This window comes from Aquibium sp. A9E412 (assembly GCF_030398335.1).
Classification (GTDB): Bacteria; Pseudomonadota; Alphaproteobacteria; order Rhizobiales; family Rhizobiaceae; genus A9E412.
Genome location: NZ_JAOAOP010000015.1, coordinates 1 through 56412, shown reverse-complemented (window position 1 = coordinate 56412; position 56412 = coordinate 1). Strand labels below are relative to the sequence as shown.

Annotated in this window: 53 protein-coding genes and 1 tRNA gene (1 of these 54 only partly in view); 36 read left to right on the top strand and 18 right to left on the bottom strand. The window is 71.9% G+C overall.

Annotated features, from left to right (window positions below; translation table 11 throughout):
- The 6 genes from ahcY to N1F89_RS08250 all read right to left on the bottom strand — a co-directional run.
- Positions 1-686, bottom strand: the 5' portion of a protein-coding gene (gene ahcY / locus N1F89_RS08275; protein ID WP_290083260.1) for an adenosylhomocysteinase. The gene continues 715 nt to the left of window position 1, outside the view; 686 of the gene's 1401 nt are visible here — the first part of the coding sequence; it begins with the start codon at positions 684-686; its stop codon lies beyond the left edge, outside the window.
- A 150-nt stretch (positions 687-836) separates the two neighbouring features.
- Positions 837-1139 (bottom strand): HPr family phosphocarrier protein, encoded by a 303-nt coding sequence (locus N1F89_RS08270; RefSeq protein ID WP_290083258.1) that lies wholly within the window; start codon positions 1137-1139, stop codon positions 837-839.
- Positions 1136-1537: a PTS sugar transporter subunit IIA gene (locus tag N1F89_RS08265; RefSeq protein ID WP_290083257.1), complete on the bottom strand. Its 402-nt coding sequence runs from the start codon at positions 1535-1537 to the stop codon at positions 1136-1138. Before N1F89_RS08265 ends, N1F89_RS08270 begins: the two co-directional genes overlap by 4 nt.
- Before the next feature lie 264 nt (positions 1538-1801).
- On the bottom strand, positions 1802-2263 hold the full coding sequence (locus tag N1F89_RS08260; RefSeq protein WP_290083255.1) for an HPr kinase/phosphorylase: 462 nt from the start codon (positions 2261-2263) through the stop codon (positions 1802-1804).
- 3 nt (positions 2264-2266) lie between these two features.
- Entirely contained in the window at positions 2267-4048 is a 1782-nt protein-coding gene (locus N1F89_RS08255; protein WP_290083254.1) for a sensor histidine kinase, read from the bottom strand.
- Positions 4049-4072: 24 nt separating this feature from the next.
- Positions 4073-4774, bottom strand: coding sequence for a response regulator transcription factor (locus N1F89_RS08250; RefSeq protein ID WP_290083252.1), 702 nt, complete (start codon positions 4772-4774; stop codon positions 4073-4075).
- A gap of 302 nt (positions 4775-5076) precedes the next feature.
- Here N1F89_RS08250 and N1F89_RS08245 point away from each other — a divergent pair, with 302 nt between their 5' ends.
- The 3 genes from N1F89_RS08245 to N1F89_RS08235 all read left to right on the top strand — a co-directional run bounded on the left by N1F89_RS08245 (position 5077) and on the right by N1F89_RS08235 (position 7933).
- Complete coding sequence (locus N1F89_RS08245) at positions 5077-6687, top strand: phosphoenolpyruvate carboxykinase (protein ID WP_290083250.1); 1611 nt, start codon at positions 5077-5079, stop codon at positions 6685-6687.
- Between the two features lie 189 nt (positions 6688-6876).
- Positions 6877-7311 (top strand): alternative ribosome rescue aminoacyl-tRNA hydrolase ArfB, encoded by a 435-nt coding sequence (gene arfB, locus N1F89_RS08240; protein WP_290083249.1) that lies wholly within the window; start codon positions 6877-6879, stop codon positions 7309-7311.
- Positions 7312-7321: 10 nt separating this feature from the next.
- Positions 7322-7933 (top strand): alpha-ketoglutarate-dependent dioxygenase AlkB, encoded by a 612-nt coding sequence (locus N1F89_RS08235; protein ID WP_290083247.1) that lies wholly within the window; start codon positions 7322-7324, stop codon positions 7931-7933.
- 34 nt (positions 7934-7967) lie between these two features.
- Here N1F89_RS08235 and ubiB read toward each other — a convergent pair whose 3' ends face one another.
- Together ubiB and ubiE are read right to left on the bottom strand one after the other, a co-directional pair.
- On the bottom strand, positions 7968-9542 hold the full coding sequence (gene ubiB / locus N1F89_RS08230) for a 2-polyprenylphenol 6-hydroxylase (RefSeq protein ID WP_290083245.1): 1575 nt from the start codon (positions 9540-9542) through the stop codon (positions 7968-7970).
- A 10-nt stretch (positions 9543-9552) separates the two neighbouring features.
- Positions 9553-10329, bottom strand: coding sequence for a bifunctional demethylmenaquinone methyltransferase/2-methoxy-6-polyprenyl-1,4-benzoquinol methylase UbiE (gene ubiE / locus N1F89_RS08225; protein WP_290083243.1), 777 nt, complete (start codon positions 10327-10329; stop codon positions 9553-9555).
- 114 nt (positions 10330-10443) lie between these two features.
- On the opposite strand from ubiE, the gene N1F89_RS08220 reads away from it, so the two are divergent.
- The 3 genes from N1F89_RS08220 (at position 10444) to N1F89_RS08210 (ending at position 12965) form a co-directional block, all read left to right on the top strand.
- Positions 10444-11430: an adenosine deaminase gene (locus N1F89_RS08220; RefSeq protein ID WP_290083270.1), complete on the top strand. Its 987-nt coding sequence runs from the start codon at positions 10444-10446 to the stop codon at positions 11428-11430.
- Positions 11431-11570: 140 nt separating this feature from the next.
- Positions 11571-12200, top strand: a complete 630-nt coding sequence (upp, locus tag N1F89_RS08215) for a uracil phosphoribosyltransferase (RefSeq protein ID WP_290083241.1) — start codon at positions 11571-11573, stop codon at positions 12198-12200.
- A 207-nt stretch (positions 12201-12407) separates the two neighbouring features.
- Complete coding sequence (locus tag N1F89_RS08210) at positions 12408-12965, top strand: TIGR02281 family clan AA aspartic protease (RefSeq protein ID WP_290083239.1); 558 nt, start codon at positions 12408-12410, stop codon at positions 12963-12965.
- A gap of 25 nt (positions 12966-12990) precedes the next feature.
- Here the strand turns inward: N1F89_RS08210 and deoA are convergent, their stop codons facing one another.
- From deoA to N1F89_RS08180, 6 genes are read right to left on the bottom strand one after another with little or no spacing between them, the layout of a single operon-like run.
- Positions 12991-14313 carry a thymidine phosphorylase gene (deoA, locus tag N1F89_RS08205; RefSeq protein ID WP_290083238.1) on the bottom strand — a complete coding sequence of 441 codons (1323 nt, stop codon included), beginning with the start codon at positions 14311-14313 and terminating at the stop codon, positions 12991-12993.
- A 19-nt stretch (positions 14314-14332) separates the two neighbouring features.
- A complete protein-coding gene (locus N1F89_RS08200) occupies positions 14333-15139 on the bottom strand; it encodes a purine-nucleoside phosphorylase (protein ID WP_290083236.1) in 807 nt (268 codons plus the stop codon).
- On the bottom strand, positions 15136-15528 hold the full coding sequence (locus tag N1F89_RS08195; RefSeq protein WP_290083234.1) for a cytidine deaminase: 393 nt from the start codon (positions 15526-15528) through the stop codon (positions 15136-15138). The genes N1F89_RS08200 and N1F89_RS08195 overlap by 4 nt, the downstream gene beginning before the upstream one ends.
- Positions 15528-16499 carry an ABC transporter permease gene (locus tag N1F89_RS08190; protein WP_290083232.1) on the bottom strand — a complete coding sequence of 324 codons (972 nt, stop codon included), beginning with the start codon at positions 16497-16499 and terminating at the stop codon, positions 15528-15530. The genes N1F89_RS08195 and N1F89_RS08190 overlap by 1 nt, the downstream gene beginning before the upstream one ends.
- Position 16500: 1 nt before the next feature.
- Positions 16501-17640 carry an ABC transporter permease gene (locus N1F89_RS08185; RefSeq protein WP_290083230.1) on the bottom strand — a complete coding sequence of 380 codons (1140 nt, stop codon included), beginning with the start codon at positions 17638-17640 and terminating at the stop codon, positions 16501-16503.
- Positions 17637-19169 carry an ABC transporter ATP-binding protein gene (locus tag N1F89_RS08180; protein ID WP_290083229.1) on the bottom strand — a complete coding sequence of 511 codons (1533 nt, stop codon included), beginning with the start codon at positions 19167-19169 and terminating at the stop codon, positions 17637-17639. Before N1F89_RS08180 ends, N1F89_RS08185 begins: the two co-directional genes overlap by 4 nt.
- Before the next feature lie 175 nt (positions 19170-19344).
- Between N1F89_RS08180 and N1F89_RS08175 the strand changes: the two genes are divergently transcribed.
- From N1F89_RS08175 to N1F89_RS08165, 3 genes are all read left to right on the top strand, one after another.
- Complete coding sequence (locus N1F89_RS08175) at positions 19345-20520, top strand: iron-containing alcohol dehydrogenase (RefSeq protein ID WP_290083227.1); 1176 nt, start codon at positions 19345-19347, stop codon at positions 20518-20520.
- A gap of 94 nt (positions 20521-20614) precedes the next feature.
- A complete protein-coding gene (locus N1F89_RS08170; RefSeq protein WP_290083225.1) occupies positions 20615-21052 on the top strand; it encodes a thioesterase family protein in 438 nt (145 codons plus the stop codon).
- Complete coding sequence (locus N1F89_RS08165; protein ID WP_290083223.1) at positions 21049-21252, top strand: SlyX family protein; 204 nt, start codon at positions 21049-21051, stop codon at positions 21250-21252. The genes N1F89_RS08170 and N1F89_RS08165 overlap by 4 nt, the downstream gene beginning before the upstream one ends.
- 3 nt (positions 21253-21255) lie before the next feature.
- Here N1F89_RS08165 and N1F89_RS08160 read toward each other — a convergent pair whose 3' ends face one another.
- The 4 genes from N1F89_RS08160 to aroA all read right to left on the bottom strand — a co-directional run bounded on the left by N1F89_RS08160 (position 21256) and on the right by aroA (position 26581).
- Complete coding sequence (locus tag N1F89_RS08160) at positions 21256-22428, bottom strand: MFS transporter (protein WP_290083221.1); 1173 nt, start codon at positions 22426-22428, stop codon at positions 21256-21258.
- 193 nt (positions 22429-22621) lie between these two features.
- Positions 22622-24322 (bottom strand): 30S ribosomal protein S1, encoded by a 1701-nt coding sequence (gene rpsA / locus N1F89_RS08155; RefSeq protein WP_290083220.1) that lies wholly within the window; start codon positions 24320-24322, stop codon positions 22622-22624.
- A 217-nt stretch (positions 24323-24539) separates the two neighbouring features.
- The gene (cmk, locus tag N1F89_RS08150) at positions 24540-25220 is read right to left on the bottom strand and encodes a (d)CMP kinase (RefSeq protein WP_290083218.1); all 681 of its coding nucleotides are present in this window, start codon (positions 25218-25220) and stop codon (positions 24540-24542) included.
- A complete protein-coding gene (gene aroA / locus N1F89_RS08145; protein WP_290083216.1) occupies positions 25217-26581 on the bottom strand; it encodes a 3-phosphoshikimate 1-carboxyvinyltransferase in 1365 nt (454 codons plus the stop codon). Before aroA ends, cmk begins: the two co-directional genes overlap by 4 nt.
- A gap of 269 nt (positions 26582-26850) precedes the next feature.
- Here aroA and N1F89_RS08140 point away from each other — a divergent pair, with 269 nt between their 5' ends.
- From N1F89_RS08140 to infB, 27 genes are all read left to right on the top strand, one after another.
- Positions 26851-27237 carry a TIGR02300 family protein gene (locus tag N1F89_RS08140; RefSeq protein ID WP_290083214.1) on the top strand — a complete coding sequence of 129 codons (387 nt, stop codon included), beginning with the start codon at positions 26851-26853 and terminating at the stop codon, positions 27235-27237.
- Positions 27238-27420: 183 nt separating this feature from the next.
- Positions 27421-27496, top strand: a tRNA-Ala gene (locus N1F89_RS08135).
- Positions 27497-27642: 146 nt separating this feature from the next.
- The gene (locus tag N1F89_RS08130) at positions 27643-29004 is read left to right on the top strand and encodes a cytochrome ubiquinol oxidase subunit I (protein ID WP_290083212.1); all 1362 of its coding nucleotides are present in this window, start codon (positions 27643-27645) and stop codon (positions 29002-29004) included.
- Between the two features lie 34 nt (positions 29005-29038).
- The gene (locus N1F89_RS08125) at positions 29039-30040 is read left to right on the top strand and encodes a cytochrome d ubiquinol oxidase subunit II (RefSeq protein WP_290083210.1); all 1002 of its coding nucleotides are present in this window, start codon (positions 29039-29041) and stop codon (positions 30038-30040) included.
- Positions 30041-30118: 78 nt separating this feature from the next.
- Positions 30119-31927, top strand: a complete 1809-nt coding sequence (lepA, locus tag N1F89_RS08120) for a translation elongation factor 4 (protein WP_290083208.1) — start codon at positions 30119-30121, stop codon at positions 31925-31927.
- Positions 31928-32008: 81 nt separating this feature from the next.
- The gene (gene dtd, locus N1F89_RS08115; protein WP_290083206.1) at positions 32009-32452 is read left to right on the top strand and encodes a D-aminoacyl-tRNA deacylase; all 444 of its coding nucleotides are present in this window, start codon (positions 32009-32011) and stop codon (positions 32450-32452) included.
- Between the two features lie 91 nt (positions 32453-32543).
- The gene (locus N1F89_RS08110) at positions 32544-33224 is read left to right on the top strand and encodes a hypothetical protein (protein WP_290083205.1); all 681 of its coding nucleotides are present in this window, start codon (positions 32544-32546) and stop codon (positions 33222-33224) included.
- A 133-nt stretch (positions 33225-33357) separates the two neighbouring features.
- Entirely contained in the window at positions 33358-34023 is a 666-nt protein-coding gene (locus N1F89_RS08105) for a DUF1236 domain-containing protein (protein WP_290083204.1), read from the top strand.
- A gap of 195 nt (positions 34024-34218) precedes the next feature.
- On the top strand, positions 34219-34599 hold the full coding sequence (locus N1F89_RS08100; protein ID WP_290083202.1) for a hypothetical protein: 381 nt from the start codon (positions 34219-34221) through the stop codon (positions 34597-34599).
- Positions 34600-34838: 239 nt separating this feature from the next.
- Positions 34839-36884 carry a hydantoinase/oxoprolinase family protein gene (locus tag N1F89_RS08095; protein WP_290083201.1) on the top strand — a complete coding sequence of 682 codons (2046 nt, stop codon included), beginning with the start codon at positions 34839-34841 and terminating at the stop codon, positions 36882-36884.
- Positions 36885-36951: 67 nt separating this feature from the next.
- Positions 36952-39117 (top strand): malate synthase G, encoded by a 2166-nt coding sequence (locus N1F89_RS08090; RefSeq protein WP_290083200.1) that lies wholly within the window; start codon positions 36952-36954, stop codon positions 39115-39117.
- A gap of 71 nt (positions 39118-39188) precedes the next feature.
- Positions 39189-39869, top strand: coding sequence for a tRNA (adenosine(37)-N6)-threonylcarbamoyltransferase complex dimerization subunit type 1 TsaB (tsaB, locus tag N1F89_RS08085; protein ID WP_290083198.1), 681 nt, complete (start codon positions 39189-39191; stop codon positions 39867-39869).
- Positions 39870-39872: 3 nt separating this feature from the next.
- A complete protein-coding gene (locus N1F89_RS08080) occupies positions 39873-40364 on the top strand; it encodes a GNAT family N-acetyltransferase (protein ID WP_290083197.1) in 492 nt (163 codons plus the stop codon).
- Between the two features lie 128 nt (positions 40365-40492).
- Positions 40493-41290, top strand: a complete 798-nt coding sequence (locus N1F89_RS08075) for a lysophospholipid acyltransferase family protein (RefSeq protein ID WP_290083195.1) — start codon at positions 40493-40495, stop codon at positions 41288-41290.
- 79 nt (positions 41291-41369) lie between these two features.
- Positions 41370-42785, top strand: coding sequence for a tRNA (N6-isopentenyl adenosine(37)-C2)-methylthiotransferase MiaB (gene miaB / locus N1F89_RS08070; protein ID WP_290083193.1), 1416 nt, complete (start codon positions 41370-41372; stop codon positions 42783-42785).
- A gap of 38 nt (positions 42786-42823) precedes the next feature.
- The gene (locus N1F89_RS08065; RefSeq protein WP_290083269.1) at positions 42824-43843 is read left to right on the top strand and encodes a PhoH family protein; all 1020 of its coding nucleotides are present in this window, start codon (positions 42824-42826) and stop codon (positions 43841-43843) included.
- A gap of 11 nt (positions 43844-43854) precedes the next feature.
- Positions 43855-44352 (top strand): rRNA maturation RNase YbeY, encoded by a 498-nt coding sequence (gene ybeY / locus N1F89_RS08060; protein ID WP_290083191.1) that lies wholly within the window; start codon positions 43855-43857, stop codon positions 44350-44352.
- Positions 44353-44379: 27 nt separating this feature from the next.
- Entirely contained in the window at positions 44380-45429 is a 1050-nt protein-coding gene (locus N1F89_RS08055; protein WP_290083189.1) for a hemolysin family protein, read from the top strand.
- Positions 45430-45501: 72 nt separating this feature from the next.
- The gene (gene lnt / locus N1F89_RS08050; RefSeq protein WP_290083188.1) at positions 45502-47079 is read left to right on the top strand and encodes an apolipoprotein N-acyltransferase; all 1578 of its coding nucleotides are present in this window, start codon (positions 45502-45504) and stop codon (positions 47077-47079) included.
- Positions 47080-47218: 139 nt separating this feature from the next.
- Complete coding sequence (locus tag N1F89_RS08045; RefSeq protein ID WP_290083186.1) at positions 47219-47629, top strand: helix-turn-helix domain-containing protein; 411 nt, start codon at positions 47219-47221, stop codon at positions 47627-47629.
- 345 nt (positions 47630-47974) lie between these two features.
- Positions 47975-49249: a methionine adenosyltransferase gene (metK, locus tag N1F89_RS08040; RefSeq protein ID WP_290083185.1), complete on the top strand. Its 1275-nt coding sequence runs from the start codon at positions 47975-47977 to the stop codon at positions 49247-49249.
- 20 nt (positions 49250-49269) lie between these two features.
- Positions 49270-49968: a tRNA (guanine(46)-N(7))-methyltransferase TrmB gene (locus tag N1F89_RS08035; protein WP_290083183.1), complete on the top strand. Its 699-nt coding sequence runs from the start codon at positions 49270-49272 to the stop codon at positions 49966-49968.
- A 57-nt stretch (positions 49969-50025) separates the two neighbouring features.
- Positions 50026-50691: an FAD-binding oxidoreductase gene (locus N1F89_RS08030; protein ID WP_290083182.1), complete on the top strand. Its 666-nt coding sequence runs from the start codon at positions 50026-50028 to the stop codon at positions 50689-50691.
- 144 nt (positions 50692-50835) lie between these two features.
- Positions 50836-51471, top strand: a complete 636-nt coding sequence (gene rimP, locus N1F89_RS08025; RefSeq protein ID WP_290083180.1) for a ribosome maturation factor RimP — start codon at positions 50836-50838, stop codon at positions 51469-51471.
- 43 nt (positions 51472-51514) lie between these two features.
- On the top strand, positions 51515-53143 hold the full coding sequence (nusA, locus tag N1F89_RS08020; RefSeq protein ID WP_290083178.1) for a transcription termination factor NusA: 1629 nt from the start codon (positions 51515-51517) through the stop codon (positions 53141-53143).
- A gap of 41 nt (positions 53144-53184) precedes the next feature.
- Positions 53185-53820, top strand: coding sequence for an RNA-binding protein (locus tag N1F89_RS08015; protein ID WP_290083176.1), 636 nt, complete (start codon positions 53185-53187; stop codon positions 53818-53820).
- Positions 53817-56372 (top strand): translation initiation factor IF-2, encoded by a 2556-nt coding sequence (gene infB, locus N1F89_RS08010; protein WP_290083174.1) that lies wholly within the window; start codon positions 53817-53819, stop codon positions 56370-56372. The genes N1F89_RS08015 and infB overlap by 4 nt, the downstream gene beginning before the upstream one ends.
- The last annotated feature ends 40 nt before the right edge of the window (positions 56373-56412 follow it).

Below are 56412 nucleotides of genomic sequence, written 5' to 3'. Positions count from 1 at the left end.
TACTTGTTGTCGAACTTCGACTTGGTGACCGAATCGTTGACGTTGATCGCCGGGAACGGCAGCAGCCCCTTCTTCTGGAGCTGGTAGAGCCGGTTGACGCCGGTCGTCGTCTCCTCGGTGACGCCCTTGATGGCGTCGCGCTGGCGGGCGAAGAAGCCGGGCGTGGCGGCCATGCGCTTGCGGATCTGCGCGAACAGGACCTCCTCCTCCTCGCTGCCGGGGTTGGACAGCACGTCCTCGCCGGCCTCGGCGCGGGCGCCGAGCAGGATGTACATGGTGGCGTCGCCGCCGTCGTCGAGGATCATGTTGGACGGCTCGCCGTCCGGCCACTGGAAGATGCTGTCGGTGTAGGTCCAGTACTCCTCCAGCGTCTCGCCCTTGACGGCGAACACCGGCGTGCCGGTCTCGGCGATCGCCGCCGCGGCGTGGTCCTGCGTCGAGAAGATGTTGCACGAGGCCCAGCGCACCTCCGCGCCGAGCGCCTTCAGCGTCTCGATCAGCACGGCGGTCTGGATCGTCATGTGCAGCGAGCCGGTGATGCGCGCGCCGGCGAGCGGCTTGGCCTTGCCGAACTCGTCGCGGCAGGCCATCAGGCCCGGCATCTCCGTTTCGGCGATCTCGATTTCCTTGCGGCCCCAGGCCGCCAGTCCGATGTCGGCGACCACATAGTCCTTGCTGCCGGCCATTGCGCCTCTCCTGTCGAAAGAATCCTGCGCGCGCGGCCGAAGGCCGGCGCCAAACCGCCGTCTGCCTAGCAGATCGCCGGCCGGTCGACAACGGGATATAAAGAAATCTTTATCCCTGCATATGGTGCCGGGCAGCCGCCCGCGTCCGCCTCAGCTCTCCTCGCCGAAGCGGCCCGCCACCAGGCCCTCGAGCGCCGCCATCACCGCCTCGGCCTGCGGGCCGCGCGCCGTCACGGTGATGCAGCAGCCGGGGCTGGCGGCCAGCATCATCAGCCCCATGATCGAGGTGCCGCCGACCGTGATGCCGTCCTTCTCGACCTCGACGCGGGCGTCGTGGCTGCCGACGATCTGCACGAACTTGGCCGAGGCGCGGGCATGCAGGCCGCGCTGGTTGACGATCGAGAAGCGGCGGCGGATGGCGTCGGTGCCGTGCGGAGGGCTGAGCGCGGTCATTTGCCGTTGAGGATCTGGCTGGCGACGTTGATGTATTTGCGGCCGGCGTTCTGCGCCTCGTCGAGCGCGGCGGCCATGTCGTCGCGGCTGCGCACGCTCGACAGCTTGATGAGCATCGGCAGGTTCATGCCGGCGACCACCTCGATGCGGCCGGGCTCCATCACCGAGATCGCCAGGTTGGAGGGCGTGCCGCCGAACATGTCGGTCAGGATGACGACGCCGCTGCCAGTGTCGGCGCGCGCCACCGCGTCGATGATGTCGCGGCGGCGCTGCTCCATGTCGTCCTCGGCGCCGATCGACACCGTCTCGAAATTGTCCTGCGCGCCGACGACATGCTCCACCGCATGGCGGAACTCGTCGGCCAGCCGGCCGTGGGTCACCAGTACGACGCCGATCATGCGCCCGCGTTTCCCCGGCACCCGCGCGCGGGACTGCCGCTTGCGTCGGACCCGGATGCCCCGGCCGGTCCGGCGGTTGAACTCGTCACGTGCCTATCCCGTCACTTTGCCATACGGCATTGGGTCTTGTGGTTGCCGGCCGCCCCGCCGGGTGCGGACCGGAGGATGCGTGGCCGCGTCGCGACCGCGCACATGACCCGCTATCTTGTCAGCCCGCCGGGCATTGACAAGCCCAAAATCGACACGCCGCGCGGATTCGCCCGCTCAGACGATGCTTGCGCGGCAAAATGGCGCGAGGCCGAGCGCCGCGAACACCGCCGTCGCCGCGCCGGTATCGCGCTCGGCGAGCGCCAGGTGCGGCACGTCGACGCCGGCAAGCGCCATGCGGCCTGGCTCCGGAACGCGCGGCGCCTCGGCCGCCGGCACCAGGCTCACGGCGAGGTCGATCACCGCGCGCGGCTGATGCATGAGCGGCACGGGACCGGCGCCGCGCACCTCGACGAGCCCGGCGATCGGCGCCGGCGCGGCGGCGAGCAGCCGGCCGCCGGCGGCAGCGAGATACACCTGGTCGTCGGCGACGAGACGGGCGAACAGGCCGTGGCCGCGCGCATGGCCGAGCAGCGCGAGCGCCAGGCGGCTCTTGCCGCTGCCCGACGGGCCGAGGATCAGGATGCCGCGCTCGCCGACGACGACGGCCGTGGCGTGGCGGTTGACCGCCGCCGGCACGGCTCAGCCGTCCGACGGCAGGGTGACGACGAAGCGCGCGCCGCGGATGTCGCCGGGTTTCGCGCCGGGCATGTTCTCCGCCGACAGCGAGCCGCCATGCGCCTCGACGATCTGCCGCGAGATCGACAGGCCGAGGCCCGAGTTCTGGCCGAACGCCTCGCCGGCCGGCCGGTCGGTGTAGAAGCGCTCGAAGATGCGCTCGATGTTCTCCACCCGGATGCCCGGCCCGTTGTCCTCGACCGCGATCACGTTGCGCCGTCCCGCGCGCGACAGCACGACGCGGATGCGGCCGTTCTCCTCTGGCACGAAGGAGCGCGCGTTCTCGATCAGGTTGGTGAGCACCTGGCCGAGCCGCAGGTCGTGGCCGACCACGTAGTAGCCCTTGACGCCGGCCGGCGGCTTGTCGGCGTGGAAGCTGATGTCGACCGGCTTCTTGGCGCCGGCGGTGGTGGCGCGCAGCGTCTCGACCAGGTCGCCGACGAAACGCTTCAGGTCGATGCGCCCGGCGTCCTCGCGGGCCAGCTCGGCGTCGAGCCGCGACGCGTCGGAGATGTCGGTGATCAGCCGGTCGAGCCGGCGCACGTCGTGCTGGATGACCTCCAGCAGGCGCTCGCGCGAGCGCTCGTCGCGCGCCAGCGGCAGCGTCTCCACCGCGCTGCGCAGCGAGGTGAGCGGGTTCTTCAGCTCGTGCGCGACGTCGGCCGCGAAGCTCTCGATCGCCTCGATGCGGGCGTAGAGCGCGTTGGTCATGTCGCGCAGCGCCACCGACAGATTGCCGATCTCGTCCTGGCGCTCGGAGAAGTCGGGGATCTCCTCGCGGTCCTTGACGCCGCGCCGGACCCGCACGGCCGCCGCCGACAGCCGGCGCAGCGGATTGGCGATGGTCGAGGCGAGCAGCATCGACAGGATGGCGGTGACCAGCGCGGCCACGGCGAAGACGCGCAGGATGGCGCGCCGCTCGGCGGCGACGATCTTGTCGATGTCGCCGCCCTGGGTCGACAGCATCAGCACGCCGAGCACGGCGCGGAAGCGTTGCACCGGCACCGCGACGGAGACGATCTGCTCGCCCTGCTCGCTGATGCGCACGATGGTCGCCGGCACGCCGGTCAGCGCCGTCATCACTTCCGGATAGGCCGCGCCCGTGCCGCCCGGCTGCTCCTGATAGACCGGCAGGTCGGAGCGCCAGAACAGCTCGCTCAGGAAGTCGCCGACGCGCTCGAGGAGATCGGTCTCCTCCTCCTCGACCGGCGGCAGGTCGTAGCGCAGGATCTGGCCGCGCGAATAAAGATGCCGCGAATCGAGCAGCAGGTTGGCGTCGCGGTCGTAGATGCGCGCGCGGGTGCGGGTCGGCGAGATCAGCCGCCGCAGCACCGGGGCGACGAGCTCGGGATTGATCGGGAAATCGAAGCTGTCGAGCTGGTCGGAGCCGGGCGGCAGGCTCTCGCCGGCCTGCAATTCGAGCAGCTTGTCCGGGTCGATCATGATCGAATCGGTCTCCACCGTCGCCGAGGCGGCGATGGCGCCGGCGATGATCTCGCCCTGGGTCATCAGGCTTTCCACGCGGGCGTCGATCAGCCCGTCGCGGAACTGGTTCATGTAAAGGATGCCGACGACCAGCACGCCGAGCGCGGCCAGGTTGAGGAACAGGATGCGCCGGGTGAGGCTGGAGAAGACGTGGTGGCCGAGAAAGCGGCGCAGCGGCACCGACAGCCGGCCGACTCCGGACGGCGCGGCGCGCGGCGCGCGCCGCTGTCCCGGCATCGTTCTCCTGACGTCCTGATCCATGACCCCGTCTGCCGTCGCGCGGCGTCAGACCTCGCGGAAGCGGTAGCCGACGCCGTAGAGCGTCTCGATCATGTCGAACTCGCGGTCGACCGACTTGAACTTCTTGCGCAGCCGCTTGATGTGGCTGTCGATCGTGCGGTCGTCGACATAGACCTGCTCATCATAGGCCGAATCCATCAGCGCGTCTCGGCTCTTCACCACGCCGGGGCGCTGCGCCAGCGCGTGCAGGATGAGGAACTCGGTCACCGTCAGCGTCACCGGCTGGCCCTTCCAGGTGCAGGTGTGGCGCTCCTGGTCCATGGCGAGCTGGCCGCGCTCGAGCGAGCGCGACTGCGTGCTCGGCGCCTTGGCGCCGGCCTCGCGGGCGCTCGCCCGGCGCAGCACCGCGCGCACGCGCTCGACCAGCAGGCGCTGCGAGAACGGTTTGCGCACGAAGTCGTCGGCGCCCATCTTGAGGCCGAACAGCTCGTCGATCTCGTCGTCCTTGGAGGTCAGGAAGATGACCGGCAGGTCGGTCTTCTGGCGCAGCCGGCGCAACAGCTCCATGCCGTCCATGCGCGGCATCTTGATGTCGAGGATGGCGAGGTTCGGCGGCCGCGCCGACAGCCCCTCCAGCGCCGACGCGCCGTCCGTGTAGGTCTCGACCCGGTAGCCTTCCGATTCCAGCGCGATCGAGACCGAGGTGAGGATGTTGCGGTCGTCGTCGACAAGCGCGATCGTTGCCATGTCCTGTGGCTCCCTCATGAGCGGGCGTCCCTTCCTGCTGCGCGTCGGCCCGCAGATGCAGGACAAATTGGGTACAAAATGTGGCATATGCCGCCGGCGAAGTCACGGCGCATGCCCGCCGCCGGCCGGCGCCGGCGGACCGTTTTCACCGGATATAAAGGATTTATCGCCGTGGCCAAAGTTTAAATCGATTAATGATTTGAAATCGTTTCGCTTTTCTGATTGTGAGGCGGCTTGCCCCTGTGTAAGGGCAGGCTCCGGTCGGCCGACCGGCTGTTGGCACAAAGCTTGGTGGTGGACCGATGACAGAGACCGGCAAACGCAATCCGCAGTGCGGCATCGAGACGATCGGACTGCGGACCAGCGGCACGGTCCACTACAATTTCGGCGAAAGCGCGCTCTACGAGGAGGCGATCCGGCGCGGCGAGGCGCAGCTTTCCGCGCACGGCGCGCTGGTGGCGCGCACCGGCGAGCACACCGGCCGCTCGGCCCGCGACAAGTTCGTCGTGCGCGACGTCGACACCGAGGACCAGGTGTGGTGGGACAACAACCGCGCCATGCCGCGCGCGGCGTTCGACCGGCTGTTCGAGGATTTTCTGGCGCACGCCGCCGACCGCGACCTGTTCGTGCAGGACCTGGTCGGCGGCGCCGACGCCGGGCACGCCCTGCCGACCCGCGTCGTCACGGAATATGCCTGGCACTCGCTGTTCATCCGCAACCTGCTGATCCGCCCCGACGGCGCCGGCCTGCGCTCCTTCGTGCCGCGCATGACGGTGATCGACCTGCCGTCCTTCCGCGCCGATCCCGAGCGGCACGGCTGCCGCAGCGGCACGGTGATCGCGGTCGACCTGTCGCGCCTCATCGTGCTGATCGGCGGCACCTCCTATGCCGGCGAGATGAAGAAGTCGGTGTTCACCGCGCTCAACCACATCCTGCCGCCGAAGGGCGTGATGCCGATGCACTGCTCGGCCAATGCCGGCCCCGACGGCGGCGCGGCGGTGTTCTTCGGCCTGTCGGGCACCGGCAAGACCACGCTGTCGGCCGACCCGGCGCGCACGCTGATCGGCGACGACGAGCACGGCTGGGGCCCCGACGGCCTGTTCAACTTCGAGGGCGGCTGCTACGCCAAGACGATCCGCCTGTCGCAGGAGGCCGAGCCGCAGATCTTCGCCACCACGCGGCGCTTCGGCACGGTGCTCGAGAACGTGGTGCTCGACGAGCACCGCGTGCCCGATTTCGACGACGGCTCGCTGACCGAGAACACGCGCTGCGCCTACCCGCTCGCCTTCATCCCCAACGCCAGCGAGACGGGCCGCGCCGGCCACCCGACCAACATCATCATGCTGACCGCCGACGCCTTCGGCGTCATGCCGCCGATCGCCCGGCTCACCCCGGCGCAGGCGATGTATCACTTCCTGTCCGGCTACACGGCCAAGGTGGCCGGCACCGAGAAGGGCGTCACCGAGCCCGAGGCGACCTTCTCGACCTGCTTCGGCGCGCCCTTCATGCCGCGCCATCCGTCGGAATACGGCAATCTCCTGCGCACGCTGATCGCCGAGCACGGCGTCGCCTGCTGGCTGGTCAACACCGGCTGGACCGGCGGCGCCTACGGCACCGGCCGGCGCATGCCGATCGGCGCCACCCGCACGCTGCTCACCGCCGCGCTCAACGGCTCGCTGCTCGACGCCGAGTTTCGCACCGACGCCAATTTCGGCTTCGCCGTGCCGGTCGCCGTGCCGGGCATCGACGCCGCCCTGCTCGATCCGCGCTCGACCTGGGACGACACCGCCGCCTACGACCGCCAGGCGCGCCGGCTGGTCGGCATGTTCATCGACAACTTCGCCAAGTTCGAGACCAACGTGGACGCCGCCGTGCGCGCCGCCGCGCCGCGCGTCGGCGAGGCGGCCGAGTAGCGCGCCCGCCGCTCTCGCGCGCCTCTCCGCGCGGCCGGCGATCCGGCCCGCGCCGTCGCCACCGCGCCCGCACGGCGCGCCGGCGGGGATGACAAAGCCCGCGTCATGCTCCAGATTCGCGTTTGCGCCGGCGGCGCGGCGGGCCGTCGCCGCGTTGCCGCGGCGCCATGTCGAACGACGAGGAGCCCGATGAGCCGCGGCGAGGGCCTGCGCATCACCGCCACGCTGACGATCCCCGAGGACGCCCTCGAGGAGCAGTTCATCCGTGCCTCCGGGCCGGGCGGCCAGAACGTCAACAAGGTGGCGACCGCGGTGCAGCTTCGCTTCGACACGCATGCCGCGCCGCTCACCGAGCGGGTGCGCGAGCGGGCGCTGCGGCTGGCCGGGCAGAAGGCGACCAAGGAGGGCGCGATCGTCATCGAGGCGGCGCGTCACCGCAGCCAGGAGCTGAACCGGGCCGACGCGCGCCGCCGCCTGGCCGGGCTCCTGGCCGAGGCGGCCGCCCCGCCGCCCAAGCCGCGCAAGAAGACGCGCCCTTCCAAGGGCGCGGTCGAGCGCCGCCTCAAGGCCAAGGCCGGCCGCGCCCGGGTCAAGAAGATGCGCGGCAAGGTCGCGGCGGACTAGGGGCCGGGCGATGCTGGTTCTGCCGCGCGGCGTGCGCCACATGCCCGGCTATCTCGACCGGGCCGCGCAGGAGGCGCTGGTCGACGAGATCCGCGCCGTCGTCGCCACAGCACCGCTCTTCGTGCCGCGCATGCCGCGCACCGGCAAGCCGATGAGCGTGCGGATGACCAATTGCGGCCCGCTCGGCTGGGTCACCGACCAGGCGCGCGGCTACCGCTACCAAGCCGAGCACCCGCAGACCGGCCGGCCCTGGCCGCCGATCCCCGCGCCGCTGGTCGCGCTGTGGGAGGCGGTGGCGGGCGATGCGCGGCCGCCGCAGGCCTGTCTCGTCAACTTCTATGCCGACAGCGCCCGCATGGGCCTGCACCAGGACCGCGACGAGCAGGACCTGTCGGCGCCGGTCGTCTCGCTGTCGCTCGGCGACACCTGCCTGTTCCGCGTCGGCGAGCCGCGCCGCGGCGGCCGCACCGTCTCCTTGCGCCTGAACAGCGGCGACGTGGTCGTGCTCGGCGGCGAGGGGCGGCTTTGCTATCACGGCGTCGACCGCATCTATCCGGCCACCTCGACGCTGCTGAAGAACGGCGGCCGCATCAACCTGACGCTGCGCCGCGTCACCGCCTGAGCGTGTCGCGGCGAGGCGCGCCGCGCCCGCCGGCTCAGCTCACCTGCCAGGCGATCCACAACAGCGCGGCGGCGATCACCCACAGCGCCAGCCGGCCGAGCCGGCCGTGCCGCGCCGCCGCCCAGCCGACGGCGTCGGCCGTCTCGCCATCGAGCCTGAGCCCGTGCTCGGCCATGTGGTCGATCTCGCGGGCCAGCTTCTCGCTGCGGGCGGCGAGCTCGGGCGCCTGGCGGGCGAGCGAGACCAGCGCCGCGCCGCCCTCGCGCAGGTCGGCCAGCGCGCCGCGCGGCCCCAGATTGGCGGCGATCCAGTCCGACACCACCGGCTCGGCCGCCTTCCACATGTTGAAATGCGGGTCGAGCGCGCGCGACACGCCCTCCACCACGACCATCGTCTTTTGCAGCAGAAGCAGCTCCGGCCGCGTCTGCATGTCGAACAGCTCGGTGACCTCGAACAGCAGCGTCAAGAGCCGCGCCATCGAGATCGTCTCGGCCGACTGGCCGTGGATCGGCTCGCCGATGGCGCGCAGCGCCTGGGCGAAGGCGGCGACGTCGTGGTGCGCCGGCACGTAGCCGGCCTCGAAATGCACCTCCGCCACGCGCCGGAAGTCGCGGTTGATGAAGCCGTACAGGATCTCGGCGAGGAAGCGGCGCTCCTTCTTGCCGATGCGTCCCATGATGCCCAGATCGACCGCCACAATGGTGCCGTCGCCCTCGACGAACAGGTTGCCCGGGTGCATGTCGGCGTGGAAGAAGCCGTCGCGCAGCGTGTGGCGCAGGAAGGACTGGATCAGCGTCGCGGCGAGCCGCTCGAGGTCGTGGCCAGCCGCCTGCAGCGCCTCCAGGTTCGACATCTTGATGCCGTCGATCCATTCGAGCGTCAGCACGTCGCGTCCGGTGCGCTGCCAGTCGACCCACGGCACGCGGAAGCCGGGATCGTCGCGCGTGTTCTCGCCGAGCTCGGAGATCGCCGCCGCCTCGAGCCGCAGGTCCATCTCGATCTTCGTCGTCTGGGCCAGCGTCTCGGTCACCTCGACCGGGCGCAGCCGGCGGGCGCCGGGCATGTAGCGCTCCTGCAGCCGGGCGGCGAGGAAGTAGCTTTCCAGGTCGTTGTGGAAGCGCCGCCGCACGCCCGGCCGGATCACCTTGACGGCGACGCGCGCGGGCGCCCCGTCGCGCGTCACGATCGCCGGATGCACCTGCGCGATGGAGGCGGCGGCGACCGGCTCGTCGAACCCCTCGAACAGCGTCTCGACCGGCGCGCCGAGCGATTCGGCGATCTGCGCGCGCGCCGCCGCGGAGGGAAAGGTCGACATGCGGTCCTGCAGGCTGGCCAGGTCGAGCGCCACGTCGCGGCCCACCACGTCCGGCCGCGTGGCGAGGAACTGGCCGAGCTTGACGTAGGACGGGCCGAGCCGGTCGATCGCCTTGGCCATGCGCTCGGAGCGGTCCTGGCCGGCGACACGCCGGCGCGACAGCGCGCGCGCCACGCGCCAGCCGAACCGCGGCAGGCCGGTGAGCTGCTCGCCCGGCAGCGCGGCGACCACACCCTCGCGCACGAGGATCCAGCCGGCCCGCGCCAGGCGGAGATATGCGCCGGGCGTGCTCATGCCGGGCGGGTCAAAGCTTCCAGCCGGAATGCAGTGCCGCGATGCCGCCGGAAAGGTTGCGCCAGGCGACCCGCTCGAAGCCGGCGCGCCGCAGCATGGCGGCGAAGTTCACCTGGTTGGGGAACTTGCGGATCGATTCGACGAGGTAGCGGTAGGGCTCGCCGCTGCCGGTGACCGCCGCGCCGATGCGCGGGATCGCCTGGAACGACCACGCCTCGTAGGCCTTGTCGAGCAGCCGTGAATCGACCTCGGAGAACTCCAGGCACAGGAAGCGGCCGCCCGGCCGCAGCACCCGGAAGGCCTCGGCCAGCGCGCGGTCGATCTGCGGCACGTTGCGGATGCCGAAGGCGATCGTGTAGGCGTCGAAGGTGCCGTCGGAGAAGGGCAGGTCCTCGGCGTTCGCCTCGATGAAGGAGAGCTGCGCGGCACGGCCGCTGCGCTCGGCCCGCTCGCGGCCGACCGCCAGCATCGAGCCGTTGATGTCGAGCACGGTGATCTCGGCCCGGCCGCCCGACGCGTCGAGGATGCGAAAGGCGATGTCGCCGGTGCCGCCGGCCACGTCGAGGGCGCGCCAGCCGGCCCGCTTCGGCGGCGCGAGCCAGGTCACCATGGCCTCCTTCCACAGCCGGTGCAGGCCGCCCGACATCAGGTCGTTCATCACGTCGTAGCGCTCGGCCACGCGGTGGAAGACGTCGTTGACCAGCCCCTGCTTCTCGCCCGCGCCCACCTCGCGGTAGCCGTAAGCCGTCTCCATCCCGCCGGTGGCGGTGGTGCGCCGTGTCGCCATGTGCCCGTCCGTCCGAAAAATCGGCCGGACCATAGCCCATGGTTCCGGCCGGCGCTATTGTCATGCCCGCGATGTAGCGCCGCGCTCGCGGCGCGCAAGGAGCGGGTGGACGACATGGTGCCGATGGCCGAGCTGCACTGCCACATCGAGGGCGCCGCCCAGCCGGCGCTGGTCGAGCGGCAGGCGGCGAAATACGGCGCCGACACGAGCGCCTTCATCCGCGACGGGCGCTATGTCTGGCATGACTTCACCAGCTTCCTGGCCGCCTACGACGCCGCCTCGGCGCTGTTCCGCAGCGAGGAGGACTATGCGGCGCTGGCCGAGACCTATCTGACCGGGCTCGCCCGCGACGGCGCGCTCTACGCCGAGATCTTCGTCTCGCCCGATCATGCGCGCGAGGCCGGGCTGACGCCGCAGGCCTATCTCGCCGGGCTGGCCGCCGGCATCGCGCGCGCCCGCGCGGTGGCCGGCATCGAGGCGCGCATGATCGTCATCGGCGTGCGCCACCTCGGCGCTGCCGCCGTCGAGGCCGCCGCGCGGCTGGCGGCCGGCTGCGGCCACCCGCTGGTCACCGGCTTCGGCATGGCCGGCGACGAGCGCGCCGGGCGCATGGCCGATTTCGCCCGCGCCTTCGCCATCGCCCGCGAGGCCGGCCTCGGCATCACCGTGCATGCCGGCGAGCTTGCCGGCTGGCAGAGCGTCGCCGACGCGCTCGACCACGTCGCCCCGGCGCGCATCGGCCATGGCGTGCGCGCCATCGAGAACCCCGACCTGGTGCGCCGCATCGCCGCCGAGGGCGCGGTCCTGGAATGCTGCCCGGGCTCCAACGTGGCGCTGTCGATCTATCCCGATTTCGCCGCCCATCCCTTCCCCGCGCTGCGCGAGGCCGGCTGCCGGGTGACGCTCAACGCCGACGATCCGCCCTATTTCTGGACCAGCCTGGCGCGCGAATATGCGCTCGCCGAGCGTCATTTCGGGCTCGGCCCGGCCGATCTGATCGCCCTGACGCGCACGGCGCTGGAGGCCGCCTTCGTCGACGAGGCGACCCGCCGGCGCCTTCTCGCGCGTCTCGCGACGGCACCGGCGGCCGCCGCCGGCTGACGCGCCACGATGCGGCCGCCGGGCCGCCTCCGACGCGAGGGTCTATCCCATTGATTTGCCGCATCTATGCGATGTCAGGCGATTCCCCTGCGGCGCGACATGCTCTAGGATCGCCGGCACGACACGAAGGAGGAGGGACCATGCAGGGCGTCACCGTCGTCGATCACCCGCTGGTGCAGCACAAGCTCACCATCATGCGCGACAAGGGCACGTCGACGGCCAGCTTCCGCCGTCTGCTGCGCGAGATCTCGCTGCTCCTGTGCTACGAGGTGACCCGCGACCTCGAGCTCACCACCCGCACCATCGAGACGCCGATGGCCGAGATGGTGGCGCCGACGCTGGAGGGCAAGAAGCTGGTCTTCGCCTCGGTGCTGCGCGCCGGCAACGGCCTGCTCGACGGCATGCTCGACCTGGTGCCGGCCGCCCGCGTCGCCCATGTCGGGCTCTACCGCGACCACGAGACGCTGCAGGCGGTGGAGTATTTCTTCAAGGCGCCGAGCGACCTCGCCGACCGGCTGGTGATCGTCGTCGACCCGATGCTGGCGACGGCCAACTCGGCGATCGCCGCGGTCGAGAAGCTGAAGGGCCGCGGCGCCACCAACCTGCGCTTTCTGTGCCTGCTCGCCGCGCCCGAAGGCATCGAGCGCTTCACCGCCGCCCATCCCGACGTGCCGGTGTTCACCGCCGCGATCGACGAGCGGCTCAACGAGCTTGGCTACATCGTGCCGGGGCTGGGCGACGCCGGCGACCGCATGTACGGCACCAAGTAGCGTTTCCAGGCGAGGTGGAACCCGGTTCGCCGTTCGGAAAGCGCGTCAAGGCAACGACTCGGAGCCGAGCTGCGAGTCCGTGAACAGCGGATCGGCTCTCGCGGCGTTTACCGCGGCTTAACCACCCGCGCGGCCGGCCGCCCGTCGTTAAACGGCTGGTGACGCGCCGCCGCTAGGCTGCCGCGCGATGGTCAAGCGGGAGCCCCCATGCGCAAGCTCGTCGCCCTGAGCGCCCTCGTCGGCAGCCTCGCCTCGGTGCCGATCCTCTATCAGCAGAATCCGGAGGCCTTCCAGGCGGTGGTCCGGCAGGCCTTCGAACGGCGCGCCGCGCCCGAGCCGGAGCGCCCGACGGTCTATGCCCTGCGCGCCGAATCGCAGACCGAGGTGCTGGCCGGCCGCAAGGTGCGCCTGACGATGGACCGGCTCGGCCATTTCTACGGCGAGTTCCGCATCAACGGCCGGCGCACCCGCGCCCTGGTCGACACCGGCGCGACGCTCGTCGCGCTCAACGCCTCGACCGCGCGCGATCTCGGCATCAGGCTGTCGCCGTCGGACTTCCGCCACGCGGTCAACACCGCCAACGGCACCGCGCGCGCCGCCGCGGCGACGCTCGACAGCATCCAGCTCGGCCGCATCCGCCTGGAAAACGTCGAGGCCGTCGTGCTCGAGGACGCCGCGCTCGAGGAGACGCTCGTCGGCATGAGCTTCCTGGCCCGGCTGCGCCGCTTCCAGATCGCCGACGGCGCGCTCTTGCTGGAACAGTAGCGGTCGGGCGCCTGCGCCCGCCGCATCAGCCGTCGGCCGTGACCCGCCGGATCACCGCCTTGTCGGGCTTCGGCCGCGCCTCGCCGAGGGTGTAGGCGGCGCGCACCGTCGCTGCCGCCGCTTCGGCCGCCGCCGGCGTTTGCGCATGCACGATGGCCAGCGGGTCGCCGCGCGCCACCTTGGTGCCGAGCGGCGCGAGCTCGGCGAGGCCCACCGCATGGTCGATCGTGTCCTCCGGCCGCCGCCGGCCGCCGCCCAGCTCGACGACGGCGATGCCGATGCGCCGCGTCTCGATCGCCTGCACGTAGCCTTCCGCCTCGGCCGTCACGGCCAGCGTCGCGCGCGCCTTCGGCAGGTGGTCGGCATGGCCGGCGAGGAAGTCGGCCGGCCCGCCGAGCGCATGCACCATGCGCTCGAAGACCTCCGCGGCGCGGCCGGTTTCCAGCGCGTCGAGCGCGCGCTCGGTCGCTTCCCGCGTGTTGCCGGCGACGCCCGAGGCGTAGAGCATCTCGCTCGCCAGCGCGACGGTCACGTCGGTGAGCCGGCGCGGCCGCGCCCGGCCGGTCAGGAAATCGGCCGCCACCGCCACCTCGAGCGCGTTGCCGGCGGCCGGCGCCAGCGGCTGGTTCATGCCGGTGACCAGCGCGGTGGTCGACAGCCCCGCCCCCTCGGCGACCGCCACCAGGCTGGTCGCCAGCTTGCGTGCGTCGCGCTTCCTGGCCATGAAGGCGCCGTTGCCGGCCTTGACGTCGAGCACCAGCGAGCCGAGCCCGGCGGCGAGCTTCTTCGACAGGATCGAGGCGGTGATCAGCGGGATCGACTCGACCGTGCCGGTGATGTCGCGGATGGCGTAGAAGCGCTTGTCGGCCGGCGCCAGGTCGGCCGTCTGGCCGATGATCGCGCAGCCCGCCTCGCGCACCGTGCGGCGGAACAGCGCCGTGTCGGGCTGGCTGGTGTAGCCGGGGATCGAGTCCATCTTGTCGAGCGTGCCGCCGGTGTGGCCGAGGCCGCGGCCGGAGATCATCGGCACGAAGGCGCCGCACGCCGCCACGATCGGCGCCAGCATCAGGGAGACGTTGTCGCCGACGCCGCCGGTCGAGTGCTTGTCGGTCACCGGTCCCGGCAGGTCCGACCAGTCGAGCACCGTGCCCGAATCGCGCATCGCCAGCGTCAGCGCGACCGCCTCGTCGCGCGTCATGCCGTTGAGGAAGACCGCCATGGCGAATGCGGCGATCTGGCCTTCCGTCATCGCGCCCGTCGTCAGCCCGTCGACGACGTCGGCGATCTCGTCGGACGACAGCGCGGCGCCGTCGCGTTTCCTGCGGATGATCTCCTGCGGCAGCGTCATCGTTCCGTCCGTCGCATGCTCATGCCTCGGGCAGGCCGGCGGCGAAGGCGGCCGACAGCACGGCGGCCAGCCTGGCGCCGCCGAGCGGTGCCATCTCCTTGGTCTCGGCGTGCGACAGCTCCGCTCCGGTCATGCCGGCGGCGAGGTTTGTGATGACCGAGAAGCCGGCGACGCGCAGGCCGAGGAAGCGCGCCAGGATGACCTCGGGCACCGTCGACATGCCGACCGCGTCGGCGCCCAGCGTGCGCGCCATGCGGATCTCGGCCGGCGTCTCGAAGCTGGGGCCGGAAAACCACATGTAGACGCCCTGGTGCAGCGTCACGTCGGCGGTGCGCGCCGCCGTGCGGAAGGCCGCGGCCAGCGCGGCGTCGTAGGCGCCCGTCATGCCGGTGAAGCGGGCCTCGCTCGGCTCGCCGATCAGCGGGTTGGTGCCGGAGAGGTTGATGTGGTCGGTGATCTGCATCACCGAGCCGGGCGGCATCGCGGGGTCGAGCGAGCCGGCCGCGTTGGTCAGCACCAGGCTCGTCACGCCGATGCCGGCCAGCACCTCGAGGGCCGGGCGCATCGCCGCCGGATCGCCGCTCTCGTAGTAGTGCGCGCGGCCCGACAGCATGATGACCGGCGTGCCGGACAGGCGGCCGGCGACCACTTCGCCGGCATGGCCGCTGACGCCGCTGCCGGGAAAGCCGGGCAGCTCGCCATAGGGCACGCGCACGGCGTCCTCCACCGCCTCGACCAGCGCGCCGAGGCCGGAGCCGAGCACCAGGCCGGTGGCCGGCGCCAGCCCGTCGAGCCGCTCGACCAGCCGGTCGACCGCCGCCTTCACGCCGGGCGCTCCAGCCCGAAGCCGCGCGGGAAGATGTCGGCGAAGGCGACCGTCTCCACCACGCCCGTGGCGTCGCACAGATGCAGCCTGGCATCCGGCGCGGCGAACTCGGCGAGCCGCTGGCGGCAGCCGCCGCACGGCATGATGCGCGCCATCTTCTGGGCCACCACGGCGATCTCGGTGATCTGGCCGCCGCCGGCCATCACGAAGCGGCCGAGCGCGGTCGTCTCCGCGCACCAGCCCTCGGGGTAGGAGGCGTTCTCCACGTTGCAGCCGGCATGGATGCCGCCGGCGCCGTCGCGCAGCGCCGCGCCGACGGGAAAGTGCGAGTAGGGGGCGTGCGCCCGCGCCATGGCGGCGCGCGCCGCCTCGAACAGGTCCTGCGCCATCAGCGCTCCTTCACATAGGGTTCGCCGCCGGCCCGCGGCGGGATGGCGCGGCCGATGAAGCCGGCCAGAAGCACGACGGTGAGGATGTAGGGCAGCGCCTGCATGAGCTGCACCGGAACGCGGCCGACGATCGGCAGCGGCGTGCCGCCGAGGCGGATGGCGAAGGCGTCGAGGAAGCCGAACAACAGGCAGGCGACCATCACCGGCAGCGGCCGCCACTTGGCGAAGATCAGCGCGGCGAGCGCGATGAAGCCGCGCCCGGCGGTCATGTCCTTCACGAAGCCGGCGTTCTGGGCGATCGCCAGATAGGCGCCGGCGAAGCCGGTCAAAACGCCGGTGCAGATCACCGCCCGGTAGCGCAGCCAGGCGACCGAGATGCCGGCGGTGTCGACCGCGGCGGGGTTCTCGCCGACCGCGCGCAGCCTGAGCCCGAAGCGGGTGCGGAACAGGACCCACCAGGTGAACGGCACCATGAAGAAGGCGATGTAGACGAGCAGCGAGTGGCCGGAGATCAGCTCGGCGTAGATCGGCCCGAGCACCGGCAAGCCGCGCAGCGCCTCGGCGAAGGGCAGCTCGATGGCGCCGAAGCGCGCGTCGGCGCCCAGCGACGGCGTGCGCCCGCCCTGCCGGAACCAGGCCTGGCCGAGGATCACCGTGGCGCCGGCGGCGATGAAGTTGATCGCCACGCCCGAGACGATCTGGTTGCCGCGATGGGTGATGGAGGCGAAGCCGTGCACCAGGGCGAAGAAGATCGACACGATCATCGCCACGCCGAGGCCGAGCCAGGCCGAGCCGGTGACCGCGGCGGCCGAGGCGGCGGCGAAGGCGCCGGCCAGCATCTTGCCCTCGAGGCCGATGTCGAAGACGCCCGAGCGCTCCGAATAGAGCCCGGCGAGCGCCGCGAAGAGCAGCGGCACCGACAGCCGGATGGTGGAATCGAGCACCAGGATGACGGTGTTGAAGGCGTCCATCTCAGGCGCCCCCCGCCCGGTCTTCGGCGAGCCCCGCAGAACGCGGCCGCAGGCTGGCGAAGACGGTCTGCAGGTAGGGCCGGAACATGTTCTCCAGCGCCCCGGCGAACAGGATGACCAGCCCCTGGATGATGACGATCATGTCGCGCGAGATGTTGGGCATCTCGAAGGCGAGCTCGGCGCCGCCCTGGTAGAGCATGCCGAACAGCACCGCCGCCGGCACGATGCCGGCCGGATGCGAGCGGCCCATCAGCGCCACCGCGATGCCGACGAAGCCGGCGCCGGTGACGAAGTCGAGCTGCAGCCGGTGCTGGTCGCCCATCACCGGGTTGAGCGCCATCATGCCGGCGAGCGCGCCGGACACGGTCATCGCCACGATGATGATGCGCGCCTGGCCGATGCCGGCGTAGCGCGCCGCGCGCGCGCTGTGGCCCTGGGTGCGGATTTCGTAGCCGAGCCTGGTGCGCCAGATCAGCACCCACACGCCGAAGGCGGCGAGCAGCGCCAGCAGGAAGGAGATGTTGAACGGGGCGGAGCGGACCGACAGGCCGAAGGCCTCGATCAGCCAGTTGAGCTTGGGAAGCTGGCCGCCCTCCAGGAAGGTGCGCGTCTGCGGCGCCATCGAGCCCGGCGGCTTGAGCACGTCGACCAGCAGATAGACCATCAGGCTGGCGGCGATGAAGTTGAACATGATCGTGGTGATGACGACGTGCGAGCCGCGCCTGGCCTGCAGATAGGCCGGGATCAGCGCCCACAGCGCGCCGAAGGCGGCCGCGCCGAGGATGGCCAGCGGAAAGTTGATCCACCAGGGAAAGAGCGCGTCGAACGACAGGCAGACCAGCGCCACGCCGAGCCCGCCGACATAGGCCTGGCCCTCGCCGCCGATGTTGAACAGCCGGCAGTGGAAGGCGACCGCCACGGCCAGCCCGGTGAAGATGAAGCTCGTCGCGTAGTAGAGCGTGTAGGCGATGTTCTGGCCGCCGACGAAGGCGCCCTCGACCAGGATGACGGCGGCGCGCAGCGGGTTCTCGCCGACCAGCAGCACGACGAGCCCGGCCACCGCGAAGGCGACCAGCAGGTTGATGATCGGGATCAGCCCGTAATCGGCCCAGCCGGGCAGCCTGGCATAGGGCCCGCTCATTCGGCCGCTTCCCTGGTCTCGACGCCGGCCATCAGCAGGCCGATCTCGCCCTCGCTGGCCTCGCGCGGCGGCTCGCCGACGACGCGGCCGTCGAACATCACCAGGATGCGGTCGGCCAGCGCGCGGATCTCGTCGAGCTCGACTGAGACCAGCAGCACCGCCTTGCCCTGGTCGCGCATGTCGATCAGCCGCTTGTGGATGAACTCGATGGCGCCGACGTCGACGCCGCGCGTCGGCTGGCCGACGATCAGCACCTTGGGGTCGCGCTCCATCTCGCGCGCCAGCACGATCTTCTGCTGGTTGCCGCCGGAGAAGTTGGCCGTCCGCAGCCGGCAGTCGGCCGGGCGGATGTCGTATTTCTCGATCTTGTCGCGCGCGTCGGAGCGGATGGCGTCGACGTCGAGGAACGGCCCCTTCAGATAGGCCGGGTCGCCGTGATAGCCGAGGATCGAGTTCTCGTTCTCCTCGAAGGGCAGCACCAGGCCCATGGTGTGGCGGTCCTCCGGCACGTGCGCCAGGCCGCGCCGGCGCAGGTCGCCGGGGTCGGCGCCGCCGGTCAGGTCGACCGGCCGGCCGTCGAGCGTGACTTCGCCCGATTCGGCCTTGCGGATGCCGGCGATCGTCTCCAGCAGCTCCGACTGGCCGTTGCCGGCCACGCCGGCGATGCCGACGATCTCGCCGGCGCGCACGTCGAAGGAGACGTCGTCGACCATGGTCACGCCGCGCGAATCCTTCACCGTCAGGTTCCTGACCGACAGCAGGAAGTCGCCCGGCTTCGCCTCGCCCTTCTCCACGCGCAGCAGCACGCGGCGGCCGACCATCAGCTCGGCGAGCTCCTCGACGGTCGTCTCGGCGGTCTTGCGCGTCGCCACCAGGCTGCCCTGGCGCATCACCGAGACGTTGTCGGTGACGGCCATGATCTCGCGCAGCTTGTGGGTGATCAGGACGACCGTCTTCCCCTCGTCCTTGAGCTGCCGCAGGATGCGGAACAGGTGGTCGGCCTCGGCCGGGGTGAGCACGCCGGTCGGCTCGTCGAGGATCAGGATGTCGGCGCCGCGAAACAGCGCCTTGAGGATCTCGACGCGCTGCTGCAGGCCGACCGGCAGCTCCTCGATGATGGCGTCGGGGTCGACCTCCAGGCCGTAGTCGCGCTCCAGCCGTTCCAGCTCGGAGCGTGCCTTGGCGACGCTGGTCTTCAACAGCGGCTCGCCCTCGGCGCCGAGGATGACGTTTTCCAGGACCGTGAAGTTGTGCACCAGCATGAAGTGCTGGTGCACCATGCCGATGCCGCAGGCGATGGCGTCGCTCGGCGCGTTGATGACCGTGCGCCTGCCGCCGACGTGGATCTCGCCGCTGTCGGCCTGGTAGAAGCCGTAGAGGATCGACATCAGCGTCGACTTGCCGGCGCCGTTCTCGCCGATGATGCCGTGGATCGTGCCGGCCGGCACCGTCAGGTCAATGTCCTTGTTGGCATGGACGGCGCCGAAGCTCTTGTTGATGCCGACTAGCTCGATCGCCGCTTCAGCCATGCGCCGGCCCGCCTTCCCCTGCAATTTTTTATCAATTGGTCAAGGCCTAGCACGGGTGCGCGGCCTTGCCAATCGACCGGCTTCGCCGCGCCGCCCGGCGGGCGCTGCGGCGGCCGGCCGCTCCCGGCCGTCACTCTCGACAAATCCGCCGCCGCTTGTCAATTTCCCTGCCGCCATGTCGCACGCGCCGCTCGCCCCCTTCGCCTTCAGCACGACGCCGGCCATCGTCTTCGCGCCGGGCGCGGCCGCGCGGCTTGCCGCGGTGGCGAAGGGGCGGCTGGCCGCGCGCGTGCTTCTCGTCACCGACCCGGGCATCGTGGCGCTCGGCCTCGCCGGCCCGGCGCTCGCAGCGCTCGCCGACGCCGGCATCGCCGTCACCGTGTTCGACCGGGTCGAGGCCGACCCGTCGGAGGCGACGCTGGTCGCGGCGGTCGAGGCCGCGCGGCGGGCCGGGGCGGGCGCGGTGATCGGTTTCGGCGGCGGCTCCTCGCTCGACGTGGCCAAGCTCGCCGCCCTGCTCGCCGGCTCCGGCGAGCCGCTCGAGGGAGCCTGGGGCGTGGGCAATGCCGTCGGCCCGCGCCTGCCGCTGGTGCTCGTGCCGACGACGGCGGGAACCGGCTCGGAGGTCACGCCGGTCGCCATCATCACCGTCGGCGACGGGGAGAAGCGCGGCGTCTCCTCGCCGCTCCTCCTGCCCGACCTCGCCGTGCTCGACGCCGAGCTGACCCTCGGCCTGCCGCCGGCGACCACCGCGGCGACCGGCGTCGACGCCATGGTGCACGCCATCGAGGCCTACGCCTCGAGGTCGCCCAACAACAACCCGCTCTCGCGCATGCTGGCGCGCGAGGCGCTGCGCCTGCTCGGCGCCCATGTCGAGACGGCGGTGACGGACGGCGGCGATCTCGCCGCGCGCGGCGCCATGCTGCTCGGCGCGATGCTCGCCGGCCAGGCCTTCGCCAACGCCCCGGTCGCCGCCGTGCATGCGCTCGCCTATCCCGTCGGCGGCACCTTCCACGTGCCGCACGGCCTGTCCAACGCGCTGGTCCTGCCGCACGTGCTGCGCTTCAACGCGCCCGACGCCGCGCATCTCTACGCCGAGATCGCCTGCGACGCGTTTCCCGCGCTCGACCGCGGCGCCGGCGGCCAGGCGCTGTGCGCGGCCTTCATCGAGGCGCTTGCGGACCTGTCGAAGCGGCTCGGCATGCCGACCCGGCTGCGCGAGGTCGGCATCGGCGAGGCGGACCTGCCGAAGATGGCGGCCGACGCGATGAAGCAGACGCGGCTTCTGGTCAACAACCCGCGCCCGGTCACGCAGGCCGACGCGCTGGCGATCTACCGGGCGGCGTGGTAGGGGCGCCGATGCGGGCAGGGCCGCGCCACCGCGTTGCCCCGTCGTTTCGCCGCGGCGCCGGACGGCCGGCCCCGGCGCCCGCCGATGAGACGCCATGACCGACCGCCCCGCCCCCGCGCCGCGCGCCGCCTATCGCGCCTTCCGCACGATCTCCACGCGCTGGATGGACAACGACGTCTACGGCCACATGAACAACGTGGTGCACTATGCGCTGTTCGACACCGCGGTGAACGGCTGGCTGATCGAGCGGGGCGTGCTCGACATCGCCGGCGGCGACCAGATCGGCCTCGTGGTGGAGACCGGCTGCCGCTATTTCTCCGAGATCGCCTTTCCCGACACGGTGACGGCCGGTCTGCGGGTCGCCCGGCTCGGCACCTCGTCGGTGCGCTACGAGGTCGGCCTGTTCCGCAACGACGCGGCCGAGGCGGCGGCGGAGGGCTTTTTCGTGCACGTCTATGTCGACCGGGCGACGCGGCGGCCGAAGCCGCTCGGCGCCGCCCTGCGCGCGGCGCTGGAGGGAATCGCGGCATGAGCGAGGAGCGTTTGGACCGGCTCGAGATGCTGGCCGCCGAGCAGGAGCGCACCATCGAGACGCTGTCGGGCGAGCTCGCCAAGCAGTGGGAGACGGTGGAGCGGCTGGAGCGCCGGCTCGAGGCGCTCGCCCGCCGCCTCGTCGAGCTCGAGGAGCGCACCGGCGCGGACGTGCCGGTCACCCGCCCGCCGCACTGGTAAGCCTCACCGGCGCCTGGTCAGCGGGGCGGCGGCGATGAGGCCGGCGAGCGCGACGACGACCAGGAAGGCGGCGAAGACGGTCCAGCCGTAGCTCTCGATGACGAAGCCGGAGAGCGGCGGGCCGGCGATGGTCGCCACGCCGCCGGCCTGCGCCACCAGGCCGATGACGACGGCCGCCGAGCCGGCCGCCGGCACGATGAAGGGGATGGCGGCGAACAGCGCCGAGGAGGCGATGCCGCTGGCGAAGGCGAACAGCACCGCGCCGCCGGTCACCTCCAGCGCGGTGCCGCCGGCATAGAGCGGCCAGGCCGCCGCCGCCATGGCGACGAAGCCGGCGACCGTCAGCAGGCCGGCGAGCCTCAGCCCGCGGCCGCGCATCGCCGCGCCGGTCATCAGGTTGCCGACCGGCACGACCAGCGCCACGACGCCCGGCGTCAGCAGCAGCCGGTCCGCGGCGACCGGCGCATAGGCCGGCAGGAAGGCGAGGAAGCCCATCGACAGGACGACGAACAGGCCGAAGGCGAGCGCCACGGCGACGACCGGGCCGCTGGCGCTGGCCGCCACGCCGGCGAGACCGGCGCCGGCCTGGCCGGCCATCGCCCGGCCGGTGCCGTCGAGGCCGCGCAGCAGCAGGCCGGCCGCCAGCGCGGCGAGCGCGAAGCCGGCGCTCAGCACGGCGAGATAGACCGGCGGCCCGGCGACCGGCAGAACGGCGAGCGCCACGAAATCGGCGATGGCGAAGCCGATCGGCACGAAGCCGCCCCACAGTGCCAGCGCGGCCGGCCGCCAGGCCGGCGGCGCCACGGCGTTGAGCATGGCGGGAATGGTGACGACGAGGACGAGATAGCCGCCGCCCTCGGCGAGGCGCGCGGCCATCAGCCAGGCCGGCGCGGCGAACAGCGCCACGCCCAGCCCGCCGACGACCAGCATCGCCGTCGCCGCCCAGAAGCTCGCCAGGGCGCCGAAGCGGTCGACCGCCAGACCGACCGGCAGCGCCACCAGCGCGACGAACAGGCCGATCGCCGCCGTCAGCCAGCCGATCAGCGTCAGCGACAGCCCGCGCGCCTCGCCGAGCCAGTGGGTCAGCGGCGCGATCTTGCCGAGCTGCGCGCCGGCCAGGAAGCCGGCGAGGAGCAGCAGAAGCAGGGCGCCGGCGCGCCGGGTCGAGGGGCTCATGGGCGGGATCGCAAGCAGACGGCGAGAACGGTCTTCGTCTAGCGCGATTCGTGCAGCCGCGCCAAAGCCGCGGCCGCGCGTCGCCGGCCGCCGGCGGGCAGCGCGGCCGGCACGCAAAAAGGCCCGGCGGAGAGGTTCCGCCGGGCCTTCGCGTGTCTGCCGGCCGGGCCGCCGGGCGGCCCGTCGGGCGCGTCTAGTCGTTCTCGCGCTTCTTGAGCGCGGCACCCAGGATGTCGCCGAGCGAGGCGCCGGAATCGGTCGAGCCGAACTGGGCCACCGCCTCCTTCTCCTCGGCGATCTCCAGCGCCTTGATCGACACGGTGAGCCGGCGCGTCTTCTTGTCGAAGGAGATCACGCGGGCGTCGACGCGCTGGCCGGTGGCGAAGCGCTCCGGCCGCTGCTCGTCGCGGTCGCGCGACAGGTCCGAGCGGCGGATGAAGGTGTCGACGTCGTGGTCGACCAGCCGCACCTCGAGGCCGCCGTCGCGGATGCCGGTCACCTCGCAGGTCACCACCGCGCCCTTGCGCAGCTCGCCCGAGGCCGCCGCCTCGCCGACCGCGTCGCGGCCGAGCTGCTTGATGCCGAGCGAGATGCGCTCCTTGTCGATGTCGACGTCGAGCACTTGCGCCTTGACCACGTCGCCGCGGTTGAACTCCTCGATGACCTGCTCGCCGGGCCGCACCCAGTCGAGGTCCGACAGGTGCACCATGCCGTCGACGTCGCCGTCGAGGCCGATGAACAGGCCGAACTCGGTCTTGTTCTTGACCTCGCCCTCGACCACCGTGCCGGACGGATGGTTGCGGGCGAACGCCTCCCACGGGTTCTCCAGCGTCTGCTTGAGGCCGAGCGAGATGCGCCGCTTCTGCGGGTCGACCTCGAGCACCACGACCTCGACCTCCTGGGTGGTCGACAGGATCTTGCCCGGGTGCACGTTCTTCTTGGTCCACGACATCTCGGAGACGTGGATGAGGCCCTCGATGCCCGGCTCCAGCTCGACGAAGGCGCCGTAGTCGGTGATGTTGGTCACCGTGCCCTTGACCTTCTTGCCGAGCGGGTACTTGCCGCCGATGCCTTCCCACGGGTCGGCCTCGAGCTGCTTCATGCCGAGCGAGATGCGGTGCGTCTCCTGGTTGATGCGGATGATCTGCACCTTGACCGTCTGGCCGATCGACAGGATCTCGGTCGGGTGGTTGACGCGGCGCCACGCCATGTCGGTGACGTGCAGCAGGCCGTCGATGCCGCCGAGGTCGACGAAGGCGCCGTAGTCGGTGATGTTCTTGACGACACCCTCGACCACCTGGCCTTCCTCGAGGTTCTGCACGATCTCCGAGCGCTGCTCGGCGCGGCTCTCCTCGAGCACGGTGCGGCGCGACACGACGATGTTGCCGCGGCGCTTGTCCATCTTGAGGATCTCGAAGGGCTGCGGCGTGTGCATCAGCGGGGTGACGTCGCGGATCGGCCGGATGTCGACCTGGCTGCGCGGCAGGAAGGCGACGGCGCCGTCGAGGTCGACCGTGAAGCCGCCCTTGACCTGGTTGAAGATCACGCCCTCGACGCGCTCGCCATTGTTGAACTTCGCCTCGAGCTTGACCCAGCTCTCCTCGCGCCGTGCCTTGTCGCGCGACAGCATCGCCTCGCCGAGCGCGTTCTCGATGCGCTCGACATAGACCTCGACCTCGTCGCCGACCTTCATCTCGCCGTCCTTGGCCTTGGCGCCGAATTCCTTCAGCGGCACGCGGCCCTCGACCTTCAGGCCGACGTCGATGATCGCCATGTCCTTCTCGATGGCGGTGACGATGCCCTTGACGACGGTGCCTTCGACGGCGTCGCGGTCGGCCAGCGATTCCTCGAGAAGGCTCGCGAACTCGTCGCGCGTGGGGTTAGCTTGTGACATTGAATCTCCTGATGGCCCCGTCTTCGGGGCGGCGCCGGGGGTTGGCGTTGCTTCAGGCCTGGCCGCGCATCTGGCCCTTTCGGGCCCCTGCCGCCTTCACGGGCGGCCGTCCGGCGCTTGGCGATGCGGGCAGACCGGTTCGTCGACGGACCCGAAAGCCAAAGGGCGGTTCGCCCCGGCCTTCCCGTGGGAAGGCGTGGGCGCCGCCCGCCGCGTCTCAGGTCCCGCTTCTGGCCGCCAGCGCCGCGTCGATCAGGCGGCATGCGGCCATAAACGCGGCCTCTATATCCATTTCGCTCGTGTCGAGCAAGTGGGCGTCGGCGGCCGGGCGGAGCGGCGAGTCGGCGCGGCCCATGTCGCGCGCGTCGCGCCGGCGGATGTCGGCCAGCACCGCCTCGTAGTCCGCCGCGCCGCCGCCGTCGGTGATCTCGCGGAAGCGGCGCACCGCGCGCACCTCCGCGCTCGCCGTCACGTAGAGCTTCACCGCCGCTTCCGGACACACCACGGTGCCGATGTCGCGGCCGTCGAGCACGGCGCCGGGCGGCGCTGCGGCGAACGCGCGCTGCTTGTCGACCAGCGCCCGGCGCACGCCCGGCATCACCGCCACCTTCGAGGCGGCCTCGCCGATGTGGTGCTGCGCGAGCCGCGCGCGGTCGAGCGCGCCGAGATCGAGCGTCCGCGCCGCCGCCTCGGCCGTCGCCTCGTCGTCGAGCGGCAGGTCCTCCTCGAGAAGCCGCGCGGCCACCGCGCGGTAGGTCAGCCCGGTGTCGAGGTGCCGCAGCCCGTAGTGCCGGGCGAGGCGGCGCGCCAGCGTGCCCTTGCCGGAGGCGGCCGGCCCGTCGATGGCGATGGCGAGCACGGGTTCCGGCGCGTCCTGCGGCGCCGCGACATCGCTCATGCCGGCACGCCGTCGGGCGCGGCGATGGTGGCGCCGAGCCGCGCCATCAGCGGCTCGAAATCGGGAAAGCTGGTGGCGATCATCGTGCGGTCGTCGACCGTCACCGGGCGCTCGCTGGCGAGCCCCATCACCAGGAAGGCCATGGCGATGCGGTGGTCGAGATGCGTCTCGACCGTGCCGCCGCCGAGCCCGGCGCCGCCCGGCCGGCCGCGCACCGTGAGCCAGTCCGCGCCGCTGCGGCAGTCGACCCCGTTGGCCGCAAGGCCGGCGGCCACCGCCGAAAGCCGGTCGGATTCCTTGACGCGCAGCTCGCCGAGCCCGGCCATGCGCGTCTCGCCCTCGGCGAAGGCGGCGGCCACGGCCAGCACCGGATACTCGTCGATCATCGCCGGCGCCCGCTCGGCCGGCACGGCGACGCCGCGCAGCTCCGAGCCGCGCACGGTCAGGTCGGCGACCGTCTCGCCACCCTCCTCGCGCCGGTTGTCGACGGCGATGTCGCCGCCCATCTCGACGAGCGTCTCGATCAGCCCGGCGCGCGTCTCGTTCATCAGCACGTTCTCGATCGTCACCCGCGAGCCGGGCACCAGCAGCGCGGCGACCAGCGGGAAGGCGGCCGACGAGGGGTCGCCCGGCACCGTCAGCGTCCGGCCGGCGAGCCGTCCCTGGCCCTCGAGCGCGATGTGGCGCGCGCCGTCGGCGCCGCGCGTCACCTCGAGCTGGGCGCCGAAGCCGGTCAGCATGCGCTCGGTGTGGTCGCGCGTCATCACCGGCTCGATCACCGTCGTCACGCCCGGCGCGTTGAGCCCGGCGAGCAGCACGGCGGACTTCACCTGGGCCGACGCCATCGGCACGCGGTAGCTGATCGGCGCGGTGTGCTTGGGGCCTTCGAGCGTGATCGGCATGCGGTCGCCGGGCGCGGCCTCGACCACCTGCACGCCCATCGCGCGCAGCGGGTCGAGCACGCGGCCCATCGGCCGGCGCGACAGCGAGGCGTCGCCGACGAAGGTGGTGCGCATGGCGTAGGCGCCGGCCAGCCCCATGACGAGCCGCGAGCCGGTGCCGGCATTGCCGAAGTCGAGCGGCCCCTCCGGCGCGAGCAGGCAGCCGTTGCCGGTGCCCGTCACCTGCCAGGTGCCGTCGGGCCGGCGCGCCAGCGCCGCGCCCATGGCGCGCATGGCGGCGGCCGTGCGCAGCACGTCCTCGCCCTCCAGAAGGCCGGCGATGCGGGTCTCGCCGGAGGCCAGGCCGCCGAAGATCAGCGCCCGGTGCGAGATCGACTTGTCGCCCGGCACGCGCACGGTGCCCGAAAGCGGCGCGGACTTGCTGGCGGTGGCGGGGCGCGGTGCAAAAGGCTCGGTCATGGCGGGATTCCCCGGCCCGGCGCCCGGTGCGCCCGGCCTGTCGCGCGGTCTCCTATCATGCCTGCCCGGGGCGGTCATCCCCCGTGCCGGGCGGGCTGTGCGGCACCGCCGTGCCGGCCGTGCCGCATCGGCCTTTCATAGCCTTTGACACGGCCGGCGCTTGTGGTTATGGGGGCCGTCGAATTTCAGGACAACAAGCCGCTTCCGGTCCCGGCGCCTGGCGCGACCGGAGCGAGCGGCGCGGGCAGCAAGCAGGATGAGGCGGCAAGGTGGCTAAACCGGAGCTCGGTACCAAACGCATCTGCCCGGAGACGGGCCGCAAGTTCTACGATCTCAACAAGGATCCGATCGTCTCGCCCTATACGGGCCAGACCTATCCGCGCAGCTACTTCGAGTCGGGCGCCGACAGCGGCCGCGACGAGGAGGAGGAGATCGAGGATCAGGAGGTCGACGCGGAAGAGGGCGCCGAGGTCGTCTCGCTCGAGGAGGCCGACGAGGAGACCAAGGAAGGCTCCAAGTCGACCGACGTCGACGACGAGGACGACGTCGAGATCGACGACGACAGCGACGACGACACCTTTCTCGCCGACGACGAGGAGGAGGACGACGACGACGTCAAGGGCATCATCGGCGTCGGCGAGGACGACGAGGAATAGCGCCCGCCCGCAGCGGCTGCCGGCCGGCCGTCGCGCGGCCCTTGCGCGACGCCCGCAAAAGCCCCAGATCGGGGCTTGATATTCCCCGGCGGCGGGTTTAGAAGCCGCCAGCACGTTCGGCGCGGACCCAGCCCGCGCCCTTTGCAAGCGCCGTCAGGCGCCGGCTCCGAAAGGGGTCCGTGTGGGGCCATAGCTCAGTTGGGAGAGCGCTTGAATGGCATTCAAGAGGTCAGGGGTTCGACTCCCCTTGGCTCCACCAGTTCCCTTCCCCTCCGACTGGCCGTGAACGGGCCGCCCGGCGGCTCCGGCAAGGGGCCGCGACCACGGGCCGCGCGCGACCGGGCGCCGCTTTGACCCGCCCGGCGGGCAGACCTATCTTGCCGCTCAGAAAGGCAAGGCTGACCCATGGACCCGCTGCTTCTGTCGCGCATTCAGTTCGCCGCCAACATCTCCTTCCACATCCTGTTTCCGACGATCACCATCGCGCTCGGCTGGGTGCTGCTCTATTTCAAGCTGCGCTACGCGCGCAGCGGCGACTACGCCTGGATGCGGCTCTACTTCACCTGGGTGAAGGTGTTCGCGCTGACCTTCGCGCTCGGCGTCGTGTCGGGCATCACCATGAGCTTCCAGTTCGGCACCAACTGGCCGGGCTTCATGGAGAGCGTCGGCAACATCGCCGGCCCGCTGCTCGCCTACGAGGTGCTCACCGCCTTCTTCCTCGAGGCGGTCTTCCTCGGCATCATGCTGTTCGGCTTCCGCAAGGTGTCGAGCCGGGTGCACACGCTCGCCACCCTGCTGGTCGCGGCGGGCACCACGCTGTCGGCGGTGTGGATCCTGTCGCTCAACTCCTGGATGCACACGCCGGCCGGCTTCGAGATGCGCGACGGCGTCGCCTATCCGACCGACTGGCTGGCGATCGTCTTCAACCCGTCCTTCCCCTACCGGCTCACCCACATGCTGCTCGCCTCCGGCCTCACCGTGGCGTTCCTTGTCGCCGGCCTGTCGGCGCTGCGCTACCTGGCCGGCGACCGGTCGGAGGCGATGTGGAAGGCGCTGCGCACCGGCACCGCGCTCGGCGCGCTGCTGATCCCGGTGCAGATCGTCGTCGGCGACCTGCACGGCCTCAACACGCTCGAGCACCAGCCGGCCAAGGTCGCCGCCATGGAGGCCAACTGGCAGACGCGCTCGCACGTGCCGCTGGTGCTGTTCGCCTGGCCCGACGAGGAGGCGCGCGAGAACCGCTTCGAGCTGTCGATCCCGAACGGCGCCTCCATCATCCTGCGCCACAGCCCGTCGGGCGTCGTGCCGGGGCTCGACGACTTCGAGGGCGAGCACCCGCCGGTGGCGCCGGTCTTCTTCGCCTTCCGCGTCATGGTCGGCATCGGCCTCCTGATGCTGCTCGTCTCCTGGGCGGGCGTCTACTACCTGTTCCGCCGGCAGCGCCTGCCGCGGCCGCTGGCGCTCGTCATGGTGCCGATGGCGCTGTCGGGCTGGGTGGCGGTGCTGGCCGGCTGGTACACCACCGAGATCGGCCGCCAGCCCTGGCTGGTGCAGGACGTGCTGGCGACCGCCGATGCGGTCGGCCCCGTCGCCGGCGGTTCGGTCGCCTTCACGCTGGCCGGCTACCTGACGCTTTATGTCGTGCTCACGCTCGTCTATCTCGGCGTGCTCGTGCACCTGTCGCTCAAGGCCGCGCGCGAGGGCGACCGCTCGCCCGATCCGGCGGTTTCCGAGCGGCCGCTCGACCAGCCGGTGGCGAGCGGATGAGCGGGCGGCCGGACGGCAAGGCGGAGGCACACCGATGATCGACTGGAGCTACATGATGCCGCTGGTGTTCGCCGCGCTGATGGGCGTGTCGATCCTGGTCTACGTCATCCTCGACGGCTTCGATCTGGGCATCGGCATCCTGTTCGCCGCCGCCCGGCCGGACGAGAAGGACACCATGATCGCGGCCATCGGCCCGTTCTGGGACGCCAACGAGACCTGGCTGGTGCTCGCCGTCGGCCTCCTGCTCGTCGCCTTCCCGATCGCCCACGGCATCATCCTGACGGCGCTCTACCTGCCGGTCTTCGCGCTGCTCGTCGGCCTCATCCTGCGCGGCGTCGCCTTCGACTTCCGCGCCAAGGTGCCGACCCACCGCAAGCGGCGCTGGGACTTCCTGTTCTGCGTCGGCTCGCTGACGGCGGCGCTGTCGCAGGGCTACATGCTCGGCGTCTACGTGCTCGGCCTCAACCAGGGCTGGGCGGCGGTCGCCTTCGCGCTGCTCGTCGCGGTGTGCCTGGCCGCCGCCTACGCCGCCATGGGCGCGGCCTGGCTGATCTACAAGACGGAGGACGGGCTGCAGGCCAAGGCGGTGGTGTGGCTGCGCCAGGCGCTGGTCTTCACCGCCGCCGGCATGGCCGCCGTCTCGCTGGCCACGCCCTTCGCCTCGCCGCGCATCTTCGACAAGTGGTTCACCTGGCCGGAGGTGGCGCTGCTGGCGCCGCTGCCGATCGCCGCGGCCGCGCTGTTCGGCTGGCTGTTCTTCCTCACCTTCCGGCTGCCCGACCGCGGCGACCGCCACGCGCTCAAGCCGTTCCTCTATCTGGCGCTGGTCTTCACCCTCGGCTTCGCCGGGCTCGCCTATTCCTTCTACCCCTATGTGGTGCCGGAGCAGATCACCATCTGGCAGGCGGCGGCGGCCACCGAGAGCCTCGCCGTCATCCTGGTCGGCACCGCCTTCGTGCTGCCGGTCATCGCCGGCTACACGCTCTACGCCTACCGCGTGTTCGGCGGCAAGGCGACCGACCTGAGATACGACTGAGGCCGCGGCCGGCGGCGGCCGGCCGTGCGCGCCTTTTCCCGCTTTGCCTTTCGCCGCCCGGCTGATAAAGCGCCGCCCATGACCGACACCCCGCTTTCCCAGATCCGCAACTTCTCGATCATCGCCCACATCGACCACGGCAAGTCGACGCTGGCCGACCGGCTGATCCAGATGACCGGCTCGCTCGAAGAGCGCGAGATGAAGGAGCAGGTGCTCGACGCGATGGACATCGAGCGCGAGCGCGGCATCACCATCAAGGCCAACACCGTGCGCCTGGAATACGACGCGCGCGACGGCAAGCACTACGTGCTCAACCTGATCGACACGCCCGGCCATGTCGACTTCGCCTACGAGGTGTCGCGCTCGCTGGCCGCCTGCGAGGGCTCGCTGCTCGTCGTCGATGCCAGCCAGGGCGTCGAGGCGCAGACGCTCGCCAACGTCTACCAGGCGATCGACAAGGACCACGAGATCGTCGTCGTGCTCAACAAGGTCGACCTGCCGGCGGCCGAGCCCGAGCGCGTGCGCGAGCAGGTCGAGGAGGTGATCGGCCTCGACGCCTCCGACGCGCTGATGATCTCGGCCAAGTCGGGCCTCGGCGTCGATGACGTGCTGGAGGCGATCGTCACCCGCCTGCCGCCGCCGCACGAGGGCGACGCGCAGGCGCCGCTCAAGGCGATGCTGGTCGATTCCTGGTACGACGCCTATCTCGGCGTCATCGTTTTGGTGCGCGTCGTCGACGGCGTGCTGCGTAAGGGCCAGACGGTGCGCATGATGGGCACCGGCGCCCGCTACCAGGTCGACCGGGTCGGCGTCATCACGCCGAAGATGGTGATGGTCGAGGGGCTCGGCCCCGGCGAGCTCGGCTTCATCACCGCCTCGATCAAGGAGGTCGCCGACACCCGCGTCGGCGACACCATCACCGAGGAGAAGCGGCCGACGGCGGCGCCGCTGCCCGGCTTCAAGCCGGCCCAGCCGGTGGTCTTCTGCGGCCTGTTCCCGGTCGACGCGGCCGATTTCGACGACCTGCGCGCGGCGATGGGCAAGCTCCGGCTGAACGACGCCTCGTTCTCGTTCGAGATGGAGACCTCGGCCGCGCTCGGCTTCGGCTTCCGCTGCGGCTTCCTCGGCCTGCTGCACCTGGAGATCGTGCAGGAGCGGCTGGCGCGCGAGTTCGACCTCGACCTGATCGCCACGGCGCCCTCGGTCGTCTACCGCATCACGCTGACCGACGGCAGCGAGGTCGAGCTGCACAACCCCGCCGACATGCCCGACCCGGTCAAGGTCGCCGCCATCGCCGAGCCGTGGATCCGCGCCACCATCCTGACGCCGGACGAGCATCTCGGCGCCATCCTCAAGCTGTGCCAGGAGCGCCGCGGCATCCAGGCCGACCTGTCCTATGCCGGCAGCCGGGCGATGCTGGTCTACGACCTGCCGCTCAACGAGGTGGTGTTCGACTTCTACGACCGCCTGAAGTCGATCAGCAGGGGCTACGCCTCCTTCGACTACCAGATCACCGAGTACCGCGAGGGCGACCTCGTCAAGATGCAGATCCTGGTCAACGCCGAGCCGGTCGACGCCCTGTCGATGCTGGTGCACCGCTCGCAGGCCGAGCGCCGCGGCCGCGCCATGTGCGAGAAGCTCAAGGAGCTGATCCCGCAGCACATGTTCCAGATCCCCGTGCAGGCGGCGATCGGCGGTCGCATCATCGCGCGCGAGACGATCCGCGCGCTGCGCAAGGACGTCACCGCCAAGTGCTACGGCGGCGACGTGACGCGCAAGCGCAAGCTGCTCGAGAAGCAGAAGGAAGGCAAGAAGCGCATGCGCCAGTTCGGCAAGGTGGAGATCCCGCAGGAGGCCTTCATCCAGGCGCTCAAGATGGGCGACTGAGCCCGTCTCGCCGCGGGCGCGGGCTCGGCCGCCGCGGCGCGGCCCGAACGATGGCTGGCCGCAGCGAAGCGGGAGATTGTCATGCGCGCCCTCATCCAGCGTGTCAGCGAGGCCGCCGTCACCGTCGACGGCGAGACGGTGGGCGCGGTCGGCCCCGGCCTCCTCGTCCTGGTCTGCGCCATGCAGGGCGACGGCGAGGGCGAGGCCGGCCGTCTTGCGCGCAAGGTCGCCAACCTGCGCATCTTCGCCGACGCGGCCGGCCGCATGAACCGGTCGCTGCGCGATGCCGGCGGCGAGGCCCTGGTCGTCAGCCAGTTCACGCTCGCCGCCGAGACCAGGGGCAACCGGCCGGGCTTTTCCGCCGCCGCCGCCCCGCAGGACGGGCAGCGCCTCTACGCGCACTTCGCCGAGGCGCTGCGCGCGCACGGGGTGCCGGTCGCCACCGGCCGCTTCGGCGCCGCGATGCGGGTGGCGCTCGTCAACGACGGCCCGGTGACGATCTGGCTCGACACCGCCCAGCGCTGAGCCGCGGCGGCGCGGGAACGGGCGGCGGTCTCGGCGGTTGACCCGGTATCCGGCCGGTGTGTCGGAACCGCAAGCCGGAGGAGCGCGCGCCATGACGAAGCCGAGCAGCAAGACGGTCGTCGAGCGGCTGATGGCGCGGCACGGCCGCACCTATTGCGACGAGCTCGGCATCCCGATCGCCAGGAACACGCCGTCGCCGCTGTTCCGCTGGCTGGTCGCGGCGCTGCTGTTTTCCGCCCGCATTTCCGCCGGCCAGGCGGTGAAGGCGGCGCGGGCGCTGTCGGACGCGGGCTGGCGCACGCCGCGCAAGATGGCCGCCGCCACCTGGAAGGAGCGCGTCGACGTGCTCAACGCGCACGGCTATGCGCGCTACGACGAGAGCACCTCACGCATGCTGAAGGATGCCAGCGACCATCTGCTCGACGCCTATGGCGGCGACCTGCGCCGGCTGCGCGCGGCCGCCGACGGCGACGTCGCGGCGGCCGAGAAGCGGCTGACCGCCTTCAAGGGCATCGGCCCGACCGGCGCCGCCATCTTCCTGCGCGAGGCGCAGGCGGCGTGGCCGGAATTCGCGCCCTATGCCGACGGCCGCGCGCTGAAGGCGGCCGGCCGGCTCGGACTCGGCGACGATGCCGCCGCGCTTGCCCGGCTGGTGCCGCGCGCGGCGCTGCCGGCGCTGCTGACCGCGCTGGTGCGCGCCGATCTCGCCGGCGAGCTCGACGCGCTGGCCAGCGGCGAGCCGCTCGACGAGCCCGGCGCGGCGCGCCGCTGAGCCGCCGGTCGCGCACCGCCGATCACGCAACATTGCCGGCTGAAAGGCAGAGTTTTGGAACGCGCAGCGGGTGGTCGCGATTGTCGGCCGCGAGGGACGACCCAACCCCTCTACGAGGAAAGGACCACCAAAGATGCGCAAGATTCTTCTCGCAACCACCGCCATCGCCGCGCTGGGCATCGGCCCGGCGCTCGCCCAGGAAACCCCGATGGAGCCGAAGGCCAAGGTCGGCGCGCAGACCGAGGCCGGCGCTGACGCCACCACCGAGGACGCCGGCTTCGGCGCCGCGGCGGGCGGTGCCACGGGCGCCATCGCCGGCGCCGTGGTCGGCGGTCCGATCGGCGCCATCGTCGGCGGCTTCGCCGGTGCCGTGCTCGGCGCCGAGACCGCGGTGCCCGAGCAGGCCGTCGCCTATGTCGAGGCCAACCCGGTCGAGCCGGTGACGCTGGAAGGCCAGGTCGCCGCCGGCACCGCCGTGCCGCAGGGCGTCACGCTGCAGCCGATTCCGGACTATCCCGACTACGCCTATGTCTACACCGAGCGCCGGCCGCTGATCGTGCGCGCCGACACGCGCGAGATCGTCTATTCGCCCGGCTACGTCGTGCCGGAGCAGACGATCGAGTACGTGCGGGCCAACCCGGTCGATCCGGTCCAGGTCGAGGCGCGCGTCGGCGTCCAGGTGCCGGCCGAGGTCGAGCTGCGCCCGGTGCCGAGCGATCCGCACTACGCCTATGTCTATCTCGACGGCGGCCCGGCGCTGGTCGACGCCGAGACGCGCACGGTCGTCTGGGTGCGCTGACCGGGCGGCGGGCGGACCGGACCCGGCCTCAGGGCCGGGTTCCGCCACCGGTATTCGCGGGGGCCGCTCCATCGGGGCGGCCCCTTCGTCTTGCAGGTGACGCGCAGATCGCGCTTCCCTTTTTCCGCCGGCGTGGCACACTTCGCCCCGGTGCGGCCGGATACGCCGCACCCGCACCGGTGGGGAAAACGGACCATGTCCCTGAAAGCTTCGACGCGCCGTCGCGCGCTGTCGCTCGCCGTGCTGGCTGCCCTGGCGGCGGCCGGACCGGCGTTCGCCGACGAGATGACCGTCATCATGCGCAACAGCCATCCCTATGCCGTCGAGGTCGAGCTCTACAGCCAGGACCGCGACCATGTGTGGCCGGGCAACGGCGAGGTCTACTATCTCGACGACGGCGAGGCGCAGTCGATGCCGATCGCCTGCCTCGGCGGCGAGACCATCTGCTACGGCGCCTGGGTGTCGGGCGATCCCGGCACCTACTGGGGCGTCGGGCCCGACGACACCGATGGCTGCGAGCGCTGCTGCTATGTCTGCGACGACGGCGTGACCGAGGAGATCGAGCTCGTCGAGTGACGGCGAGACCGACGGGCCTCCGGGCGTCGCGACGCGGCGTCCGCGCGTCGGGCTCGCCGCGCGATTTTCCTCGGCCGCAACATGCTTTATAGCGTGCTGTAGCCCGGCGACGTCGCCGGGCGTTGCATGCATGCGGCACAATCAACGAGATGGACCATGATGGCGCCCGGAAGCCGCGTCACACTTTTCGTCAGCCTGGTGTGGATGCAGCGCATGACCAAGTTTTCGATCGCGCCGCGATGACCGCATTGCAAGCGCCCGCCGCACCGCTGTCGCTCGGCGTCGACACCGGCGGCACCTTCACCGACGCCGTGCTCTATGCCGAGGGCCGCGGCGTCGTCGCCAAGGCGAAGGCGCTGACCACGCGCCACGATCTCGCCGTCGGCATCGCCGGCGCCGTCGACGCGGTGCTGGCCGAGGCCGGCGTGCCGGCGGCCGCCATCGGCCTGGTCTCGATGTCGACCACGCTCGCCACCAACGCGCTGGTCGAGGGCGTCGGCGGCCGCGTCGCGCTGGTCATGATCGGCTTCGGCGAGGCCGACCTGGCGCGCGACGGGCTGGGCGCCGCGCTCGGCGGCGATCCGGTCGTCTTCCTGCCCGGCGGCCACGACGTCTACGGCAACGAGACGCCACTCGACCTGGCGCCGCTCGAGGCCGCGCTGCCGGACCTCGCCGGGGCGGTCTCCGCCTTCGCCGTGTGCGCCTATTTCGCCGTGCGCAACCCCGCGCACGAGAACGCCGCGCGCGGCCTGATCCGCCGGGCGACGGGGCTGCCGGCGACCGCCAGCCACGAGCTGTCCTCGCAGCTCGGCGGGCCGCGCCGGGCGCTCACCACGCTGCTCAACGCCCGCCTCGTCGGCCTGGTCGACCGGCTCGTCGCGGCGACGGAGGGCTTTCTCGCGGCGCGCGGCATCGCCGCGCCGCTGATGATGGTGCGCGGCGACGGCGCGCTGGTCTCCGCCGCCTTCGCGCGGCGCCGGCCGATCGAGACCATCCTGTCGGGGCCGGCCGCCAGCCTGGTCGGCGCACGCCATCTCACCGGCCTCGACGCCGCGCTCGTCTCCGACATCGGCGGCACCACGACCGACGTCGCCATGCTCGACGGCGGCCGGCCGCGGCTCGACCCGGAGGGCGCCACGGTGGGCGGCCACCGCACCATGGTCGAGGCGGTCGCCATGCGCACCTTCGGCCTCGGCGGGGATTCGGAGGTGGCGCTGGAGACCGCCGGTCTCGTGCGCGGCCTGCTGCTCGGGCCGCGCCGCCTGGTGCCGCTGGCGCTCGTCGGCCATCAGCATGGCGCGGCGGTGCGCGAGACGCTCGAACGCCAGGCGCGGGCGGCCATGCCGACGCGCCTAGACGGACGCTTCGCGCTGCGCACCGGCGTGTCGGAGCGCCTGTCGAGCGGCCTGACGCCGGCCGAGGCGCGGCTCTACGCGCTGCTCGGCGACGCGCCGGTGCCGCTCGACCGCCTGCTTGATGGTGGCGCCCGGCCGGCGACGCTCGACCGGCTGGTGGCGCGCGGCCTGGCCCAGATCGCCGGCTTCACGCCGACCGACGCGGCGCATGTCCTCGGCCTGCAGACCACCTGGGACGCGGCCGCCGCGCGGCTCGGCGCGACGCTGTTCGCGCGCCGGCGCGACGCGCGCGGCCTGGCCGTCGCCGACGACGCGGCGGCGATCAGCCGCCGCGTGCTCGACGCGCTGCAGCGCCGCTCGGCCGAAGCGCTGGTCGAGACCGCCTTTGCCGAGGACGGGCTCGATCCGCGGCATGCCGGCCATCCGCTGGTCGCCCGGGCGCTCGACGGGCGCGCCGGCGTGGCCCGGCTGGCGCTGGCGCTCGACCGTCCGGTGGTCGGCCTCGGCGCTTCGGCGGCGCTGCACTATCGCGGCCTCGGCGCGCGGCTCGGCACCGACTGCGTGCTGCCGCCGGATGCCGACGTGGCCAACGCGCTCGGCGCCGTGGTCGGCCGCGTCTCGATCCGCCGCGAGGCGCGCGTCGTCGAGCCGCAGGAGGGCCGCTTCCGCGCCAGCGCCGGCGCGGCGGTGGCCGATTTCAGCGACGAGAACGCGGCGCTCGACTGGGCCGAAAGCGAGCTCAGCCGGCAGGTCGCCGACGAGGCGCGCGCGGCCGGCGGCGAGGCGCTCGAGGTCGCCGTCGACCGCGACGTGCGCGCCGTCACGGTGGAGGGCAGCCGCCGCTTCGTCGAGGCGGTGATCGGTGCCACGGCGAGCGGGCGGCCGCGCTTCGCGGTGGCCGCCGGCGCGCTCGACCGTTCGGCGAATTGACCGGGCGTGCGCAACGTGGTGGAAAGCGCCGACACGCCGAGGGCGAGAAACCAGGGAGGCAAGCAGAATGAGCGAACGCGTCGAGGTCGACGGCCTGAAGGTCGCCCGCGTCCTGCATGATTTCATCGGCCGCGAGGCGCTGCCCGGCACCGGCGTCGACGAGGCGCATTTCTGGCAGGCCTTCTCCGCCATCGCGCACGAGCTGGCGCCGCGGAACCGGGCGCTGCTCGCCACGCGCGAGGCGATGCAGGAGAAGATCGACGCCTGGTGCCGCGACAAGGGCGGCGTCGGCGATCCCGAGGCCTACGAGGCGTTCCTGCGCGAGATCGGCTATCTGGTGCCCGAGGGACCCGACTTCGCCATCGCCACGCAGAATGTCGACGACGAGATCGCCCGCATCGCCGGGCCGCAGCTCGTCGTGCCGATCTCCAACGCGCGCTACGCGCTCAACGCGGCCAATGCGCGCTGGGGCTCGCTCTACGACGCGCTCTACGGCACCGACGCGCTCGGCGACCTGCCGCAGGCCGGCGGCTACGATCCGGCGCGCGGCGCCCGCGTCATCGCCTGGGCGCGCGGCTTCCTCGACGAGGTCGCGCCGCTCGACGGCGCCGGCTGGGCCGACGTCGCGGGCCTGGCCGTGCGCGACGGCAGGCTCGTGGTGAGCCTCGCCGGCGGCGGCACGGCGGGGCTGCGCGATGCCGGCCATTTCGACGGCTACAAGGGCGAGGCGGAGGCGCCGCGCGCCGTCATGCTCGCCAATCACGGCCTGAAGATCGGCATCCAGGTCAACCGCGACCACCCGATCGGCAAGGACGATGCCGCCGGCATCGCCGACGTCGTGCTGGAATCGGCGCTGACGACGATCATGGACTGCGAGGATTCGGTTGCCGCCGTCGACGCCGAGGACAAGACGCTGGTCTACCGCAACTGGCTCGGCCTGATGAAGGGCGACCTGGCCGCCGAGGTCGACAAGGGCGGCAAGACGGTGCGCCGCACGCTCAACCCCGACCAGCCCTATGCCGGGCCGGACGGCGCACAGAAGACCATGCGGGCGCGCTCGCTGATGCTGGTGCGCAACGTCGGCCACCTGATGACCAATCCGGCGATCCTGCTGCGCGACGGCACGGAGATCCCCGAGGGCATCATGGACGCCATGGTGACGGCGCTGATCGCGCTGCACGACATCGGTCCCGACGGCCGCCGCGCCAACTCGCCGGCCGGCTCCATGTACGTCGTCAAGCCGAAGATGCACGGCCCCGAGGAGGTCGCCTTCGCGGTCGAGCTGTTCGGCCGCGTGGAAGAGGCGCTCGGCATGGCGCCGAACACCATGAAGATGGGCATCATGGACGAGGAGCGGCGCACCACCGTCAATCTCAAGGAGTGCATCCGCGCGGCGGCCGAGCGCGTGGTGTTCATCAACACCGGCTTCCTCGACCGCACCGGCGACGAGATCCACACCTCGATGGAGGCCGGACCGATGATCCGCAAGGGCGACATGAAGCAGTCGACCTGGATCCAGGCCTACGAGAACCGCAACGTCGACGTCGGCCTGGCCTGCGGCTTCGCCGGCCGGGCGCAGATCGGCAAGGGCATGTGGGCGATGCCCGACAAGATGGCCGCCATGTTGGACGAGAAGATCGGCCACCCCGAGGCCGGCGCCAACACCGCCTGGGTGCCCTCGCCGACGGCCGCGACGCTGCACGCCACGCACTACCACAAGGTCGACGTGCGCGCCGTGCAGGAGGCGCTGAAGACGCGCCGGCCGGCCAGCCTGTCCGACATCCTCGCGGTGCCGGTGGCGACGCGGCCCAACTGGACGCCGGAGGAGATCCAGAAGGAGCTCGACAACAACGCCCAGGGCATCCTCGGCTATGTCGTGCGCTGGATCGACCAGGGCGTCGGCTGCTCCAAGGTGCCCGATATCAACGATGTCGGCCTGATGGAGGACCGCGCCACGCTGCGCATCTCCTCGCAGCACATCGCCAACTGGCTGCATCACGGCGTGTGCACCACCGACCAGGTGATGGAGACGATGCGGCGCATGGCCGCCGTGGTCGACAAGCAGAACGAGGGCGACCCGGCCTACCGGCCGATGGCGCCCGACTTCGACGCCTCGATCGCCTTCCAGGCCGCCTGCGACCTGGTCTTCAAGGGCCGCGCGCAGCCGAGCGGCTACACCGAGCCGGTGCTGCACGCCCGGCGTCTGGAGCTCAAGGCCGCTGACGCCGGCTAGCCGCACACCGCACCGTCCGCCCCCGGGCCGGCCGCCGCGCGGCCGCCCGGCCGGCGCCTGACGCGAAGACCATGACCCTGCTCGCCATCGACACCGCCGCCGACCGCTGCGCGGCCTGCCTGTTCGACGCCGGGACCGGCCGCACGGCCGGCCGTGCCGAACGCGCCATGCAGACCGGCCATGCCGAGCACGTCGTCGCCGTCATCGACGCCGCGCTCGCCGCGGCCGGGCTCGACTACGCGGCGCTGTCGGCCGTCGCCGTCACGGTCGGCCCCGGCTCCTTCACCGGCGTGCGCGTCGGCGTGGCCGCCGCGCGCGGCTTGGCGCTGGCGCTTTCGCTGCCTTCGGCCGGCGTGACGACGCTCGAGGGGCTGGCGGCCGAGACCGCCGCGCGCCATCCCGGCCGGCCGGTGCTGGCGGCGGTCGGCAACCGCCCGGCCGCGCTTGCCGCCGCCCTCTATGACGCCGACGGCGCCGAGGTCGCGGCGCCGGCCCTGCTGTCGGCGGCCGAGGCGGCGGCCGTCGCCGGCCGCGCCGGCGCCGTGCTGTGCGGCAGCGCGGCCGAGGCCGTGCGCGCGGCCGACGCGGCGCTGGCGCTCGACGCGGACGGGCTGGCGGCGACCGCCGACATCGCCACCTATGCCCGGCTCGCCGCGCGCCGCGGCTTTGCCGGCGACAAGCCGCGGCCGCTCTATCTGCGGCCGCCGGCGGCCGTGCCGCAGGCCGGTTTCGCCGTGCCGCGCAGGGGCTGAACGGTGCGCTTCTCGCTGCTCGGCCGCCGTCGCGAATTCGTCGTGCGCCCGCTCGAGCCGGGCGATTTGCACGCGCTGGCCGCGCTGCACGAGGAGGGTTTCGCCCGGCCGTGGAGCGACGGCGAGCTGGCCGCGCTGCTCGACCAGCCGCCGGTCTTCGGCTTCGTCGCGGTTCTCGTCGGCCGTGCGCGCGCCGCGCCGGTCGGCTTCGTGCTCGCCCGGCTCGCCGCCGGCGAGGCGGAGATCCTGACGATCGCGGTGGCGCGCGCCTGCCGCGGCCTCGGCATCGGCCGGCTGCTGATGGACGCGGTGCTGCGTCACCTGCACGAGCAGCGCGCCGAGGCCCTGTTCCTCGAGGTCGACGAGACCAACAAGGCGGCGGTCGCGCTCTATCGCCGGCTCGGCTTCCGCGAGGTCGGTCGGCGGCCCGACTACTATCTGCATGCCGCCCGGCGGCGCAGCGCCGCGCTGGTCATGCGCCGCGATCTCCGCTAGGGCGACGGCCGGGACATGGCGCCGAACGGAAAAGATTTCCCATGCTTCTCCAAGGGCTTGAGCTGTCGCTCGCGGGGCCGTTGGACCGTGCGACCGGCTGAGCCCGCGCCCGGCCGGGCGCCGCCGCGATGATCGGCCGCCTGCGCATCGCCGTCGGCCTCGCCGCGGTGGCGGCGGCGACGCTGCCGCTGGCGCTGACCCAGGTCGTCGCCCTGCGCACCGGGCTGATCGGCGAGGCGGCGGCGCCGCGCCTGTGGCACCGGCTGATCGTGCGCGTGCTCGGCATCCGCATCACCGTGGCCGGCCGGCTCGCCGAGGGGCGGCCGCTGCTGATCGCCGCCAACCACGTCTCGTGGACCGACATCATGGTGCTCGGCGCGATCGCCGACGTGCATTTCATCGCCCGGGCCGACATGGCGCGCTGGCCGGTGCTCGGCCGCCTGGCGACGCTGCAGCGCACCGTCTTCGTCGACCGCGAGCGCCGCCGCAGCGCCGGCGCGCAGGCGCGCGAGATCGCCGAGCGGCTGGCCGGCGGCGACCCGATGGTGCTGTTCGCCGAGGGCAGCACCGGCGACGGCAACCGCCTGCTGCCCTTCAAGAGCACGCTGTTCGGCGCCGCCCAGATGGCGCTGCGCGCGCTGCCCGAGCACAGCGTCCTGGTGCAGCCGGTGGCGCTCGCCTACACCCGGCGCCACGGCCTGCCGATGGACCGGCGCCAGCGCGGCCGTGTGGCGTGGATCGGCGACGCCACGCTGTGGCCGCATCTCAAGGAGCTGCTGCGCGTCGGCGCGCTCGACGTCGAGGTGCATTTCGGCGAGCCGCTGCCCTTTGCCGAGGATGCAAGCCGCAAAGAGGTCGCCCGCCTCGCCGAGGCGCGCGTGCGCGCCATGATGGCCGCGGCGTTGCGCCGGCCGCGCGAGCCGTGAAACGGCGCGTGACACAGTTGTGATCGCCGCCGCCCGAAACCGTTTGGCATCGGCCGGCCAAAGACGCTAGACAGCCGCCATGGAGCAGGATGTGACGCTCGACAGCGAGAACCGCCAGGCGGCCGCCGCGCCGCGGCCGGCCGACGGCCGCGCGCCGCGCAAGGTCTTCGTCAAGACCTATGGCTGCCAGATGAATGTCTACGATTCCCAGCGCATGGCCGACGCGCTGGCGCCGCAGGGCTACGAGAGCGCCGCCACGCCCGAGGAGGCGGACCTGGTGCTGCTCAACACCTGCCACATCCGCGAGAAGGCGGCCGAGAAGGTCTATTCCGAGCTCGGCCGCATCCGCCAGATCAAGGAGGCGCGCGCCCGCGCCGGCCGCGACACGGTGATCGGCATCGCCGGCTGCGTCGCCCAGGCCGAGGGCAGCGAGATCCTGCGCCGCGCGCCGGCCGTCGATCTGGTCGTCGGGCCGCAGACCTATCACCGCCTGCCGGCGATCCTGTCGCGCGTTGCTGCCGGCGAGAAGGTGGTGGAGACCGAGCACGCGGTCGAGGACAAGTTCGAGCATCTGCCGGCCGGCCCGCGGCGCGCCGTCGCCGCGCGCGGCGTCACCGCCTTTCTCACCGTGCAGGAGGGCTGCGACAAGTTCTGCACCTTCTGCGTCGTGCCCTACACGCGCGGCGCCGAGGTCTCGCGCCCGGTCGCCCAGATCGTCGCCGAGGCCGAGCGGCTGGCGGCCGCCGGCGTGCGCGAGGTCACGCTGCTCGGCCAGAACGTCAACGCCTGGCACGGCGCGGGGCCGGACGGCCGCGCCTGGGGGCTCGGCGAGCTGCTGTTCCGGCTCGCCGCGGTGCCCGGCCTCGACCGGCTGCGCTACACCACCAGCCATCCGCGCGACATGGACGACGCGCTGATCGCCGCGCATCGCGATCTCGACTGCCTGATGCCCTATCTGCACCTGCCGGTGCAGGCCGGCTCCGACCGCATCCTCAAGGCGATGAACCGGCGCCACACGGCGGCCGACTATCTGCGGCTGATCGAGCGCATCCGCGCCGCCCGGCCCGACATCGCCCTGTCGGGCGACTTCATCGTCGGCTTCCCCGGCGAGACGGAGGCCGATTTCGAGGCGACGATGCAGCTCGTGCGAACTATCGGCTATGCCCAGGCGTTCTCCTTCAAGTATTCGCCGCGCCCCGGCACGCCGGGCGCCGAGCTGGACGGCCATGTGGCCGAGCCGGTGAAGGCCGAGCGCCTGCAGCGCCTGCAGGCGCTGCTCGGCGAGCAGCAGCGCGCCTTCGCGGAGGCGACCGTGGGCAAGCGGATCGACGTGCTTCTGGAAAAGCCGGGCCGCCACGAGGGCCAGCGTGTCGGCCGCTCGCCGTGGCTTCAGCCGGTCATTGTTGATGAAAAGGCCGGCGAAATCGGTGACATTGTGAAGGTTCGAATCACGGAGGCTGGCGCGAACAGCCTGTTCTCGCAACCCTGCGCCTGAGGGAGACGCGATTGACCGCCGCCACGCAAGTGAACGAGATGCCCGCAGGGGCGTCGGACATGGCGCATATCGTACTGACCTTCGACAACAACAAGCTGGCCGGCGCCCTCTACGGGCCGTTCGACGAGAATCTCGCCCGCATCGAGCAGCGCCTCGGCGTCGACATCCGATCGCGCGGCAACCAGCTCGCCATCAAGGGCGAGCCCGGCGCCACCGAGCAGGCGCGCCGCGCCCTCGACTATCTCTACGGCCTGCTGCAGGGCGGCGCCGAGCTCACCCCGTCGGAGGTCGACGGCGCGCTGCGCCTGGCGATCGCCGCCGACGACCAGCTCACCCTGCCGACGATGGAGCGCAAGGGCCGCATGGCCGCCGCCCAGATCGCCACCCGCAAGCGCACCATCCACGCCCGCTCGGCCAACCAGGACGCCTACATGCGCGCGCTGGAGCGTGCCGAGCTCGTCTTCGGCATCGGCCCGGCCGGCACCGGCAAGACCTTCCTCGCCGTCGCCTATGCCGCCATGCTGCTCGAGCGCGGCATGGTCGAGCGCGTCGTGCTGTCGCGCCCGGCGGTGGAGGCCGGCGAGCGGCTCGGCTTCCTGCCCGGCGACATGCGCGAGAAGGTCGATCCGTACCTGCGGCCGCTCTACGACGCGCTCTACGACATGATGCCGGCCGACAAGGTGGAGCGCGCGCTGGCCGCCGAGGTGATCGAGATCGCGCCGCTCGCCTTCATGCGCGGGCGCACCCTGGCCAACGCGGTCGTCATCCTCGACGAGGCGCAGAACGCCACCACCATGCAGATGAAGATGTTCCTCACCCGGCTGGGCGAGAACGCGCGCATGATCGTCACCGGCGATCCGAGCCAGATCGACCTGCCGCCGCACACCAAGTCGGGCCTGGTCGAGGCGCTGCGCGTCCTGTCCGACGTGCCGGGCATCGTCACCGTGCGCTTCGACGAGCGCGACGTGGTGCGCCATCCGCTGGTCGCCGCCATCGTCGCTGCCTACGACCGCGACGCCGCCGGCCTGCCGCCCGCCCCGGCGGGCGACGACGGCTGAGCGCGCCGGCGATGGCCGTGGCGGACCGGCCGGCGGGCGCCGACGCGCTGCTGACGGTCGAATGCCTGCTCGAGGCGGGCGATTGGCCCGATCCGGAGGCGCTCGTCGCGTGCGCCGAGGCGGCGGTCCGCGCCGCAGCGGCGGCCGAGGGCGCGCCGGCCGGCGAGGTCACCGTCGTGTTCGCCGACGATGCGGCCGTGCGCGCGCTCAACGCGCGCTGGCGCGGCAAGGACCGGCCGACCAACGTGCTGTCGTTTCCCGCCGCCGCGCCGGCGCTGCCGGGCGGCGCCGCGCCGCCGCTCGGCGACATCGTGCTGGCCGCCGGGACGGTGGCCGCCGAGGCCGCCGCGCAGGACCGGCCGCTCGCCCACCACGTCGCGCATCTCGTCGTGCACGGCTTTCTGCACCTGCTCGGCCACGACCACGAGACGCCGGCCGAGGCCGATGCGATGGAGCAGCGCGAGACGCGCATCCTGGCGGGTCTTGCGATTCCCGATCCGTATGCCTAGCTAGAGCTTTGAAACAACCGAAAGACGATGAACCAGCACACACTCGCGACCGCCGGCGACACCCCGGGCGGTGATCCACCGGCCAAGGCCGACGCCGAAGACGGCTCTAGTAGCAGTAGCCCCGCGGGAGGCGCGCCCGACCGCTCGCTGCGCGAGCGCCTGGCAGGCTTCTTCCGCTGGCGCAACGGCAACTCGCTGCGCGAGGACCTGGCCGACGCGCTCTCCCACCAGACCGACGACACGACGTCGTTCTCGCCCGGCGAACGGGCGATGCTCAACAACATCCTGCGCCTGCGCGAGGTGCGCGTCGAGGACGTGATGGTGCCGCGCGCCGAGATCACCGCCGTCGACCTGTCGACGACGCTCGGCGACCTGCTCAAGCTGTTCGAGCAGTCGGGCCATTCGCGCATGCCCGTCTTTGCCGAGACGCTCGACGACCCGCGCGGCATGGTGCACATCCGCGACGTGCTCGCCCACGTCACGCGCGCCGCGCGCAACGGCAAGCGCCGCACGGCCAAGGCGGCGGCGCTGCCGCTCGATCTCAGCCATGTCGACCTGTCGCGCACCATCGGCGAGCTCAACCTGCTGCGCCCGGTGCTGTTCGTGCCGCCGTCGATGCTCGCCTCCGACCTGATGGCGCGCATGCAGGCCGGCCGCGTGCAGATCGCGCTGGTCATCGACGAGTATGGCGGCACCGACGGTCTGGTCTCGCTCGAGGACCTGGTCGAGATGGTGGTCGGCGACATCGAGGACGAGCACGACGACGACGAGCCGATGGTGACCAAGGTCGGCGACGGCGTCTTCGTGGTCGATGCCAAGGCCGAGATCGAGGAGGTCGCCGAGATGATCGGCGAGGCCTTCACGCCGGGCGAGCACGCCGAGGACGTCGACACCGTCGGCGGCATGATCTTCAACACGCTGGGCCGCGTGCCGGCGCGCGGCGAGGTGGTGCAGGCGGTGCCCGGCTTCGAGTTCCACGTGCTCGACGCCGATCCGCGCCGCGTCAAGCGGGTGCGCATCGTGCAGGGCCGCGGCGGCGAGCGCCGGCGGCGCGGCGCGCGCCCGGCCGAGGGCTGATGTCCGCCGTTTTCAGCCGCCCGCCAGTGCTGGTAAGTCTCATGCCGTGATTCGCGGGCGGTGGGAGCGGCCATGGAGAGCCTAGCCGGGCGAGTGATTCTGCTGTGGGGCTGGCAGCGCGCGCTCGTCGGCGTCGCGGCCGGCGCGCTGGCCGCCCTGGCGCAGCCGCCGTTCGACTTCTTCGCCGCCTGCTTCGTCGCCTTCCCCGTCCTCGTGTGGCTCGCCGACGGCGCGGAGGGGGCGCCGGACGCGCGCTGGCCGCGCCGTCTGCTGCCCGCCTTCGCGGTCGGCTGGTGGTTCGGCTTCGGCTATTTCGTCGCCGGGCTGTGGTGGATCGGCCGCGCGCTGCTCGTCGACGCCGAGGCCTTCGCCTGGGCGCTGCCGCTCGCCGTCATCGGCCTGCCGGCGGTGCTGGCCGTCTTCTACGGGTTGGCCACGCTCGTTGCGCGGCTGATGTGGAGCGACGGCATCGGCCGCATCGCCGCGCTCGCCTTCGGCTTCGGCCTGGCCGAGTGGCTGCGCGCGGTGGTGCTGACCGGCTTTCCCTGGAACGCCATCGGCCAGGCGGCGATGCCGGTCGAGCCGCTGATGCAGTCGGTCGCGGTGACCGGGCTTTTCGGCATGAACGCGCTCGCCGTCTTCGTCTTCGCCATGCCGGCGCTGCTCGGCTCCGGCCGCCACGCCCATGCCGGCCTGGCGCTCGCCACCCTGCTCGCCGCGCTGCACGCCGGCTACGGCCTGGTGCGCCTCGAGCTGGCGCCGGCGCCCGAGCGCACGCTCGCGATGCGCGTCGTGCAGCCGTCCATCGACCAGACCCGCAAGTGGGACACCGACGCGCGCGACGCGATCTTCGCCACCTATCTCGACCTGTCGTTCCCGCCCGACGCCGCCCCGGTGCCGCTGATCGTCTGGCCGGAGACGGCCGTGCCCTTCCTGTTCACCGACCGGCCCGACGCGCTGGCCGCGCTCGGCGAGCGGCTCGGCGAGGGGCAGATGCTGCTTGCCGGCGCGGTGCGGCGCGAGCTCGGCGCCGGGGCCGCGCCGACTCGCTACTACAACGCCGTCGTCGCCGTCGACGATGCCGGCGAGATCGCCGGCGCGGTCGACAAGGTGCATCTGGTGCCGTTCGGCGAGTACCTGCCGCTGTCCGGCCTGCTCGGCCGGCTCGGCCTGGAGGAGATCGCCGAGACGGTGGGGCCGTTCTCGGCCGGCGGGCCGCGCCGCACGATCGCCGTCGGCGACGGCGCGAACGCGCTGCCGCTGATCTGCTACGAGATCATCTTTCCCTCGCTGGTGCTGGCGCAGGCGGCCGGCGCCGACCTGATGGTCAACGTCACCAACGACGCCTGGTACGGCCGCACGCCGGGCCCCTACCAGCATTTCCGCCAGGCGCGGCTGCGCGCCGTGGAAGCCGGCCTGCCGCTGGTGCGCGCGGCCAACAACGGCATCTCGGCGCTGGTCGACGGCTACGGCCGGGTGATCGACGCGCTCGACCTCGACGCCTACGGCACGCTGGAGGGGGCGCTGCCGGTCGGCCGCGTGCGCACCCTCACCCTCGGCCCGCCGGCGCGCAACGGCGCGGCGATCCTCGCGCTTCTCGCGCTTGTCGCGCTTGTGGGTAGCATGCGCGGGCGACCTCGCGCGAATTGACAGGTTGTGCCTGCGGCACCCATAGTAGTCGGGCCGCCGGGCATGCCGCCTAGCTTCTTGATCGTTGGGGCCTTCGAAACAAGGGTTTCGCGGTTCCGGTGGCCTCAAAAACAAGCCGGCATCAAGGCGGCAAGGGGCTATGAATCCAAACAAAAAACGACCGAATCCGATCGACGCCCATGTGGGCGCCCGCATCAGGCTGCGCCGAAACATGCTTGGCATGAGCCAGGAAAAGCTCGGCGAAGGGCTGGGGATCACCTTCCAGCAGATCCAGAAATACGAGAAGGGGACGAACCGGGTCGGCGCCAGCCGGCTGCAGGCGATCGCCTCCCTTCTGTCGACGCCGGTCTCCTTCTTCTTCGAAGGCGCGCCCGGTCACGACGGCGAGGAAGTGACCGGCATGGCGGAGGACAGTCCGACCGCCTATGTCGTCGACTTCATCAACTCGGCCGAGGGCATCCAGCTCAACCGCGCCTTTGCCCGGATCAGCGATCCGAAGGTGCGGCGGCGGGTGATCGACCTCGTCCGGGCGCTGGCCGAAGAGACCTAGCGCGTTCCCGGGCGACGCGGGAACCGCTCGCCCGGGCGCCGACGCGCTGGCGCCGGTCTGCGGTTGGCTGGAGGGCGGAGCGGCTCGAGCGCCTCTCCGCGGCATGGTCTCGTCCGGCAGAGCACGGATGCTGCGCGCCGGGGCACGGTCCGGTCGTGCCCGTGCGCACCGCAGCGGCCGGCGTTTGTGCGCGGCCGGCCCCGCGCGCCGCTGCGGGAATGCGGCGCGCCGGCGATTCCGTGCCCGGCCGGGCGACGTTGCGCTTGACGTTCTTCGCGCCGCTTGGCTAACAGGACGCGCTCCGGCCGGCAGCAGCGCCGGCCTTTGTTTCGAGAGGGGACACCCGTGGCGCGCAGCAACTATCTGTTTACCAGCGAATCGGTTTCCGAAGGCCATCCCGACAAGGTGTGCGACCGGATTTCCGACGAGATCGTCGACCTTGTCTACCGCGAGGCCAAGAAGGCCGGCATGGACCCGTGGAAGGTGCGCGTCGCCTGCGAGACCCTGGCCACCACCAACCGGGTGGTGATCGCCGGCGAGGTGCGGGTGCCCGACACGCTGCTCAAGAAGGGCAAGGACGGCCGCTTCCTGACCGATTCCAAGGGCGAGCCGGCGATCAATCCGAGCCGCTTCCGCTCCGCCGCGCGCCGTGCCATCCGCGCCATCGGCTACGAGCAGGACGGCTTCCACTGGAAGACGGCCAAGGTCGACGTGCTGCTGCACGGCCAGTCGGCGCACATCGCCCAGGGCGTCGACAGCGCCGCCGACCGGCAGGGCGAGGAGGGAGCCGGCGACCAGGGCATCATGTTCGGCTACGCCTGCCGCGAGACGCCCGACCTGATGCCGGCGCCGATCTACTATTCGCACAAGATCCTCGAGCTGCTCGCCGCCGCGCGCAAGAAGGGCGAGGGCGACGCCGCCCGGCTCGGCCCCGACGCCAAGAGCCAGGTCACCGTGCGCTACGTCGACGGCAAGCCCCACGAGGCGACGCAGATCGTGCTGTCGACGCAGCATCTCGATCCGAGCTGGGACAACAAGAAGGTGCGCGCCGTCGTCGAGCCCTACATCGTCGAGGCGCTGTCGTCGGGCGGCCTGTCGATCGCGCCCGACTGCACCTGGTACATCAACCCGACCGGCACCTTCGTCATCGGCGGCCCCGACGGCGATGCCGGCCTGACCGGCCGCAAGATCATCGTCGACACCTATGGCGGCGCCGCGCCGCATGGCGGCGGCGCGTTCTCCGGCAAGGACACCACCAAGGTCGACCGCTCGGCCGCCTATGCCGCGCGCTACCTCGCCAAGAACGTGGTGGCCGCCGGTCTCGCCGAGCGCTGCACCATCCAGCTCGCCTACGCCATCGGCGTCGCCCAGCCGCTGTCGGTCTATGTCGACCTGCACGGCACCGGCAAGGTCACCGAGGAGCAGGTCGAGATGGCGCTGCGCAAGGTGATGGACCTGTCGCCGAGCGGCATCCGCCGCCACCTCGACCTCAACAAGCCGATCTACGCCAAGACCGCCGCCTACGGCCATTTCGGCCGCAAGGCCGGGCGCGACGGCTCGTTCTCGTGGGAGCGCACCGACCTCGCCAAGGCGCTCAGGAAGGCGGTCGCCGAGGTCTGATCCGGGCCGCCGGCGCCGCCATGGCCGAGGAGCACCCGAGCAGGGCGAGCGAGGCCTTCTTCGGCCGCCGTCGCGGCAAGCGGCTGCGGCCGGCGCAGCGCGCGGCGCTCGATGCCGCGCTGGCCGCGCTCGGCCTCGATCTGGCCCGCCCCGCGCCGGCCGATCCGGCGGCGCTGTTCGCCGTGCCGGTCGCCGCGGTGCGGCTCGAGATCGGCTTCGGCGGCGGCGAGCACCTGCTCGACGCGCTGGCGCGGCACCCCGACACCGGCTTCATCGGCGTCGAGCCCTTCGTCAACGGCATGGCCAAGCTCGCGGCCGCGCTCGACGGCGCGTCGCCCGGCAATCTGCGCCTCTTCGACGACGACGCCACGCGTCTGCTCGACTGGCTGCCGGAGGCCTCGCTCGACGGCATCGACCTGTTCTATCCCGACCCCTGGCCGAAGCGGAAGCACTGGAAGCGGCGCTTCGTCAACCGCGCCAATCTCGACCGCTTCGCCCGCGTGCTGCGGCCGGGCGGCCGCTTCCGCTTCGCCTCCGACATCGCCAGCTATGTCGACTGGACGCTGCTCGTCTGCCGCGACCACCCCGCCTTCGCCTGGCAGGCCGAGACGGCCGACGACTGGCGCCGCCCCTTTGCCGGCTGGCCGGGAACGCGCTACGAGAAGAAGGCGCTCGGCGAAGGGCGGGTGCCGGCCTACCTGACCTTCGTGCGGCGCTGATCCGCGCCGCCGGTGGCGGGTCCGGTGCAGCGGCCAAGCGATGGAAGGAGCCAAGCCATGCCCCACAGCGTCAGGATCCTCGACACCGAGATGGTCACGCACAACGTGCGCCGCTTCCGGCTCGAGCGGCCGCAGGGCTACGACTTCACGCCGGGCCAGGCGACCGAGGTGGCGATCGACCGCGACGGCTGGCGCGAGGAGAAGCGGCCGTTCACCTTCACCGGCCTGACCGACGACCCGCAGCTCGAGTTCACCATCAAGATCTATCCCGAGCACGAGGGGGTGACCGACGCGCTCGGCCGCATCGCGGCAGGCGAGGCGCTGCTGATCGACGCGCCGTGGGGCACGATCCGCTACAAGGGGCCGGGCACCTTCATCGCCGGCGGCGCCGGGCTGACGCCCTTCATCGCCATCCTGCGCGACCTGGCGCGCAGGGGCGAGATCGCCGGCAACCGGCTGGTCTTCTCCAACAAGACCGAGGCCGACATCATCATGCGCGAGACGTGGGAGGCGATGGACGGGCTCGACACGCTGTTCGTCGTCACCGACGAGCCGGAAAGCCCGCTGTCGGGCGGGCCGGTCGACCGCGACTTCCTCGAGCGCCACGTCGCCGATTTCGGCCAGCGCTTCTACGTCTGCGGCCCCGACAAGATGGTCGCCGACATCACCAGCGCGCTGAAGGCGCTGGGCGCCGATCCCGACGGGCTGGTGTTCGAGGAATAGCCGGCGCGGCGCGCCGTCGCTTCGGGGCTTGAAAAGATCGGCGCTTTCGATTACGTGAGAAGCACAATTCTTGGTCGTAACGGCGAAGAGTGGGGCCCCCGGGACCCGCTCTTTTTTGTTGGGTTGCGGCCGTTTGGGTGAGCGATGGCTGAGGGCGATCCGCAACAGGGCGGCCGGGCGACGACCGGCGACGACCGCATCATCCGCGAGAGCGGCATCGACGCGCGCCTGGCGGCGATCGTCGAGCCGGTGCTGCGCGGCATGGGCTATCGGCTGGTGCGCGTGCGCCTGACGGCGCAGAACGGCCACACGCTGCAGATCATGGCCGAGCGCGACGACGGCTCGATGACGGTCGAGGACTGCGAGGAGGTCAGCCGCGGTCTGTCGCCGGTGCTCGACGTGGAGGACCCGCTCGACACCGCCTACAATCTCGAGATCTCCTCGCCGGGCATCGACCGGCCGCTGGTGCGCAAGTCCGACTTCGCCGCCGCGCTGGGCCATCTGGTCAAGCTCGAGACCGCGGCGACGATCGCCGGGCGCAAGCGCTTCCGCGGCCGCATCGCCGAGGCCGGCGAGACGGGCATCACGCTGGAGCGCGACCAGCCGGCCTATGGCGAGGAGCCGCGGCTCGACATCCCCTTCGAGGCGCTCGCCGAGGCGCGGCTGGTGCTGACCGACGATCTGGTGCGCGAGGCGCTCAAGAAGGACAAGCAGGACCGCCAGGCGCGCCGCCGCGCGCGCCGCGGCGGCGGCAGCGAGGACGGCGGCGACGCCGCGTGACATCGGGGCGCCGGGCGCCCGCGGATTTGCCAGGGAGACGGACATGGCAGTCAGTGCAAACAGGCTAGAGCTTCTTCAGATCGCCGACGCGGTGGCGCGCGAGAAGTCCATCGACAAGCAGATCGTCATCGCCGCGATGGCCGACGCGATCCAGAAGGCGGCGCGCTCGCGCTACGGCCAGGAGACCAACATCCGCGCCGACATCAACCCGCAGACCGGCGAGATGAAGCTGCAGCGGCTGATGGAGGTCGCCGAGGACATCGAGGACCCGGCCCGCCAGATCCCGCTCGCCGAGGCGCGCCAGCGCAACCCCGACGCCCAGGTCGGCGACTTCATCGCCGAGCAGCTCCCGCCGATGGATTTCGGCCGCATCGCCGCCCAGTCGGCCAAGCAGGTGATCGTGCAGAAGGTGCGCGAGGCCGAGCGCGACCGCCAGTACGACGAATACAAGGACCGCATCGGCGACATCGTCAACGGCACGGTCAAGCGCGTCGAGTACGGCAACGTGATCGTCGACCTCGGCCGCGGCGAGGCGATCATCCGCCGCGACGAGCTGATCCCGCGCGAGATGTTCAAGTATGGCGACCGCGTGCGCGCCTATGTCTACGACGTGCGCCGCGAGCAGCGCGGCCCGCAGATCTTCCTGTCGCGCACCCATCCGCAGTTCATGGCCAAGCTGTTCGCCATGGAGGTGCCGGAGATCTACGACGGCATCATCGAGATCAAGTCGGTCGCCCGCGATCCCGGCTCGCGCGCCAAGATCGCGGTGATCAGCCACGATTCCTCGATCGATCCGGTCGGCGCCTGCGTCGGCATGCGCGGCAGCCGCGTGCAGGCGGTGGTCGGCGAGCTGCAGGGCGAGAAGATCGACATCATCCCGTGGTCGCAGGACGCCGCCTCTTTCATCGTCAACGCGCTGCAGCCGGCCGAGGTCGCCAAGGTGGTGCTCGACGAGGATGCCGAGCGCATCGAGGTGGTGGTGCCCGACGACCAGCTCTCGCTGGCCATCGGCCGGCGCGGCCAGAACGTGCGGCTGGCCTCGCAGCTCACCGGCTGGGACATCGACATCCTGACCGAGGAGGAGGAATCGCAGCGCCGGCAGAAGGAATTCGTCGAGCGCTCGACGCTGTTCATGGAGGCGCTCAACGTCGACGAGATGGTCGGCCAGGTGCTCGCCTCGGAAGGCTTCACCAGCGTCGAGGAGGTCGCCTATGTCGATCTCGAGGAGATCGCCTCGATCGACGGCTTCGACGAGGACACCGCGACGGAGATCCAGACCCGCGCGCGCGAGTATCTCGAGCGCATCGAGGCCGAGCACGACGCCCGCCGGCGCGAGCTCGGCGTCGAGGACGACCTGCGCGGCGTGCCCGGCATGACCACGGCGATGATGGTGGCGCTCGGCGAGGACGGCGTGAAGACGATGGAGGACTTCGCCGGCTATGCGGTCGACGACCTGGTCGGCTGGCGCGAGCGCCAGGACGGCGAGACCAAGTTCTTCCCCGGCGTGCTCGACGGCTTCGACGTCTCGCGTGCGGAGGCCGAGCAGATGATCATGGCCGCGCGGCTCGCCATCGGCTGGATCACCGAGGAGGAGCTGGCCGGGGAAGAGGCCGAAGAGGGCGAAGAGGGCGAGGCCGAGGCCGAGGAGACCGGCGCGGAGGCCGGGGCCTGAGCGCCATGGCGGCGGCCGCGTCCGGCGCACCGGCTGGCGAGATGAACGACCGCACCTGCATCGTGACGCGCGACAGCGCGCCGCCGGAGGCGTTGCTGCGTTTCGTCGCGGCGCCCGACGGCACGGTGGTGCCGGACCTCAAGCGCCGGCTGCCCGGCCGCGGCTGCTGGGTGACGGCGCGCCGCGACCGGGTCGACCAGGCGGTGCGCCGCAAGCTCTTTCCGCGCGCGCTGAAGGCGCCGGTCACGGCGCCGGAGGAGCTCGGCGCCCAGGTCGACGCGCTGCTCGCCAGGGCCGCGCTCGGGGCGCTCGGCCTTGCGCGCAAGGGGGCAGCCGTGGCATTGGGGGCGACCAAGGTGGAGGCCGCCGTGCGCAGCGGCAAGGCACGCGCAGTGCTGCATGCGCTGGAAGCCTCCGACAACGGCCTGCGCCGCATCGACCAGGCGCGCCGCGCCGTGGCGCGGCAGGGCGGCCCGATCATCCCGGCGTTCAAACTCTTTTCGGCGGCCGAATTGGGTTTGGCATTGGGGGGCACAAATGTGATACATGCTGCGGTGCTCGATAGGGATGCGGGCGCTGCGGCCTTGAAGCGCGTGGTGCGGCTCGACACATATCGAGGCGGCACCCCGGACAACCGGACGACACTTGCGGCGAACGCCGCAGAGGATTTGGAATGAGCGACACGAAGACGGGTGACGACAAGACGCTGAGCGTCAACAAGAAGAAGACTCTGACGCTGAAGCGCCCCGGCATGGAGCAGGGGACCGTGCGCCAGAGCTTCTCGCATGGGCGCTCGAAGTCCGTCGTCGTCGAGACCAAGAAGCGCAAGTTCGCCCGCCCCGACGAGCGCCCCGAGGCGCCGGCGCCCGTCGCCGTGACGAAGCCCAAGCCGCGCCCGGCCGCGCCGCCGCCGGCGGCCGAGACGCCGCGTCCGCGCCCGCAGCAGGGCCGCATGGGCGTGGTGCTCAACGAGCTGTCGACCGACGAGATGGAGGCCCGCCGCCGCGCGCTGCAGGATTCCAAGGTGCGCGAGGCCGAGGAGCGCCAGCGCGCCGCCGAGGACGCCAAGCGCCGCGCCGAGGAAGAGGAGCGCCGCCGCCTGGAGCGCGAGGAATCCGCCCGCCGCCAGGCCGAGGAGGAGGCGCGCCTGAAGGCCGAGGCCGAGGCGCGCAGCCGCGCCGAGGAGGAGGCGCGCCGCCGCGCGCCGAAGCCCGAGGCGCCGGCCGCCGAAGAGGCGGAGAGCGACGCCGGCGAGCGCGGCCGCGGACCCGCCGGGCCGCGGCGCACCGCCGCCCGCCCGGAAGCGGCGCGGCCGGCCAAGCCGCGCGGCGAGGCCGAGCGCCGGCGCGGCAAGCTGACCCTCAACAGCGCCCTGTCGGGCGACGAGGCGCGCGGCCGCTCGCTGTCGTCGATGCGCCGCCGCCAGGAGAAGTTCAAGCGCGCCCAGCACCAGGAGCCGCGCGAGAAGATCGCCCGCGAGGTGGTGCTGCCGGAGACGATCACCGTGCAGGAGCTCGCCCAGCGCATGGCCGAGCGCTCGGTCGAGGTCATCAAGTACTTCATGAAGCAGGGCCAGATGATGAAGCCCGGCGACGTGATCGACGCCGACACCGCCGAGCTGGTGGCCGCCGAGTTCGGCCACTCGGTCAAGCGGGTGGCGGAATCCGACGTCGAGGAAGGCCTGTTCGATGTCGCGGACAGCGCCGAGGACCTGCGTCCGCGGCCGCCGGTCGTCACCATCATGGGCCATGTCGACCACGGCAAGACGTCGCTGCTCGACGCCATCCGCCGTACCAACGTGGTGTCCGGCGAGGCGGGCGGCATCACCCAGCACATCGGCGCCTACCAGGTCGAGAAGGACGGCCAGCCGATCACCTTCATCGACACGCCCGGCCACGCCGCCTTCACGGCGATGCGCGCGCGCGGCGCCGAGGTGACCGACGTGGCGGTGCTCGTGGTGGCGGCCGACGACAGCGTGATGCCGCAGACGATCGAGTCCATCAACCACGCCAAGGCGGCCGGCGTGCCGATCATCGTGGCGATCAACAAGGTCGACAAGCCGGAGGCCGACGCGCAGAAGGTGCGCACCGAGCTGCTGCAGCACGAGGTGTTCGTCGAATCGATGGGCGGCGAGGTGCAGGACGTCGAGGTCTCGGCGACCAAGGGCACCAATCTCGACCGTCTGCTCGAGGCGATCCTGCTGCAGGCGGAGATCCTCGAGCTCAAGGCCAACCCCGAGCGCAGTGCCGAGGGCGTGGTGGTCGAGGCCAAGCTCGACCGCGGCCGCGGCCCGGTGGCGACCGTGCTGGTGCAGGCCGGCACGCTGCGTCCCGGCGACATCCTGGTCGCAGGCAACGAGTGGGGCCGCGTGCGCGCGCTCGTCGACGAGCGCGGCGAGCAGGTCAAGGAGGCGCCGCCCTCGACGCCGGTCGAGATCCTCGGCCTGCAGGGCACGCCGCAGGCCGGCGACCGCTTCGCGGTGGTCGAGAACGAGGCGCGCGCCCGCGAGATCTCCGAGTACCGCCAGCGCAAGGCGCGCGAGAAGGCGGTGGCCCGCCAGGCCGGCCAGCGCGGCTCGCTCGAGCAGATGATGTCGCAGCTCCAGAGCTCCGGGCTCAAGGAGTTCCCGCTCATCATCAAGGGCGACGTGCAGGGCTCGATCGAGGCGATCGCCAACGCGCTGGAGAAGATCTCCACCGACGAGGTGCGTGCGCGCATCGTGCATTCGGGCGCCGGCGCGATCACCGAGAGCGACGTCTCGCTGGCCGAGACCTCGGAGGCGGCGATCATCGGCTTCAACGTGCGGGCCAACAAGCAGGCGCGCACGGCCGCCGTGCAGGCCGGCATCGAGATCCGCTACTACAACATCATCTACGACCTGGTGGACGACATCAAAGCCGCCATGTCGGGTCTGCTGTCGCCCGAGCGGCGCGAGACCTTCCTCGGCAACGCCGAGATCCTCGAGGTGTTCAACATCACCAAGGTCGGCAAGGTGGCCGGCTGCCGGGTCACCGAGGGCAAGGTCGAGCGCGGCGCCGGCGTGCGCCTGATCCGCGACAACGTGGTCATCCATGAGGGCAAGCTGAAGACGCTCAAGCGCTTCAAGGACGAGGTGGCCGAGGTGCCGGCCGGCCAGGAGTGCGGCATGGCCTTCGAGAGCTACGAGGACATCCGCGCCGGCGACGTCATCGAGGCCTTCCGCGTCGAGCACGTCACGCGCACGCTCTGAGGCTCCTGCCGGCGAAGCGGGACCCGCTTCGCCGCCGCCA

Bases quoted from the DNA above. Each gene is read 5' to 3' on its own strand.
- N1F89_RS08035 (WP_290083183.1), top strand. From the start codon at position 49,270: ATGGCCGAGGAGCACCCGAGCAGGGCGAGCGAGGCCTTCTTCGGCCGC.
- N1F89_RS08250 (WP_290083252.1), bottom strand. From the start codon at position 4,774: ATGGCAACGATCGCGCTTGTCGACGACGACCGCAACATCCTCACCTCG.
- N1F89_RS08255 (WP_290083254.1), bottom strand. From the start codon at position 4,048: ATGGATCAGGACGTCAGGAGAACGATGCCGGGACAGCGGCGCGCGCCG.
- N1F89_RS08160 (WP_290083221.1), bottom strand. From the start codon at position 22,428: ATGAGCCCCTCGACCCGGCGCGCCGGCGCCCTGCTTCTGCTGCTCCTC.
- N1F89_RS08090 (WP_290083200.1), top strand. From the start codon at position 36,952: ATGAGCGAACGCGTCGAGGTCGACGGCCTGAAGGTCGCCCGCGTCCTG.
- N1F89_RS08210 (WP_290083239.1), top strand. From the start codon at position 12,408: ATGCGCAAGCTCGTCGCCCTGAGCGCCCTCGTCGGCAGCCTCGCCTCG.
- ybeY (WP_290083191.1), top strand. From the start codon at position 43,855: ATGGCCGTGGCGGACCGGCCGGCGGGCGCCGACGCGCTGCTGACGGTC.
- ubiB (WP_290083245.1), bottom strand. From the start codon at position 9,542: ATGAGCACGCCCGGCGCATATCTCCGCCTGGCGCGGGCCGGCTGGATC.
- N1F89_RS08095 (WP_290083201.1), top strand. From the start codon at position 34,839: ATGACCGCATTGCAAGCGCCCGCCGCACCGCTGTCGCTCGGCGTCGAC.
- N1F89_RS08195 (WP_290083234.1), bottom strand. From the start codon at position 15,528: ATGGCGCAGGACCTGTTCGAGGCGGCGCGCGCCGCCATGGCGCGGGCG.
- N1F89_RS08165 (WP_290083223.1), top strand. From the start codon at position 21,049: ATGAGCGAGGAGCGTTTGGACCGGCTCGAGATGCTGGCCGCCGAGCAG.
- rpsA (WP_290083220.1), bottom strand. From the start codon at position 24,322: ATGTCACAAGCTAACCCCACGCGCGACGAGTTCGCGAGCCTTCTCGAG.
- N1F89_RS08015 (WP_290083176.1), top strand. From the start codon at position 53,185: ATGAACGACCGCACCTGCATCGTGACGCGCGACAGCGCGCCGCCGGAG.
- N1F89_RS08270 (WP_290083258.1), bottom strand. From the start codon at position 1,139: ATGACCGCGCTCAGCCCTCCGCACGGCACCGACGCCATCCGCCGCCGC.
- lepA (WP_290083208.1), top strand. From the start codon at position 30,119: ATGACCGACACCCCGCTTTCCCAGATCCGCAACTTCTCGATCATCGCC.
- N1F89_RS08110 (WP_290083205.1), top strand. From the start codon at position 32,544: ATGACGAAGCCGAGCAGCAAGACGGTCGTCGAGCGGCTGATGGCGCGG.
- aroA (WP_290083216.1), bottom strand. From the start codon at position 26,581: ATGACCGAGCCTTTTGCACCGCGCCCCGCCACCGCCAGCAAGTCCGCG.
- ubiE (WP_290083243.1), bottom strand. From the start codon at position 10,329: ATGGCGACACGGCGCACCACCGCCACCGGCGGGATGGAGACGGCTTAC.
- N1F89_RS08185 (WP_290083230.1), bottom strand. From the start codon at position 17,640: ATGAGCGGGCCCTATGCCAGGCTGCCCGGCTGGGCCGATTACGGGCTG.
- N1F89_RS08190 (WP_290083232.1), bottom strand. From the start codon at position 16,499: ATGGACGCCTTCAACACCGTCATCCTGGTGCTCGATTCCACCATCCGG.
- cmk (WP_290083218.1), bottom strand. From the start codon at position 25,220: ATGAGCGATGTCGCGGCGCCGCAGGACGCGCCGGAACCCGTGCTCGCC.
- rimP (WP_290083180.1), top strand. From the start codon at position 50,836: ATGGCTGAGGGCGATCCGCAACAGGGCGGCCGGGCGACGACCGGCGAC.
- N1F89_RS08265 (WP_290083257.1), bottom strand. From the start codon at position 1,537: ATGATCGGCGTCGTACTGGTGACCCACGGCCGGCTGGCCGACGAGTTC.
- N1F89_RS08125 (WP_290083210.1), top strand. From the start codon at position 29,039: ATGATCGACTGGAGCTACATGATGCCGCTGGTGTTCGCCGCGCTGATG.
- arfB (WP_290083249.1), top strand. From the start codon at position 6,877: ATGAGCCGCGGCGAGGGCCTGCGCATCACCGCCACGCTGACGATCCCC.
- N1F89_RS08235 (WP_290083247.1), top strand. From the start codon at position 7,322: ATGCTGGTTCTGCCGCGCGGCGTGCGCCACATGCCCGGCTATCTCGAC.
- miaB (WP_290083193.1), top strand. From the start codon at position 41,370: ATGGAGCAGGATGTGACGCTCGACAGCGAGAACCGCCAGGCGGCCGCC.
- N1F89_RS08130 (WP_290083212.1), top strand. From the start codon at position 27,643: ATGGACCCGCTGCTTCTGTCGCGCATTCAGTTCGCCGCCAACATCTCC.
- N1F89_RS08030 (WP_290083182.1), top strand. From the start codon at position 50,026: ATGCCCCACAGCGTCAGGATCCTCGACACCGAGATGGTCACGCACAAC.
- lnt (WP_290083188.1), top strand. From the start codon at position 45,502: ATGGAGAGCCTAGCCGGGCGAGTGATTCTGCTGTGGGGCTGGCAGCGC.
- N1F89_RS08175 (WP_290083227.1), top strand. From the start codon at position 19,345: ATGTCGCACGCGCCGCTCGCCCCCTTCGCCTTCAGCACGACGCCGGCC.
- infB (WP_290083174.1), top strand. From the start codon at position 53,817: ATGAGCGACACGAAGACGGGTGACGACAAGACGCTGAGCGTCAACAAG.
- N1F89_RS08065 (WP_290083269.1), top strand. From the start codon at position 42,824: ATGCCCGCAGGGGCGTCGGACATGGCGCATATCGTACTGACCTTCGAC.
- deoA (WP_290083238.1), bottom strand. From the start codon at position 14,313: ATGACGCTGCCGCAGGAGATCATCCGCAGGAAACGCGACGGCGCCGCG.
- N1F89_RS08245 (WP_290083250.1), top strand. From the start codon at position 5,077: ATGACAGAGACCGGCAAACGCAATCCGCAGTGCGGCATCGAGACGATC.
- tsaB (WP_290083198.1), top strand. From the start codon at position 39,189: ATGACCCTGCTCGCCATCGACACCGCCGCCGACCGCTGCGCGGCCTGC.
- dtd (WP_290083206.1), top strand. From the start codon at position 32,009: ATGCGCGCCCTCATCCAGCGTGTCAGCGAGGCCGCCGTCACCGTCGAC.
- upp (WP_290083241.1), top strand. From the start codon at position 11,571: ATGCAGGGCGTCACCGTCGTCGATCACCCGCTGGTGCAGCACAAGCTC.
- N1F89_RS08220 (WP_290083270.1), top strand. From the start codon at position 10,444: ATGGTGCCGATGGCCGAGCTGCACTGCCACATCGAGGGCGCCGCCCAG.
- N1F89_RS08105 (WP_290083204.1), top strand. From the start codon at position 33,358: ATGCGCAAGATTCTTCTCGCAACCACCGCCATCGCCGCGCTGGGCATC.
- N1F89_RS08180 (WP_290083229.1), bottom strand. From the start codon at position 19,169: ATGGCTGAAGCGGCGATCGAGCTAGTCGGCATCAACAAGAGCTTCGGC.
- N1F89_RS08170 (WP_290083225.1), top strand. From the start codon at position 20,615: ATGACCGACCGCCCCGCCCCCGCGCCGCGCGCCGCCTATCGCGCCTTC.
- N1F89_RS08045 (WP_290083186.1), top strand. From the start codon at position 47,219: ATGAATCCAAACAAAAAACGACCGAATCCGATCGACGCCCATGTGGGC.
- nusA (WP_290083178.1), top strand. From the start codon at position 51,515: ATGGCAGTCAGTGCAAACAGGCTAGAGCTTCTTCAGATCGCCGACGCG.
- N1F89_RS08055 (WP_290083189.1), top strand. From the start codon at position 44,380: ATGAACCAGCACACACTCGCGACCGCCGGCGACACCCCGGGCGGTGAT.
- N1F89_RS08100 (WP_290083202.1), top strand. From the start codon at position 34,219: ATGTCCCTGAAAGCTTCGACGCGCCGTCGCGCGCTGTCGCTCGCCGTG.
- N1F89_RS08075 (WP_290083195.1), top strand. From the start codon at position 40,493: ATGATCGGCCGCCTGCGCATCGCCGTCGGCCTCGCCGCGGTGGCGGCG.